Origin of the sequence: Ensifer canadensis, assembly GCF_017488845.2 — a bacterium.
GTDB lineage: Bacteria > Pseudomonadota > Alphaproteobacteria > Rhizobiales > Rhizobiaceae > Ensifer > Ensifer canadensis.
Genome location: NZ_CP083370.1, coordinates 282,809 through 338,021, shown reverse-complemented (window position 1 = coordinate 338,021; position 55,213 = coordinate 282,809). Strand labels below are relative to the sequence as shown.

The following is a 55,213-nucleotide window of genomic DNA, read 5'->3' as shown; positions in this document are numbered from 1 at the left end:
CTTTCCTCGACATCGACAACACCGGCGCCTTCTATGACGCGACACGGCTGCTGATCCAGCTCGGGCATCAGCGGATTGCGCTGATCAACGGACCCGACTACCTGACCTTTTCCATCCGCCGCCATAAGGGCATGGCCCGGGCGCTGGCCGAGCATGGGCTCAACCTCGACGAAACCCTCGTCCACCACTCGCTTATGACCGACGAACACGGATATCGCAGCATGCAGCGCTTCCTGCAGCAGCCCGACGCGCCGACCGCGGTGCTCTGTTCAAGCACCGTGCTGGCGCTTGGCGCCGTCAGGGCGATCAACCAGGCGGGACTGGCGATGGGCCGCGACATCTCGCTGATCGCGCATGACGATGTGCTGCCGATGCTGAAGCCGGAGAATTTCAGCGTGCCGCTGACGACGACGCGGTCGTCGCTCCGGGCAGCCGGCGGGCGCATCGCGACCCGACTGATTGCAGGCATCCTCAAGAGCGGCGATTATCCCGACCAGGAACTCTGGCGCGCCGAATTGATCGTCCGCGCCTCGACTGGCCCCGCTCCGCAGAAATGAAAACGCGCCGCAGAGGCGGCGCGTCAGATATCGACGGATACCAATTTGCGCTGATCAGAAGCGCGGCGGCTTGCGACCCGCCTTGCGATAGGCAGCGATGACGGTGTTTGCCATCAGCATGGCGATGGTCATCGGACCGACGCCGCCCGGTACCGGCGTGATGACGCCCGCGACCTTTTCCACTTCGGAAAATGCAACGTCACCGACGAGCTTGGATTTGCCTTCGCCCTTTTCCGGCGCGGACACGCGATTGATGCCGACATCGATGACGGTGGCGCCGGGCTTGACCCAATCCGCCTTGACCATTTCCGCACGACCGACAGCCGCCACGAGAATATCGGCATTGCGGCAGACTGCCGGCAGATCCCTGGTGCGCGAATGGGCCGTCGTTACGGTCGCATTGGCGGCAAGAAGCAGGGCCGCCATCGGTTTGCCGAAAAGGTTCGAGCGGCCGATAACCACCGCATTCAGGCCCGAAAGGTCTTCGCCATGGGTCTGGCGCACGAATACCATCGCGCCGGCGGGCGTGCAGGAAACCAGACCGCCTTCGAGATCGCCGGTCGCAAGCTTGCCGGCGTTGACGACGTGCAGGCCGTCCACGTCCTTTTCCGGCAGGATCGACTGGATGATCGGTTCGGAGTTCAGATGCTTCGGTAGCGGCAGCTGGACCAGAATGCCGTGGATGGCGGCGTCCGCATTGAGCTTGGCAACCAACGCCGCCAGATCTTCCTGGGTCGTTTCTTCAGGCAAGGTGTGCTGGACCGACTGAAAACCGCATTCCTTGGCCATCTTGCTCTTCGAAGAGACATAGGCATGGCTTGCCGGATCATTGCCGACGATCACGACCGCGAGACCGGGGCGCACGCCCGCATCAGTTTCGAGCGCCTGTGTCGCGGATTTCACGGCCTCGATAACCGAAGCGGCAACCTGCTTGCCATCAATCACAGTCGTCACGGCATTCCTCCTGGCTTCCTGTTCGCGGGACACTCTAATTCGCCTCGGGAAAGGCGATTGCCTCAAAGCGCCCTATGCTGTCCCAAACGCATAAATGCAAGGGGTCGGCATGGCCAGATGCACGTTTGCAGCGCAGGCCGCGACATTTCCTCTCATCACTGAAAGGCTGCCTGCTCGTTCTTCGCAGATGCTGAGGTTCAGCGACGCGCGACCTTCTGGCGGGAGTAGCTCTCGACGCGCGACCTGAGCGCGCGAAGATCGTCCTGCACCTTAGCGATGCCGAGATCGTCCTCGGGCTCGATAGCCAGGGGCGACGGCCTTGTCGGGGAAGCCTGGCTTGCCAGCTCGCGCGAAGCGAGATAGGCGGCAGCCAGCGACTGCGCATGGTGGGCTGCTGGCGAGAATGGCGGCGGCAGATCCGGTTCGCGCGCCTTCATTTCTTGCTCATTGCGCGCGCCAGGCCCCGGTTCCGGGTCGGTGCCCGGCTCTGGCGGATCCGGGTCGACAGTCTCCGGCGGCGCACCCCTCGGGCCGACAAACAACCCGTTCAGGCTGCGATAGATGCCGAGCAGGATACCGAGACCGAAACCGGCGAAAAAGCCCGCAAGCGTTGCGCCGATGACGATGATCTTGCGCGACGGCCCCTTGGGCTGCAACGCAGGCTCCGCCCGCGAAACGACGCGGATGTTCTTGGCCGTCAGCTTTTCTTCCTCGCGCGTTTCGCTGGCGCGCTTCAGGAAGGACTCGTAGATTTCGCGGGTCGCGGCAGCATTTCGCTCCAGTTCGCGCAGCTCGACCATCTCGCCGGACGAATTGATCTGGCGGGCCTTCTGCGCTGCGAACTGCCGGACCAGATCCCGCTCCGCACTCTCGGCACGATCGAGTTCGGTCTGGGCGGTGGCCGCAATGCGCCGCAGCTCATTGGCGATCTCGGCGCGGGAGGATTCAAGCGACTGTACGGCGGCAATGCGCTGCGGGTGACGGGGACCGAGGCTTGCATCGAGCGAGCTCAACTGCGCCCTGGTCGCCGCATATTGCTTGCGCAGCTCGGCGAGCGCCATCGAGCTGACTTCCTCCGGAAAGGCGCCGGTCAGCACGTCATCGAGCCGGACCTTGCCGGACACGTCGGCCTTCGCCTTTGCTTCGGCGATCCGGTTGCGCGCAGCAGCGACCTGATCGCTGAGGCTGAGCAGTTGTTTGTCGGCGATCAGCTCGCCGCCGGCGCCGACGATATCGTTGCGCGCCTTGTATTCCTCGATCGCCTTTTCAGCGGTATCGAGTTCGGCCTTGAGTTCGGAGATACGCTGATCGAGCGCCGCGGTGGTCTTCTGGAAGAAGCCGGACTGTGCCGCCGTCTCCTCGCCCAGAAAGGTTTCGACCAGGCGGTTGACGATCAGCGCCGATCTCTCCGGGCTTCGGCTCTGCGCTTCGACGATGACGATGAAGGTCTTGGGATCGCGCCAGACGCGGATGGCGTCGCTCAGTTTCTGCAGGGTGCGCGGCGAGACTTCGCCTTCCGCCGCGCCAGTTCCTGAAAACTCGGCATCGTTCTGCAGATCGAGATCACGTGCGACCTTCTCCATCACGGTGCGCGAGCGCAGAACCTCGAGCTGGCTGTCGACAAGCGCAAGAATGGCTTCCGTCGCCAGCGACTGCTTGGAGAGATCGGAATCCGTCAGCCGCACCTCGCGCGGGTCGATATAGAGCCTGCTCTCCGAGAGATAGATGCTGGGTGTCGACAGGGCGATCGCGACGCCGGCGACGGCGCCGAGTATCGTCGTGGCGGCAATGACGAAACGAACCTGCCAGACGGAGCGAAGCACGGCCTTGATGTCGACGAGCGGTCTGTCACCGGGTGGCAGCAATGCATCTCCACCCGAACCGTCGGAGGCGTCGTCCGCATCCCGACCGGCCAGCCACCGGGCAATCTTGCCGTCCGCACCGCCAAGGCCACGCTGCGGCCGAGTAGCCGGACCGCTCAGTGCCGACGGTATCTTGGGTTGGGGTGTCGCGCGAGCTGCATGCCGCGACGCGGCATAGCCCGGCTGTGTAGCCGCTTGATCGGCCTCGACAAAGCGGTCGAGCAACGACGAGCCGGCGGATCCTCGGCCTTTGGCGTCGGGCTTTTGCGCGCGCGCCGAGACCCGCGGGCCCCCTGCTGCGATATCGAGCAACGATGCACGCGGAACCGGGCGTTTTTCGTCGTCGACGTTGAACATGACTTATCCCGCGGCTGCCGAGATGGCGAATTCCGAATAGTGAATTCAACCTAAGGAAACAGGGAAAACAAATGGTTAATTTTGGAGAAAGAACCAACCCCAGAAACGGGCGATCTCACGCCTTATTAAGCTTTCCCGCCTATGACGGGAGAGACTCCTGGAAGTTCGATCGTGCACCACCGCATCAAAGCGCTTTATCTTCGCCACAGGGCGCTTGTTCACGCCTATCTCTCGATGACGGGGGGTTCGGCGGGGCGGCTCGTGTTGTCGCTTGCGTATTTTATCGCTGTTGCCAACACGCTTTCCATCGCCGATTTCGGTCTCTTTGCCACGGCGTCCGCCGCCGGCATCATGATCTCGCGCGCACTTGCCTTCGGCTTCATGTCGCCGCTCTACCGCGTGGCGACGGTGAAACCGCTGCTGGTGGGTACCTATAGCGCCGGGTTTCTCGTCGGCGCGCTGCTTTCCCTGCCGGTGATCGCACTGATCTGCGTCGGCACCTTCATCGCGCTTTTTTCACGCGACATGTCGGCCGGCACCTTTGCGGCCTTCATGGCGGCCGAGATCATCTGTTGGCGCGGGCTCGAAACGGCGGTCATCGTTCTCAACGGCCTCGGCCGCTTCGGCCGCGGCGCTCTGCTCGTGGTCATCGCCACGGCAATCCGCACGGCGGCGGCGCTGCTGTTTGCGCTGCTTCAGGTCAACACGCTTGGCGCCTGGTCGCAGTTCTATCTCGCCGCCAACGCCATCAGCCTCGTCATCGCTCTCGTACTGTTTTACCCAAGGGTGCGTCTTCGCTGGCAGCCCCGGCTCTACTTCCGCCGCTGGGGCGATTCGGTCTCGGTCGCAGGCGCCGAAATCCTCTTCTACATTCAGTCGGAGTTTGACAAGATCGCCGTGCTGGCGATCGGCGGCCCGGCCGTATCCGGCATCTATGCGATCCTGATGCGGCTTGCCGATCTGACCGCCCTGCCGGTGCGCTCGTTCAACACGCTGCTCGTCCAGCGGATCATGCGCACACCCGATGCGATCGCCCGCTGGCCCGTTCGCCTATCGATCGAGTTTGCCGTGGCTGCCGCCTCGTTTGTCGCCATCGCTGCAATGGCCGTTTATCTTTACGTTTTCCCGAACGGTCTGGGCCATAACGTTTCGGCTGCAGCACCGATCGTGGCGATGATCCTGCTGGTACCATCGTTCCGCAATCTGATCGAGTATCATTCGGAACTGCTCTATGCGACCGGCCGCACCGTGCGGCGCATGGCCAACCTGCTGGTCGCGGGCGTGGTGAAAGTGGGGTTGCTTGCGATGCTGCTGACGACGACCACGGATGTTGCCGAGTGGGCGCCATCGCTCAACCTGATCTTCCTGGTTTTGTATTTGCTATCCTTCGGCCTGACCTATACCGCGCTGAGCAAGCCGGCCAACCGGGTCATCTGACGCGAGTTCGACCACGGCCTTGCGGATATCGTCGAGATCGTGGCCGACGAACGACTGGACGCCGATGCCGATCTGGTGCGGGGCCATATCCCTTAGGAAATCCCTGAGGCCGGCAATGCCCTGCCGATAACTGTCGTCGAACCAGAGCACGTGGCAAAGTGCATCGGATGAGGGCTTGTGCCCCTGCCCGCCCATAACCTCGTCGACGAAGCGGCCATAGATCGTGCATTCGGAAAAGGCGCGTGTTTTTGTCACCGCTCGAACCCAGTTGCGGCCATGCAGCGCTTCGACATGGTCGACGAGCTTGCGGCATGTGTCGTTGCGCCAGGCGATCAACGTATTGATGTAATCGTTGGCCGGCAGCGCATAGGGGCCGATACCGAGAAGCCGATCGGAATGCGCAAGCCATGCCAGATGATTGGAGCGCATATTTGCGTCAATCGCCGCATCCTTGCGGTAAAGCGTCAGTCGGCCGTCCCGCCAGAGTGTGGCGGGGTCGAAGTCGCGAAGGAAGACGACATCGGAATCGACCGCGAACATCGCCGCCTCATCGATATGGCGGGCAAGCGCCAGACGTCGAAGCTGCTGAACGTGCCAGCCGCGCAGTGGTAGGCCAAAGGGGCTCAGCCAGATCTTGCGGCGCCCGCCCGAGAGCGGGTCGGTGACGGGACGCAGCCACCAGGGCAGAAGATCGCGCTCGTCGATGACCTGCCGCCGCGATCCTTCGAGCTGCCGGAAAAGCGTGACGTCGAAATCGGCGACGAGCAGATAGTGCACCCAATCGCCCTGCAGCCGCCGATCCATGCTTTCGCACATCAGGCGGCAGCGCTCGAAATCATTGGCGTAGGACGCAGTGACAACAGCGGTTCGCCTGGAGGGCTCGGTCAGCATTTTCGCGCTCCGAGGCTGGAGTTGCCGACGCTTTTTCGAGCGCGGCCCGTCAGCTTGTGCAGGAATACACGCAGCAGGAACAGCGGGTTGCCGAGGACATAGCGGCGCCACATGCGCTTCGGCTCAAGAGCCAGCCGGTAGAACCATTCGAGCCGCAGCTTGCGCAGAAGCTTCGGCGCACGCGGGAACTCCTGAGCGACGAAATCGAACAATGCGCCGACGGTGATCACCAGCCGTGCATCCTGCGGGCCGACATAGGTATCGACCCATTTCTCCTGCATCGGGCTGCCCATTGCCACGAGAAGAATATCGGCTCTCAGAGCCCGCACGTCGGCGAGCAGTTCGCGCGACCGGCTGCGATCGAAGAAACCGTCCGAAACAGGCAGGAATTCGTGCCAAGGCGCGTGTTTGCGAAAGTTCTCGGCCGCGCGCGCCAATACGTCCGGCCGCGCGCCGATCATCGCGATCCGCATCGGCCGATCGAGGTAGGTCAGCAAGGCCGGAACGAAATCGGTGCCGTTGAGATTGGCCGGGAACATGCCTCCATGGAACAAATAGGAAGCGATATCGACGCCGTGGCCATCGGGAAATACGATCTGGCGGCGCAGCACATCCCGATATTCGGTGTCCTTCAACATCAGGTTGGCGTTGTTCGCATTGAGAAAGGCAAGACTCACCTGTCCACTGCTGCGAGAAACCGCGTCGTTGGCAAAGGCGAAAGCGCTCGCCCAGCCGAGATCGGCGACCGGCATGCCCAGGATCATGCGCTGCGATACCGCAACGTTCGAGGCGGCGACAGATATGGTCACGACCGGCCTCCGTCGTGGACCTTCAATCGTGGTCGAACCTGGGCGCTTGCGTCATTTGCGGCAAGGCCGGGCAACACATCCAGCATGACCTGCATCATCCTGGCCTTTTGAGTCCGGTGGAACGCTGCGCCGTCCAGGCGCTGCGAAAGGCCGGCGCGCGCGTGGGCGACCTTTTCCACCAGCAGGCGGGCAAACTCCCGGGGATCGTCGGTCGGCGTGCAATTTTCCGGGATCGTCTCGATGCCACGCAACGAAGCCTGCGTGGCAACCGACGGCATGCCGAGCTCGAACGTCTCGATACTTTTCAGCTGTACCCCCGTGCCGCCACGGCTGATCAGCGGCACGACGGCACTGGCCGCAACGAAGGCGCGGGCGTCCGGCACGCGACCAACGAAACGAATGCCCGGATGCGAAACGACAGGCGCTCCATCCAGTTGCCCGGCGATCGCGATCGACATGTCCTGGGGAAGATGGGGCACGACCTGATCCAGGAACCAGTCCAGGCCGAGCCGGTTCGGCCGCCAGCTCCAGGTGCCGATCAAGCCGAGGTCGTGCTGGCGCTGCACATCAGGCACAATCGGCGCGTCCCAGCCGGTAACCAGCGGCAGCACGAATGCCCGGTCGTAAACAGCACGACCGAAACCGAGACGATCCGCCTCGGCGAAGGTCCACAATCCGACGGCATTCTGCGCCAGTTGCTGTTCGTAGCGTTCGAGATACAACGCCTCGCGCCGAAAGAGGAAGCGCTCCAAAAGGCCCTTGGCACGCTCGGCATTTTCCAGGGCGGAATCGGCCTCGACATTGTGAGCGACATAGATCGACGGATAGGACCTGAAAACTTGAGCGAACGCCGCGGGCAGTTGCACGGAATTGAGGACCAGACCGTCGAAGGGTGCAAGCCCGTCGAGGATCGACTGGATCCGGCCCGCCGATACGCCAAGCATCTTGGCTGACGACACCGAGGTGCGATTGAGAAAAGCGGTCGCAAGCCAGCTCAGCTTTTGCAGGCGGCCAGCCTTGGCATTGGTCACTTCCAGTTCGCCAAGCAGGTGCATCTCGCAGTCGGGCGCCGGGCGCCGCCCGGGCTGCAGAAATCCGATGACACTGACCCGATGGCCAAGCGCGAGCAGACCGTCAAGCACCGCACGATTGGCGATATCGAAACCGGAGGCGGGATTGTCTACGGGAACGAGTGAGGAAACCAGGACCAGATGCATTTTGCCACACGTCATGGATGGAGCATTGCGCCTTTCTTTAGCAGCGCGGGGTGAAGGACCGCTTAAAGCATTCATTCAAAAGTCGTTTTGCCGGTTCAGCATCTGTTTAGGAAGATTTGCTTTAGTGCTTGCCAGCAATCCGCTTGCACAGGTTTCACGATGACGTCTATCGGCCAGGATATTTCCGTCTATTTCCGGACCGAGTTGGAAGACGCCGGTGACATCGAACTCGTCGTGGTGCTACCGACCTTTCGGCGCCCGGAACATGTCATCAAGACGCTGAAAACCATTGTTTCCCAACGGCCTGACGTTGCCTTTGCCACGGTCGTCATCGAGAACGACGATGAAGGTCTGGCAGGTGCTGCGGCGGCGAAGGACTTCTTCCTCGGGCACCCGTCCGACTCCATCGTCATCATCGCCCACCAGCGTGGAAACTGCTACGCCTACAACGCCGGCTGGGCGATGGCGCTCGAAACCTATCCCAACCTGCGCGCCATTGCCATCATCGACGACGACGAGATCGCCTCACCCGAATGGCTCGATTGCCTCGTCACGGCACAGCAAGCGACCCAGGCGGACATGGTCGGCGGTCCACAGCTGCCGGTTTTCGAGGATATGAGCGGGCAGAAGTGGAAGCGGCACCCGGTGTTTACGCCCCATTATGAGACGACAGGACCTGTGCCTATCCTGTTTTCTTCGGGTAACGTGCTGGTGACGCGCCGGGTTCTCGACGCCATGCCGCGCCCGTTTCTGGACCCGGCTTTCAACTTCATCGGTGGCGGCGACGCCGACTTCTACAGCCGCAGCAAGGAGAAGGGGTTTTCGTTCGCCTGGACCAAGGAGGCCTGGGTGGCGGAAACGGTGCCGGCACGGCGCACCAACGCATCATGGATCCGTGCGCGAAGCCTCAGAAACGGGGCAATTTCGACGATGCTCGAGCACCGCCGGGATCCGAGCTTTGGCGGACGGGTGAAGACCTTCGGCAAATCGCTTGCGCTGCTTGGCGCCGCTATCCCGCGCGGCATCAAACTATGGAGAAAAACCGGTCTTGCCGCCGCCGGTCTCTACCACTTCTATGTGGCTGTCGGGCGGCTGATGGCGGAGTTCGGCCTGGTCAACGAACAATACCGCAACCCCGAAAAGAACTGAGCGCCGCTGAGTGGCGATCAGTGGGTGCTGGCGTTGATGCTGCCTTCCGGCAACTTGTCGTTGGCGACGTTGCCGTTCTTGTCGACGATGGCGACCGGCTTCTGACGCGGGACGTTCTGGCCGTTGGCCACGCGCTTGACGTCGTCCTTGGTCAGATATTCGAGCTGTTCGACGAGGACCTCGGTGATCACCTCGCCGCCAAGCTTCTTGTTGAGCCCATCCTTGACCGTCGACTTGAAGGTCGGCAGGTCGAACGTGCCTGTGTCGCCGACATCGATGAACCTCGAACCGACCAGCATGTCGTAGAGTTCGTCGGTGACCATCTGGCGAAGCGGCGCGCGCAGATTGTTGATGCCTTCCTTCGTCGCCGAGAAGGAAAGCTTGGTCAGGAAATAGCCCTGTACGGCGCCGTCCTTGATGACGGGAACCGTGATCATTTCTCCCGGAACATATTGCTCCGATGCACGCCGCGTTGCTTCCGCATCCGAGACGACGGGCGCCGAGGCGCTCTGCATCGAATAATAGACGGATCCGAGCGTGACGGCGCAGACCCAAACCCCGGTGAGAACGAGCTTGAGCATTCAGAAATCGCTATAGCGGAACTGCGCTTCGGAATAGATGCCGTCGGCATCTGCATCCTGGGCGGCGGTCTTCAGCAGATCGACGACGGATCGCACTGCGTCGAGGTGGGCTTCGACCTTTTGCGAGTTGATCTCGAGCTTGTCGCGCAGGTGACGGGTCTGCGACGCGAAGGCCGGCGAAAACTCGCCCGGCAGCGTATCGCGGTGCAGCATCGTCAGTTCGTAGAGGCAACGGCTCTTGTGCGCGTTCGACGTCTTGATATCGAACTCCGGATCGACGCCGATACGGCTGTTCTCATTGTCGATGATCATTTCCAGCCGGCCGAGCACGTTCTGGATCCGGACGTCGTTGGATGCCACAGCTTCCATAAATGAACTCCCAATTAAGCTTGTTTGTTTTTATCGTCTTCAGTCGTGTAGCCAGTGAGCGTCTTGCGCTCGTATTCCTGCACGAGGCTTGCGGCCAGGTTTCGGCTGTTGCCATCGAGCGAGGCATTGACACGTTCGCGCGCATCGCCGGCAGCCAACTGGTCGGCAATGCCGATGCCGCCGCTCTTGGAAATGACATCGCCGATCTGCTCGGCCATCATGCTTTTCCAGATGTCGCCGGACGTGCCCTTTCCGAAAACATTCTCGCTGTCGTTCGGAAGCATGGATTTCACGAAATTCTGCAGGATCATCGCTTCGAACTTGCGATAGGTCTCGGGAACCTTCTTCTGCTCGACCCGGTTGTTGATATCGCCGAGGCCGCTCGATCCCTCCGAAGAGTTGAGGACGTTGACGGCGGCGGCGAAACCGTTGCCGTTTTCGGCGAGGCTCGTCGCCTGGAAGGCGGCGCGATTGGCCTTCAGCCGGGCCTGCGCTTCCTGCACCTCGGCCGGATCGGCCGCGCGCACGACGTCCATCACCAGATCGCTGGGCGGAGAGATAGCCATGACAAATCCTCTCGACAACGGCATCGCAGCGACCCCGACCGGGCCGACGCAATCGCGCGTTCAACATCTCGACCGAACGTCCCACCACACGGGGGTGGAGCGTTCCGGATGTCGCACTATCGCCCGTCAACCTTACCGGAAGCTGGCGCTTGGCGGGCAACGTGTTGATCGATCAGGTCATAGATCGAATTGTCGGCCTCTTCCCGGTCTTCCGATTGCCGGGCATCCTTCATGTTTTCCTCGAGCCGGTCGGCCTTGGCCCGCTCCTTCAGCATGCGCGCTTCGTGCGTCTGCTGGATGCCGAACAGCATCTGGTCCTTCTGCACGAGGCGCCCGACCTGCGAGGAATAGTGGCCGGAAAACATGCGATGCATCGGATGGGCCGAGCCCATGGCATCGACGACGACATCAATCGTCTCGGCCAGGGCCTCGCGCTGCCGCACCATCTCGACAAAGTCAGCCTCGGCCATCTGCTCGAGATGCCGTTGGACTGCGACCAGGCGCTTGAGCTTCTGCGACCGCGTCTTCATGTGGCTATCCCCCTTGCATGACCGGCGCAAAGCCGTCGCCGAACAGGCGCAGCATGGCGGCGATACCGAGATAGAGCAGGAACATGCCGCCCATGATCAGATAGGGCTGCGAGATGAAGTAGATCGGGATCTGCGGCGCCAGCTTGTTGACCATGCCGATGGCGACGTTGAACAAAAGGCCATAGATCAGGAAGGGGCTCGCGAGCCTCAGCATGATCATGAAGGTCTGCTCGAGCGAATCCGTCAGGGTGATGAGCACGCCCTGCGGATCGAAGACGCTGCCGACCGGCATGACCCGATAGGACTGGGCGATCGCCTCGAACATCACGTGGTGGAAATCGAGCATGAACAGGATCATCAAGCCGGCAAAACTGATCATGCTGGTGAGCTGGTTTTCCGCCGTGTCTTCGATCACGTCCGACGACGGCGGCGGGCTGAAGCCCATCAGCATCGTTATCGTCGTGCCAGCGAACTGAAGGCCGAGCACATAGTAGCGGGCAACCAGGCCGATGACCGCGCCGACGGCGGTTTCGGCAGCGATCAGGTAGATATAGGTGTGTCCCTTGCCGGTCACCTGCGGATAGATATCGGTCCACATGACGGGTAGGATCGCCATGGAGATGGCGACCGCGATGAACAGCCGGATCTGCATGGGAATGCGCGCGGTCGAGAACCCCGGCATGATCATGATACACGCCCCGATCCGGCAGAATGCCGCAAACAGTGCGAGCACCGTGCCCTCGGGGTCGGTTATCATGAAATAGAGCCGATGATCTTGATCTCGAGGCCCTTGGCAAGCTCGACATGCGAGAGCACGGGCAAAGTGGCAAAAAGACGCTCGATGATCATGCGGACATAAGAACGGGATTCGGGCGAACTTACCAGTACGAAGGGCATGCCGCGATCGAGATGTTCACGGATAACTTTCGTCGCCTGCTCGCTGAACTCTTCGAGATGGCGCGGATCGATGTCGAACTCGACGACTTCACCCTTTGCGTCGCGCTTCAGCGCCTGGTGGAACACCATATCCCATTTGTTGCCGAGGCGCAGGACGCGCAGGACGCCGTTGTCGGCAAGGTCGCCGCACAGCTGCTGCGACATGCGCACACGCACGTGCTCGACGATCTGCTCCGTCTTGCGGACATGCGGCGCGAGTTCGGCCACCGCTTCGAGGATCAGGTGCAGGTTGCGGATCGATACCCGCTCCGCCAAGAGCAGCTTCAAGACTGCCTGCAGGCCGGAATAGGACATGTGCGAAGTGCAAATTTCGTCGGCCAGCTTGCGGTATTCCGGGTCCAGCCGATCGATCAGTACCTTCACATCCTTGTAGGACAAGAGATGCGGCAGGTTGTTGCGGATCACTTCGGACAGATGCGTCAGCACCACCGAGACGTTGTCGATCGGGTGGAAGCCTTCGCGCTTCAGGTCTTCGGTGAATGTCTCGAGGATCGAGACCGCCGGCATGCCGAAGGCGGGCTCACGGATCTCGTCTCCCGGCACGCTCGGACGGCGGCCGCCGCCTGTGACCACCAGAACTTCACCGACACGCACCGTGTTGGAGGCGATCGTCGTGCCGTGGATGCGCACGTGATAGGCCTTGTCCGGGATGCTGATGTCGTCGGAAACCTTGATCTCCGGAATGACGAGACCGTATTGACCGGCGAACTTGCGGCGCATCTTGCCGACGCGGAAGGCCAGTTCCTGGTGCGCGCCGAGCAGTCGGGTCGACACCTGCTTGCCGAGCAGCAATTCGATCTCCGCCGTCTTCAGCACCGATTTGACCGAGTCCGCCTCACCGTCCTTAGCCTGCTGGGCCGTCGCGGCTTCCTCCATCCGGCGCGCCGCATTTTCCGCCTCGATCTGCCGCGGAATGACCCAGCTCAGGAACGCCATGCCGCCGCCAAGGAACGCAAACGGCAGAAACGGCAGTCCCGGAACCAGCGCAAGCAGGATGATCAGACCGGAGGCAACCATCAAAGCGCGGGGATAACCACCGAGCTGCCCGACAACGGCCTGGTCGGTCGAGCCGGCGGTTCCGCCACGCGACACGAGGAGGCCGGCGGCGAGCGAGACGATCAGCGCGGGGATCTGTGAGACCAGACCGTCACCGACGGAAAGCTTGACGAAGACGTCGGCCGCTTCGCCGATCGGCATGTCATGGCGCAGATAGCCGATGATGATGCCGCCAAAAATATTGATCGCGGTGATGATCAGGCCGGCGATCGCATCGCCGCGCACGAACTTCGACGCGCCGTCCATTGCGCCGAAGAACGAGCTTTCCTGCTCCAGTTCGCGACGACGATGCTGCGCTTCCTTTTCGTCGATCAGACCGGCCGAAAGGTCGGCGTCGATCGCCATCTGCTTGCCGGGAATGGCATCGAGGGTGAAGCGCGCGCCGACTTCGGCGATACGCGTCGCACCCTTGGTGATGACGATGAAGTTCACCGTGATCAGGATCAGGAAGACGATCAGACCGATGACGAAATCGCCGGACATGACGAGGCTGGCGAAACCGGAAATGACGCCGCCGGCGGCGCCGTGGCCTTCGTGACCGTGGGAAAGGATGACGCGCGTCGTTGCGATATTCAACGCCAGGCGAACCATGGTCGAAATCAAAAGGATCGTCGGAAAGGACGAGAATTCGAGCGGCCGCTGGATCCACAGCGCCACCATCAGGATCAGGACCGAGAAGGCGATCGAGAAAGCCAGCCCCATGTCGATCAGGAACGGCGGGATCGGCAGGAAGAGAATTGCCAGGATCATGACGATCCCGAGCGCAAAGCCGATGTCCCGGCCCTTTGGTGCTACTTTCGGGATGATCAACGCCGCTTGCTGTGCCATGTCTCTTCCGTCTCTTCATGAGAGGTCGGGCAGCATTCACACGCGCTGCCCCAATCTTAAGACTGGAGATAGAGGCCCAAGCTTGCGCGAAGGTGGTAGCGCGACAGCGCCGCGCGTCAAATATGACGCGCAAAGGACGCTGTATCGCTTTAAACTTGCTGCATAATTTCATTCTTAAATCGGATCCGATTTAAGAATGAAATTATGCCGTAAGGCGCGCTCAGAATCCGGACTGGATTCGGGAGAAGACGATGTCGGTGAAGATCGAGATCTGGGCGCCGATGAAAGGCGCGGAAACAGCGACCGTGATCATCACGGCAAGGATCTTCGGTACGAAGGTCAGGGTCATTTCCTGAACCTGGGTCAGCGCCTGAATGAAGGCGATGACGACGCCGACGATCATCGCGGCGAGAACGGCGGGCCCCGAGGCAACGATCACGGTCCAGATCGCAGCCTGCACGATATCGAGGGCATCCGCCTCATTCATAGGGGTATCACTTTACCTTGACGCCTGGGCCGATAACGAGCTCCTTGCCGTTATCCAGCACTGCAATGATTCCGTCAGAGTATAGTTTGACTTCCTTGACAACGCCAGTGACTGTGCCGTCGGCATTGGTGACAGTCTTGCCGATCACCGCGTCCGCCTCGCTGAGCGACGTGCGCTGCAGCAGGCTTTCGAGATTCTTGTTGGTCTTGATCGTCTGTTCGACCTGCGAGAAGGTCGCGAGCTGCGCGATCTGCTGCGTGGCGTCCATCGGCTGCGTCGGGTCCTGATTCTTCATCTGGGCCACGAGCAGCTTGAGGAAGCTCTCGTAGTTCAGCGACGCCTTGCTGGCGTCGTTGCCAGAGTCGGCACCCGAGACGATCGGGGTGTAGTCATTGTTGCTGACGCCGCTTACCGCCATGGTGCGATCTCCTTGCGAATCTGCTCGACCGTGGCCGGCGTGATTTCCTGCGTGTTGAGGATGCGGTCTTCGATGGCGTAGAGCCCACGGATCGCCTTCAGCGCTTCGAAGGCGCGGCCGTTGGTGACCAGGCCGTCGACCCGCTTCAGTTCGGCCAGGATCTCTTCGTTCTTGAAGCAGTTAAGCAGCATGACGACCGACTTGCGGAACATTGCGGTCGATTGCTCGGCGCCTTCCGGGTTGATCAGGATCATCTGGGCGATGAAGTAGAGCTGCTTCAACGGCGTCGTCGCGTCTTCCGGCTGAAGCACGTGGTTTTCCAGAAGGAAGGTCACGTCATTCAGGAATTCGACGGCGACCTTGCGGTCAACGCGAAGCACCGCGCCGTTTACAAAAATTCTTTCGCCCGACTTCAGCGAGATACGCAGTGTGCTCTTCATTTCAGTCCATCCCTGATGATGGTGGTAATGTCAATTATGCCCTGGAAGTTGGAGGATTCGCGTTTGCGGATCTTTTCCGTCTCGTTGAGTATCCAGATGGCGATCGAAATCAGATTGGCGCGCAGCTCTTCGTTGAGCTGGTTTTCCGGAGCGCGAAGATCCTCGATGAAGCGGATCCAGACGCGCCGGGTGAAATAGATCGCCTCGATGGCTTCTCTCGAATACCCGTTCTGCTGTCTTGCGGCTTCAAGGAGCGCAATCGAGCGATCGAGTACCTGCCGCTCTCGATTCTTGGAGTCGGCAACGCCATCCTCCATGATCTCGGCATAGGAAAATTGGTACATTCAGACATCCTTCATGTTTGTCCGGTCGCCTCTTCTCAGAGGTAGTTGAGCAAGCTCATCTGCTGCAGTCTCGACGTCAGCGCGTAGGATGTATCGAGCTGGGTCTTCAACATATTCACGCGCGTTGCGTTTTCTTCCTGATCGATGCCGTTGACGTCGATGATGTGGGTCTTGATGAGCTTCTCCTGCGCCTCGATCGAAGTCGTCGCCTTCTTGACGCGCGACTCCGAGATACCGAGCGAGCTGCGTTCCCCGTTCAGGCCGGCAATAGCCTGCTCCATGTAGCCGAATGCGGCGTTGTTGAGCGTGTTGCGGACCTGCGAATTGACGTTCTTGTCCATCAGTTCCGACGAGATCACGCTGGCAAGCGCGAACATCCGGAAGCTCTTGGTATTGGCGTTGGTCGAGCTCTCGATGACCTCGCTGGCGCTGATCCGGCTCGTCATGTTCTGGCTCGAGGCATCAGACCAGTTGGCATCCCAATCCGTGCCCATGAACATCGGTTCGAGCTTGGTCGTGATGAAGTCCTGCATCTGTGCCGGCGTGAACTGGCTCATGTCGGTCAGGCTGTTTGTCGACATGTAGCTGCTGAGCGCCGTATCGAATGCGGCCTTGGCCGCAGACGGAGGCACGGAGTTGTAGTCCGCGAGCGGCTTGACGTCTGAGTTGATGCCCGAAAACAGGAACTCACCGTTGAAAGAGGTGTTCGCCGCCGATGTGAAGATCTGAAGCGCGCCATTCACTTCGGACTTCAGGATCTTCATCGCGTCGACGCTGTCGTTGCCCTTGTAGGTCACAAGCGTGTCGCGCACCTTCTCGGCGGCCTTCTGCATCGTCTCAAGCGCGCCCTGGGAGGCGGAAAGCCTCTGCGTGACCACGGCGTTGGTGCCCTTCAGGGAGCCCATCCTGTCCAGCTCGCGCTGCAGATTGAGCGATCGCGACGTCGACGCCCCAAGCGTTAGGCCGATGTCGTAGTGAATGCCGCTCGTGCTTTCCTGGGTGCGTCGCAGCAACTCGGCCTGAGTCTGCTGGATCGTCAGGCGCATGGCGGTCTGAATCGCCAGGTTCGAAACGAAGGATGTCTTCATGATTACCTCACAGCTTCCATAAGGGCCGCCATCATGGCGTCCACGGTGCTGACCAGCTTGGCCGATGCTTTGTAGGATTGTTCGAGATCGAGCAGCAGCGACAGTTCTTCGTCGATGCTGACGCCAGTCTGCTTGCTCAGCGCTTCCGCCGTGCGCGACAGCAGAGCCGACTTGTTGTCGTCGGCTGTCGATGCCGTCTTGCGGAACTGCTCCAACCAGCCGACGGAGCTGGTGGCGAAATTCAGAATGTTGCTGTTGCTGTCGAGGCCGGACGCTGGGTCGAACGCCATGTTCTCACCCATTGCGTTGATGAAGCCGTCCAGCAGGGCGGTATAGCCTGCATTGCCGGTGGGGTTGTTCGACGTACCGTCGAAACCACCGTCGCGCAGCATCAGCGGGTCTGCCTTGGCAAGCGCGTTGACCGTGATCTTCGATGCCATGCCAGGCACGATGCCGACTGGCGGAATACCCGCCGTTCCCCAGGTAAACAGGCCGGGCTGGCCGCCTTCCTGGAACATCGTCACCAGGCCGCGGGCGATTTCGTCGAGCTGCGACTGGAATTTCGGCCCGACGTCGTCGCGCAGCTGTACGAGTGCTGCTAGCTTGCCCTTCGCCGTCGTATCGGCGCCGGTTCCCGCGGCAATCGGCACGCCGTCGACATAGATCTTGTTGCCGACTGTCGTCGCGTCGTAAACGTTTTGCGAGGCGAAGGTGACCGAGCGCGGAATCGTCTCGAACAGCACGGTCCCGTCGGTGGTGAAGATCACAGTGTCGTTGTTGGCGCGCGTCGTCGTCGAAATGCCGACGATCTCGGAGACCTGCTTCAAAATCTTGTCGCGCTGATCGAGCGCGTCGTTCGGGTCCGACCCTTGCGCCGTTGCCGCCTTGACGGCGTTGTTGGCCTTTTCGAATTCCGCCAACAGGCCATTCAGCTTGTCGACCTCCAGCGCGATTTCCTTGTCGGCATTCTCGCGCATGTCCTGGACGGACTTGGAGGCCTTGTTGAGCGAATCCGCCAGGTCCCCGGCATCAGAAACCGCCGTTGCGGCGATCGTCTTGTTGCCAGGGGTCGCGGCAAAGGTCTGAAGGCTGTTGCGGAAATCGGCCAGCAGCTTGGAAGGCGCCGTCTCGTAGCTGTTGCCACCGAGCGCCGACTTCATCAGTTCCAGCCCTTCCCGCAGCCTTGCCTGGCCCGAGGCCTCGCCCATGCCGGCGATGCTCTGTTTGAGCAGCGCCTCGTTCTGGGCACGGTAGATGGATACGACCTGCGCGCCATTCGCCGTGCTTCCGAGCAAAGCAAGCCGACGCGAGTAGTCCGCGTTGCCCGCGTTCGCGATGTTCTTCGACACGATCGCGGTTTGCTGCGCCGTGTTGCTGAAAGCCTGTTGTGCGATGGATATTGCGGAGGACAGCGACATAACGCGGACCGTATCTCTTTCAATTACCGTTTCAGGTTGACCAGAACTTCAAGCAGGTCCGATGCGGTCTGGAACACCTTGGAGTTTGCCGTGTAGTTGCGTTGCGCCTCGATCATCGAGGTCAGCTCGTTGGCGATATCGACGTTGGAGTTCTCGAGCGCCTTGGACTGGATGTTGCCGAACGCACCGGAGCCGGCAAAACCGGTGACGATGACGCCGGAATCGGTGCCCTGCGAGTAGACGTTGCCAGACTGCGGCAAGAGCCTGTCCGGGCTCTGGACGGTGGCAAGCGCGATGCGGAACTTCGGAATGAGGTTACCGTCGCCGTACTTGACGTAGACCACGCCTTCCTTGTCGATCTCGAAGCCCGACATCTTGCTCGGCTTGCTGCCGTCGATGCCGCCGCCGGTGCTGGTGAAATCGCCACCGAGCTGCGACGTCTTTGTCGTGTCGATCGTCAGGGCGCCGAGATTGGCGCCTGTGCCCGGCAGGTTGTTGATAGGCGTCGTCGTCAGCGTGGCGGGCGTGGCCGAAATGCGCTTGCCGGCCGCGTCAAACGTCATGCTCTGCGAGCCGATCACGCCCGTTGCCGGCGGGCCTGCCGTGTATGTCGAACGGTCCCGTATCTCAAGCGACCACTGGTTCACGCCGGTTTTCTTGTAGACGAAGTCGAGGATGCGGGTGTTACCCTGGCTGTCGTAGACGACAAGCGACGTCGGCTTTTCGTCGCCGACGGCAGCACCTGACGGCAGGTTCGCTTCCATCGTGCCCTTGGTCGAGCCCGACGCCACCAGGCCTTCGTCCTTGAGCTTGACTTCCGTCAGGCCGTCGAAGCCGTTGACCACGACCGTCGGGTCGGCGCCAGCCTTGTATTCGTAGCCCATCAGCTTGAAGCCGGCGGTGTTGACGAGGTTGCCGTCCTTATCGGGAACGAAGGAGCCGGCACGGGTCAGGAAATTCTCGCCGCCGTTGCCCTGCACGATGAAGAAGCCGCCGCCGTTGATCGCGAGGTCGCTCGAGGACGTCGTGTAGCTTGTGCCGCCCTGCTGCGAAATGCTGTAGCGCACCTGGGTCTCGACGCCGCCGGAATTGTAGTTGCCGCCGCCCGAAGGCAGGATCATCGATGAGAACTCTGTCGAGGCGCGCTTGTAGCCCGTCGTGTTCGCATTCGCGATGTTTTCGGCGACAGTGCCGAGACGGTTCGACTGAGCGTTCATACCGGAGACGCCCGTTCTCATGCTGCCATAGAGACTCATATCGGATCCTCATTTCCACGTTGCAGCGACACTAGGAAGCGGGCCTTGCGTGAACCTGTCTTAGGTACGCCCTGACCCGCCTAGCCGCGCCTTAGTTCCAGTCGATGCAGTAGCCAAGGAACCGCTTGGAATCGATCGGGTCGAAGCCCAACTTCTTGCGCAGTTTCTTGCGCAGCTTGCTGATGTGGCTTTCGACGACGTTCTCCTCGACGTCTTCATCGAAGATTCCGTAAATCGCGTTGAAAATCTGAGACTTGGAGACTCGGCGCCCGCGGTTGGAGACCAGATATTCGAGAATGCGGCGCTCGCGGCGTGGCAATGCGAACACGTCGCCGTTGATCTCCGGATCGCGGCCATCTGCAAAGACGCGGATCGGGCCGATGTCGGTGTAGTTGTTGATGGCTTTCAGGCGGCGACGGATCGCCGCAACGCGTGCCAGGATCTCGCGGGGGTGAACCGGCTTGCGAACGACGTCGTCGACGCCGCAGTCGAACAACGCCAGGGTGTTTTCGAGCGAAGGCGTATCGCTGACCGCAATGACGGGCGCCATCGACCGGTCGCGGATCGCGCGCGGCAAGGCAAAGGTGCTGTCACCCTGGCCGATCAGAAACGCTTCGACCGCGTCGATATCCGAATCTGCCGCCGCATTCACCCACTCGCCGAACTCCTTGGGATCAAAGCCCGTCGAGGGAATTCCTTCACGCCCGAAAAGCGACGTGTAGCCGTCTTTCACGAGTTCTCTATCGTCAACCACTACGATCATTCGTCCGCCTCCGAATCAGTATGGCACCGCACTGATTGAGAGGTACGAATCGAGGGATTCATGAACAACTAGAGGAAGTTAATGGGTGGAATTAATAATTGATTAACCATATCGCGCCGATTTGATCTACATCTAGTGGCTAAGCGTTAACGGTCACACTAAAATAATGTGGAAAAGTTAACGGCTTGCGACAAAACCACTTGCCGTCACATTCTCCACGCATTGTCGCCACAATGCAGAATGACCCGTAATCAAACAATCATTGGTTGCTTATTGACAGAACTGCGTGGCATTCGGCGTCCACTTGCCGTAGCCCGTCGCGACCAGATTCGCGATCACCCGGCAGACATATTTCTTCTGCGCCGGGTCGTTGTTCGGGCCGGCATGATACCGTGCGACGGCCATTGTCCAGCTCTCATGCTTCGCTCGAAGGTTGGACAGGAAGCGCGCGGCATATTCGACATTCTTGCGAGGGTCAAGCATCTCCGTCGGCGATGCGAACTGATCGCCATGGAAGTGGTAATTTATCTGCATGCAACCGAGATCGATGAGCTTGGCACCCTGCGCCTGAGCGTTGGCAAATCGAACGAGAACATCCTGCGTGCTGGTGCCGAAATAGGCCTTACCTTCGATATTCATTGCGTAGGGTTGCAGCGACCCCTTGCGGCCGGTTTCCGTCAATCCGACGGAGTAGAGTATGCCGGCCGGAATGCCGTATTTGGATGCTGCCGAGATGATTTCACGTTCGCAGATTCCAGTGTCGGCACCGGCGAATGCGCTACATGTAGACGTGACCAGTGCGAGAACGCTCAGTGCCGGCAACCGCATCATCCGTACCGCCATTGCCAACCCGCCTTTCCGCCACTGAACCCTGGCTGTCGCCATCCTGTCGCTGCCGCCCCTGCCCGCTACCGTCCTCGGCGCGATCGCGGCCCTGCTGGCCCGCCTGGGCCTGCGGCTGCGAGCTGCCGCCGCCCGTCGATGTATCGCTGCCCGAATTGAACACGACGTTGATCTGATCGACCGCGAAGCCCTGGGCTCGCAGCGCCTTGACCATTTCGCTCTGGTCGTCGCGCAGCTGGCGGAAGGCTTCGCCGTTCTCCACCTTCAGCTCGACCTGCAGCTCGTCGTCCTTCAACCGCAACGTTGCGGTGACGAGGCCAAGCTCGATCGGATGCATCTGGATCTTGAGCGTGTTCAAGGTCTTGCCGGCCTGCGTCCAGGCACCCGGCTGGCCGAGGGCAGCACTCGGCTGCAACGACTGGGCAAAGCCCGCGTCGCCGGCGATCGCGTTGGCGACATTGGTGGAATTGCTGTTCATCGAAATGCCGAGATAACGGCGAGCTTCGAGCACGGTGACGTTCTCAGCCTTGGCATTTGACCGCGCGGCGTCAACCGTCGCCCGTTCGCCGTCCTTCGATATGCTCATCGAAATCGCCTGCCCCTTGCCATCGGCGCGGGCGAAGCGGAACAACCGGTCGGTGCCCTGTTCGCCATCGGCACCTTCGGCACTCGCACCATGGGCATCGATCATCTCGCCATGCCCAGCGCCCTTGGCGCCGCGTTCACCGAGGGCATGGACGCCAGCGGCGCCGGCCGAGCCACCTTGGGCATCAGCACGCGTCGACGGCATGGCGTTGCCGCCGAGCAGCGTCAGCAGGTCGTCTACGCTGGCGCTTGGGGAAGTCTTGGCATCTGAAGCCGCGGCCGCATCAGTTGGCTCGCCGTCTGCACCCTGCGCGCCGTTTGCCTGGCCCCTACCCAAGCCGCGCGACAAACCCGCTATGCCGGCGGCCAATTCGTCGGCGTCGGCGGCAACCGTCTCATTCGCCTGTTCGCGCGCCCGCGCCGCCTTGGCAGCAACACGCTTGGCGTCTCGTCCACGCTCCGCGAGCGAGAACCGCTCGTTCTGAGCATTGTGATTGTCGAGCAACGGATCTTCCGGATCCCCAGGTGCACGATTGTGCGCCTGCTTGGAGATCGAGATCTTGGCGTCGCCGCCTTTAATGCCGCCATTGCCAATCAAGGTCGCAGCTCCAGAGTTTTCGCCTTCGGCCGCCTCGCCGTTGCCGGCGGACGAACCTTGTCCGCCCTGACCGTTCGCCTTCTGGCGCCCAGCGGTTGCGACGGCGTCCTCGAAGGCGCCGGGGGCTTGCTCCTTGCCGCCCGCACGTGCGCCCGGCTTGCCCGTCTGGGACTGAGGTGGTGCGCGCAGGCTTTCGTCGAGAGCTCTCATTTGCCTTCCCCCCTTAGCAGCGCATCGATCTCCTCCAACTTGGACCGCCCCTTGGCCACGAAACCGTCGTGAGCAGGATCGGAGGCGTCGGCAGTCTCAGCACTGGCCTGTGTCGTCTCGCCAGCTTCTGGGGCGCTGGCATCAGCCGCCGGGCTACCGAACGGGCTCATGCCGCTTCCCGTTTCCGCACCTTCGATCTGCTCGACTGGCGTGGCTGGTCTAACCGGTCTAGCGGAGAACGCTTGCGTGAGGCTTTCATCGTCCGGTGGTCTGACAACGGCCTCTGCAACTGCCTTTGCCGCGTCACGCAGGGCTCGGTCACGCGGAGAAAGCTCAGCGTCCGGGATCGCGGCGATGCTCTGTGTTGCGGCAAAGACGTCAGACGACGGTACCGACGCCAGCCCGGCGTAAAAATTGGCGAGCACACGCGGCTCGGACGCACCGTCGGCTGCGAGCTGCTCGGCCCGTTCCGAGGCAAGCTTTGCCAAGGATTGCTTTCCGCTGATAGCCGCACGTCGTGCGACGCGAAGATAGACCTCGCGCTGGCGCGGCGCATCCATGAAAGTCAGGATTTCGGAAATCCGTTCGTGCGCCGCCTCGTCGAAATGCCCGACGGCCAGCTCGACGAAGACGTCGGCGAATTGGCTGGCATAGGGCGACGTCAGGTATCGGCGGGCGTAGTTCAGGGCATAACGAAATCCCTTGTCAGGCATGTTCGCCTGCACAGCAAGGAAGACCGAGCGACGAAGCGCCGCCTCCTCGATAATCGTTCCCGGAGCAGTCAATCGCGCCCAGTCGTAGAACTTCATCGCCCCGACCGGGTCCTGCTGAGATGTGGCATTGCCGAGGATCAGGAACAGGTAGGGACCAACACGGGAATTGCGGTACTCGGGCGCCGCCTTCGACAGGCTCTCGACGATCAGGCCACCCTTGCCGCCGAGATATTGCCTAAGCGCGTCAGTAACGCGCGAATCGAAATTGCCATCGACATCATGGTCGGCGAGATAGTTGAGTGTTTCCGGATTACCGCCGCTCATGGCGTAGACAAGTGCCGCATCGACATTGCGCGGATCGCGGAACACGGACGCATCCGCAGCCCTGAGCCGCTTGTCGATCGCACCCAGCATGAAGCGCTGCATCTCGATGGCAGAATGATCGCCGAGCACCACCGAGTCCTGCACGTATTGCAGCGACCGGATCATCTTGAAGGGTGCAAGCTCCTCGAGGTCGTTGGCATCCGCCATTCCCGCCGAAAGCGGGATGGCCAGTGCCGACATCATCAAGGCGGATCGCAAGCGTCGCAGCATCGGTTCTAACCCTTAGCCGACTGCAGCAGGATTTCGATACGGCGGTTGCCGGGCGCATAGGGATCGCCAGGGATCTGTAGCCGCCGGTCGGCAAAGCCGCTGATCTGGCTGACGCGATCTTCCTTGAGACCACCGCGAACGAGCATGTAGTAGGCGCTCTGGGCGCGCGCAGCCGACAGGCGCCAGTTGTCATAGGTGCCGTCCTTGAACGGACGACCATCGGTGTGGCCACGGATGGCGACAACGCCCTGGCGCTCAGACAGCAGCCGGCCGATCTTCTCCATGGCCATGACAAGTTCCTTCTGCGGCACGGCCGAGCCGACGGCAAACATCTGGGAATCCGTCTGTTCGCTGATCGTCAACAGCAGACCGCCTTCAGCCGGCGTCACGACGAGGCCCTCTGCCAGTTTGCCGGCATCGCCTCCGAGCTCCCTCTTGATCTCGGCCTTCAATTCCTCGGCCTGCGCTGCGGCATCCGGTTTGGCAAGTTCTGCCTCTTCGGCATCAGTCTTACCGGCGTCGGCCGGCTTCCCTTCGGCCTTTTGTTCTTCGGCGGTCTTCTGCAATGGCGCTGCGCCGCTCGCCATCGCCGCCTTGGACGCCAAGGCGACGTCCTTCTCGGTGGTGTTGCCGGCATCCTTGACTTCGACCTGTTTGGTCCAGAAGTCCGGGTCGAATGGATCGCGAAAGGCCTCGCCGCCTTCCGCCCCGGTCGACGGCCCGGACTGCGCCGCACCGCCGTCACCCTTGACGCTGATGTTTGCCTGCTGGCCGACTTCCTGCGCGATTTCCGAAAGCACCGAATAGGGATTCTCGAAGAAATCGGCGTCGGAGTATTTCGTTTCCTCGCCCGAGGTTGCGGTCAGCTGGTCGCCGGTCTTGGCCGAGCCGCCCGATTTTTCCTGCTCGCCGTCGACCTTCGATCGCTGCTGTGTCTCTTCGCCCTGCGCATCCTTGGCAGGATCCTTCAAGCCACGCTCAGCGGGCTTCTGGTCGGTCAGCTGCACCGGGTTGAAATAGGAGGCGATGGCCGCCTTCGTCTCCTCGTTGGCGGCATTGATCAGCCACATGACGAGGAAGAAGGCCATCATCGCCGTCATGAAGTCGGCGTAGGCAATCTTCCAGCCGCCGCCGTGATGCTCGCCATGACCGCCACTCACTCGTTTGACGATGATGATTTCGTTCTTGCCGTTGTGATGGCTTTCGTCGCTCATGCGAGGACCTTCCGGACAGTGTCGGCCCAAGCCGCCATTCTTGTAACGAGGATCGTCTCATCCATTTCGATGGCGAGGTCGATGTCGTTGGTTTCAACGTGGCGGAACACCGGCATGTCGTCGCCGAGGCTGCTCTTCAATGCTTCGAACAGGGGAAGCGGACCCTTGATGGTGATCGCACAGCCTTCGCCAGCGATAATTCCCTGCCGGATCATCTGCGCCATATCGGCAACGGCGCGCTGCGCGAGCGCCTCCTCCATGACAGGTGCAAGCACCCGGGCGGTCTGGTCACCCAGCGAAACCGCCAGATGCTCGGTCATCTCCTGAAACCGTCCGGCCATGCGACTTGCGGCCTCGTCCTCGAGGCGCCTGGTCAGGGCCTCGATTTCGGCCGCGTGGGCCGCCTGGAGATCGGCGATCTGATTGCCGTGTTCGAAGGCAAGCTCCGCCGACGCTTCGGCGCGGCCCTGCTCGAAAGCCTCGCGCCGTTCGGCTTCGACATCGATCTGCGGCGCAGCCGCTCGCGACGTGTGCCGGTCGCCATCGGAGTAGTCTGTATCCAGATCGGGGAAGTATTTCTGCGGCATCATCGACAATTCGACTTTCGGCGCACTGAAATCCTTGAGATAGCGGGACAGCATCGCGCTCATGGCTGGAACCTCGATGCGCGCAGCACGATAGAAGGCGATCCCCGTCTGCCCGACAGGCGCCGCCCTACGGCGCAGAATTCCCATGATCCTGACACTGCTGAAATGTCTCCCTCGGGTCCGGTCACCGATAGCGGCGAACCCTGCATTCTTTGACTTACAGCGGCCGGGCACGGGAATTTTCATTCCGGCGGCAGACCGATGCAGGCGGCGGCGCAAATCTCATATTGGCCGGCAGTCATCCGACAGGACTGCGAGGGAACGCTATTCGGTCAAACTTGTGCGAAAATGAATGTGTTGGACCGCGCCAGGGCAATTAGCGCGGTCCAACCGTTTCCACCGGGTGCCGTGACCGACGACGTGGCAGAACTCAACTCGATTCGATATCCGCCTTCTCGGCGGGCACGGACGGGCGGTCCCAAACCGGCGGAACCAAGGCGCCACCGGCTGGAAAACCTTACTGCTGGAAGAGGCGCAGGATGTTTTCGGAGTTGGTATTGGCGATCGACAGCGCCTGAATGCCGAGCTGCTGCTGCGTCTGCAGCGCCTTCAAGCGCGTCGATTCCTCATTCATGTCGGCATCGACCAGACGACCGACGCCCTTGTCGATCGTATCCATCAGGTTGGCGACAAAGCTTTCCTGCATGTCGATACGCTTGGTGATCGCGCCGAGTGTCGAACCGGCGTCCGTCAGCTGCCCGAGGATCTTGTCGACGACGCGGATCATCGCGTCCATTTCCGTGGGCGCGGTCGTCGCAGTCAGCTTGATTTCGGTGCCGGTCGGCGGCGCAGCCGGCGGGGCGACGATCAGATAGTACGGTGCGGCGGTGCCGGTCGGCGTCTGCTGCAGCTGGTCGGCATCATAGGCCCTGGTCAGCAGGCCGCGCGCCGCGCTGCCCGTGTCGATCAGCATCGATTGCGCCGTGTCGAAATCGAGCGTCGTGATGGAAACATTGCCGTTTCCGTCGCGGTTGAAGGAAGCGACGACCGACTTCGTGCCGACGGCGGCTGTATTGGTATTGTAGAGCCAGTTCTCGCTCGAGAACGACGCCGATTGTGCGGCGGACATGAGCTGGTTCTTCAGCTCGGTGATTTCCTTGTTGATCTTGAGCTTGTCGACGCCGGGCTCGCGCGCGGCGACGAGCTTGGTCTTGATTTCGGTGACGACGTCGATCGACGCCTTCATCGCCGCATAGGCAGTGTCGACCTTCGCCGCACCGAGACCAAGCGCATCCTGAACGGTGGAGAGTGCGGCGTTGTCCGAGCGCATGGTGGTCGCGATCGACCAATAGGCGGCGTTGTCGGCTGCTGTCTGCACGCGGTAGCCGGACGAGATTCGCTCCTGCACTTCGGCCATATTGGTGTTGATCGAACGCAACGTCTGAAGTGCGGCCATGGCGGCCGTGTTGGTCATGATGCTGGTCATTGGTCACTTGCCCCGAAAGATTTTCTGAGAACATTCCGGAGTGATTGACCGGCAGCGACGGGACCAGCGTCATGCGAACCGCCCCTGTTTTGCCCTGGGGGCGACCCTTCGCTCTTAACGAATGTGTAACGATTGTTTGGTTAACAAACGGTTAACGCCATTCATAAGTCAGTAACGAAGGTGAACAAAAATAAGGGAATATGAAGCAGGCGTTAACGGCAAAAGACAACGCCCCGGTAACGCAAAAACCGCGCCGTCCTTTCGGGCGGCGCGGCTTCCTGGAGGTCATGATCATGACGGGCGCAGATGCGTCCGTCATACCTATGCGCTGATTAACGGAACAGCGACAGGATGTTCTGCGAGTTGGTGTTGGCAATCGTCAGGGCCTGGATGCCGAGCTGCTGCTGCGTCTGCAGAGCCTTCAGGCGGGTCGACTCTTCGTTCATGTCGGCGTCAACCAGCTTGCCGACGCCCGATTCGATCGAGTCCATCAGGTTGTCGACGAAGTCCTTCTGGAGGTCGACGCGCTTGTTGACCGCACCGAGGTCTGCAGCAGAGTCAGTCATGCTCTTCAGGACGGTATCAACGCCGCTGAGGTAATTGGCCAGTGTCGTTGCCGTTACGCCAGTGCTGATGTCGAGGGTCAGAACGCTGACGCCGGCGATGGCCGTGCCAGTGGAGTCCTTGAGTGCGTCTGTGAGCAGGCCGTTTGCTGTTGCTGCTTCGTCGATCAGCATGGTCTTGGTCGTGTCGACGTCGAGCGTCGTCAGGCTGACATTGCCGTTGGAGTCACGGTTGAACGAACCGACGATCGACTTCGTGCCCGGAGCAGTTGCGCCGGAAGCGGTGTAGAGCCAGTTTTCGCCGGAGAACGAAGCGGACTTGACGACGCTCTTAAGCTGTTCCTGAAGCTGCGTGATTTCCTTCTGGACCTTGGACTTGTCAACGCCCGGCTCGCTGGCAGCAACCAGCTTTGCCTTGATTTCGTCGACGACCGAGATCGCGGCTTTCATGCCGGTGTAAGCAACGTCGGTCTTGGCTGCGCCGAGGCCGAGTGCGTCCTGAACCGTGCCGAGGGCCTTGTTGTCCGAACGCATGGTCGTTGCGATCGACCAGTAAGCGGCGTTGTCGGAAGCGTTACCAACGCGGTAGCCGGACGAAATACGGTCCTGCGTCGTTTCCATCGAGGAATTGATCGAACGCAGCGTGGAGAGTGCGGCCATTGCCGCGTTGTTGGTCATGATAGACGTCATTGGCTGAGTGCCCCTTGGGAAAACTGGATTGAAAGGGACATTCCGGGATTACCGGGAACCGGCGGCCAGCTTCATGCCTGCTAACGCGTTAATCTTGTTGGTTAACCCGCCGTTTCGATAGCCACAGAAAACACCAAGATGGTTAACGAAGCTTGAAGCCGCAGACGAAAAAAACATACCGACAAAAGAAAAACCGCGCCTCGATGGAGACGCGGTTTTTCGTTTTGCAGTCCGGGACCGAAGTCGCCGGTGTCTGGACCGCTTAGCGGAACAACGACAGGATGTTCTGCGAGCTGCTGTTGGCGATCGAGAGAGCCTGGATGCCGAGCTGCTGCTGCGTCTGCAGAGCCTTCAGGCGGGTCGACTCTTCGTTCATGTCGGCGTCAACCAGCTTGCCGACGCCCGATTCGATCGAGTCCATCAGGTTGTCGACGAAGTCCTTCTGGAGATCGACGCGCTTGTTGACGGCGCCGAGGTCCGAAGCGGCATCGGTCATGCTCTTCAGGACAGTGTCGACACCGCTGAGGTAGTTGGCCAGTGTCGTTGCCGTTACCCCAGTGCTGATGTCGAGGGTCAGAACGCTGACGCCGGCGATGGCCGTGCCAGTGGAGTCCTTGAGTGCGTCTGTGAGCAGGCCGTTTGCTGTTGCTGCTTCGTCGATCAGCATGGTCTTGGTCGTGTCGACGTCGAGCGTCGTCAGGCTGACGTTGCCAGAAGCGTCACGGTTGAACGAACCGACGATCGACTTCGTGCCCGGAGCAGTTGCGCCGGAAGCGGTGTAGAGCCAGTTTTCGCCGGAGAAGCCAGCGGACTTGACCACGCTCTTCAGCTGATCCTGCAGCTGCGTGATTTCCTTCTGGACCTTGGACTTGTCAACACCCGGCTCGCTGGCAGCAACCAGCTTTGCCTTGATTTCGTCGACGACCGAGATCGCGGCTTTCATGCCGGTGTAAGCAACGTCGGTCTTGGCAGCGCCGAGGCCGAGTGCGTCCTGAACTGTGCCGAGGGCCTTGTTGTCCGAACGCATGGTCGTTGCGATCGACCAGTAAGCGGCGTTGTCGGAAGCGTTACCAACGCGGTAGCCGGACGAAATACGGTCCTGCGTCGTTTCCATCGAGGAATTGATCGAACGCAGCGTGGAGAGTGCGGCCATTGCCGAGTTGTTGGTCATAATAGAAGTCATGAGACTGTCCCTCAAATTTACAAGGTTACACGGTTGGGGACATGCCGGACTGAATACGTCTACCGGCAATGACGGACCGGCTTCATGCCACTCGGCTCCGCTCACTCAAGTGAAGGAAACCAAACCCGTCATGTGAAGGTGAATATCCCTCCCAAAGCTTGCGATTTCATTAAGGCGGAAGGATATTTTCTAAGCAAAATCCTATGGTTAACGGCACGTTACTTTGCCGCCACCCCGTCGCCCGCGAATGACTTCATCGACATCGCGTTTATTGGCAAACAATACGCAAATCGCTCAGCAATCCCGCTTGGGGCAAGGTTTCTGCTTCAAAACAACACCCTGGAACATTGACGTTGCACAGGCTCGCGCGGTGACAACGGTTGCGCTTATCCCATGGAGCTTCCCTTGAACGCCCACACCATCTTCTCTTCCGCTTCGCGGCAGTATCAAAAAGGCCAGTACACCGAGGCGCTCGATACCCTCAATCAGCTGCTCGATCTTACCCGTGATGCCAAGACCTATGCGCTTCTGGCAAAGGTACTGCTGAAGCTCGGCTTCCGGAGCGATGCTGCACAAGCCTATCAGCTGGCCGGCGAAGAAGGCGGATTGCGTTCGGAGCATTTCCTGGCCGAGGCCATGAAGCTGCATTTCGCCTGCGGCAATGATGATCAGGCCTTAAGCCTCGGCCGGCCCTTGCTCGAGCAGGCAAAGACCGATCCCGAACTTGCCTACATCATCGTGACCTTGTTCCTGAAGCGCGACCAGGCCGACATTCTCAGCCCTTTCAAATCGACACTCTCGGCGAGCGCGCGGCAGGAACACCAGGTGCTGGCGGCAAAGCTGCTGACGTCGGATGTCGGAAACAACGATGATCGCGAGATCGTCACCAACCTGTTCCGGCGGACGCCATCGAACCCGGTCCTGCTGTCGGCTTATCTCGTTTTCATGCAGGAAGTGAACAACTTCAACGAAATCGAAAACTATGCGCAGGCGCTGGAGCGTGCGATCCAGGCGACCAACCGCAAATTTCTGCGCGCGGAAACGCCTTTCTACAATGTGCACTGGTGCCGCGATGAAAAGTTGAACCGCCTGGCCGCTGCGCTTGATCAGCCGTTCCCACCAACATTGCCCGAGGAACGCCGCAAGATGCAGCACGTGTGGGGCAAAAAGATACGGCTGGGTTACCTTTCGAACGACTTCTGGGGACCGCACGCGACGATGAAGCTCCTGCAAGCCGTGCTGACCTTGCATGATCGCGAGAAATTCGACGTGACGCTCTTCTGCTACACGCCGGAGAAACACCTCGCCGTTGCTGGCGAAGGGCGTCAGACCTGGGGCAAAATCGTCCGCATCGAAAACCTTTCCGACGAGCAGGCCGCCCAGACGATCCGCGACGAGCAGATCGATATCCTCGTCGATCTCAAGGGCCATACGATGAACAGTCGCGTTGCCATACTCAACCACAAGACCGCACCTGTGCAGGCGACATGGCTCGGTTTCCCCGGCACCACCGTCAACGTCGATCTCGACTACATCATCGGCGACCGTCACGTCCTTCCCGATGGCAGCGAGGACCACTACTACGAGCGGTTCTGCCGGTTGCCCGAGACCTACCAGCCGAACGACCCTGCCGGCCGGCCACGGCCGGCAGCGATGACACGCACGCAAGCGGGCCTGCCGGAAGATGCTTTCGTCTACGCATCGTTCAACGCCAACCGCAAGATCACCGTCGAAACCATGAAGGCATGGGCTGGGATCCTGCGCAGGACGCCTGACAGCGTTCTCTGGCTGATGTGCCCCAAGCCGGAAGCCCAGGCTCATATTCTTCGGCGTTTCCAGAGCTACGGCATCGCCACAAAACGCATTATCTTCTGCGCGAAGGTCGAGTACGAACAACACTTGGCGCGTATCCCAGTCGCCGACCTCGGCCTCGACACTTTCCCCTGTAACGGACACACCACGACGTCGGAGCAGTTGTGGATGGGCTTGCCGGTGCTGACGCCAAAGGGCACGCACTTCGCCTCGCGCGTCAGCGAAAGCCTGCTGCGCGCAATCGGCGTGCCGGAACTCGTTGCCGCCGATGTCGACGACTATGTGGGGCAGGCGATCGCCCTTTACGAGACCCGCGGCAAGGTAGCCGAATACAAGCAGAAGCTCGCCGACAACCGGCTGCAGATGCCGCTCTTTGATGCGGAACGCTTCTGCCGCCACCTCGAGCAGGCCTATGAGGCGATGGCCGACCGCGCGAAGAAGGGATTGGAGCCTGCTCTCATCGACGTGCCGGCACTGCCGGTACGTACAGGATCGTTCGCACAGTAAAGTCAGAAGGCGGGCTCAACCGCCGGCACATCATAACCCTCCTGAACCCCGCCCATCCGGCGGGGTTTTTCGTTCGGCTTTACGCAAGAACCGGCGCGTTGCTTACAGCTTAGCTCAGCGCATCAAACACAGCGCGACAAGGGCAAGACAACGTTTCAAACTCACCGGCTGGTGCCTGGGTCGATGACACTTGAGGATATTTCTGCAGCAGCCGCGGCCACGCACAGGAGACGGCGCGTGGCGACAAGCCAAGGCTGAAAGAACGAAGAGGAGCGGGTTCGCTGGTCAGCTGAACGAGCGTACCAGGCTGCCGACGAGCAGGTTCCAGCCGTCGATCAGCACGAAGAAGAGGATCTTGAACGGCAGGGAGATCGCCGTTGGTGGCAGCATCATCATGCCCATCGCCATGGTGATGGTGGCAACGATCAGGTCGATCACCAGGAATGGCAGCATGATGAGGAAGCCGATCTCGAAGCCGCGGCGGATTTCCGAGATCATGAAGGCGGGAACGACGGCGCGCAGGTCGACCTTGTCGTTGACGACGACGGTCTGGCCCTTTTCCTTGGCTATATCGATGAAGAGCTGCAGATCCTTGTCGCGGGTATTGGCGAGCATGAATTCGCGGAACGGCTCGGCGATGCGCGGCAGCGCTTCCGTTTCCGTAATCTGATTCTTCATCAGCGGGTCGATGCCGTCGCGCCAAGCGCGGTCGAAGGTCGGAGCCATGACGTAGAAGGTCATGAACAGCGCCAGCGAAACCATGATCATGTTCGACGGTGTCGTCGCCAGGCCCATGCCGGTGCGCAGGATGGCAAAGGCGATCACGAAGCGCGGAAAGCTGGTGACCATGATCAGGATGCCGGGCGCCACCGAAAGAACGGTCAGAAGGCCGAACGTCCGGATGATCCAGGAGGCGGCCGATCCGTCGATGGGCGTGTTCAGGATGTCAGAGGGAAAACTCAGGGCGCCGGCAATTCCGGACATCGCCATCATGGCGACTATGAAGGCGATGAGCCGGATCATTTAGCGAATCATTGAATGACGAAGGTTCTGAACATAACATTGGTTACGCGCCCATCCGAGCGCAGGTCAACCCGCTCCTGAATGTCATCCCGGAGATATTGAAAGCCGCGCGGCCCCTGGATCTGCTGCAGCGACACGGTTTTCAGATAGGCGGCGATATCCTGGTGTATCTGCTCGGCCATCGCCGGGTCCGGGACACCGTCGAACTGCAACGCCACCTCGAGCCGGATCCAGTTTTCCGAGGGGTAGGCAAGGTTCGTGGTGATCGGGTCAAGCTGGACGACGCCGTTGGCTTCCGTCGCGATCTTCGGAACGCCCTCCTCGCCGGTTGCGTTCGGAGCTGTGTCCTTGGTCGCCTCCACCTGCTCCTTGGGCGGCGGCGGCGCCAGCATGGCGCCGACCAGCCAGCCGCCGCCGCCGGCGACGAGCGTCAGGACGGCAACGATGGCGATCGTCATCACCTTCGACGGTGATTTCACGGGCGCGGCGGTATCGAATTCTTCCATCTTGCCATTCCCTGCCGATCAGATCGGCGAAATCAGGTCCATGATCTGCTGGCCGTAAGGCGGCTGCTGCACTTCGGTCAGGCGGCCGCGACCACCATAGGAAATGCGTGCCTCGGCAATCCGGTCGTAGGAGATCACGTTCTCGGAGTCGACGTCCTGCGTGCGCACGATACCAGCGACATTGAGGATGCGAAGCTCTTGGTTGACGCGAACTTCCTGCGAACCGCTGATCAGAAGGTTGCCGTTTTCGAGCACGCCGGTGACGACTGCCGCGACAAGCAGCTGGAGCTTTTCGGCCCGCTCGGTCGAGCCGTCGCCTTCGGTCTTGGTGTTCGAGCCGTATTTCAGGTCACCCGACCAGCCAAAGCTGCTGGCTTCCGACTGCCCGCTCGCGCCGATGTTGAAGCCGCTGGTGTTCTTGCGGCTGCGATCGGTCTTGTTGTCGAACGACGCCTTGTCGTTGATGGCGATCTCGACCGTCAGGATGTCGCCGACGTTAAGCGCGCGTGCATCCTTGAAGAGCGCCGACTGCTGGTCGTTCCAGAGCGAGAAACCGTTGGCGACATGGCGCGGCTCCTTGGGATACATCGCCAGCTGCGGTGTCTGGGTATATTGCAGACCGCTGCCGATCGGGCTCATGGCGGGGGCACGGCCGATCTCGTTGATGGCCTGGTTCTGACATCCTGCGAGGAGGCCCGCGGCCAATATGGCCGTTAGACGCATTTTCATGATGGTTCCTTCGAGGTGTTCGGATCGCTGGCACTCGAGATGATGTTGGTCAGGATGGCGGCCTTCTCGTCGCTCATCTCGCTGAGGATCAGCGACGACTGCCGCGCCGGCAGCTGCATGACGATCGCGGCGGCAATCTCCGGACGGACCAATTCAAGTTTGCCCGCGGCAGCATCCGGCTTCATCGTCTTGTAGATGCCGACGAGGCCAATCTCGGCCTGCTTGAGGAAGTCGTTGCGGCGCTTCAGCCAGTCTTCATACTCCTCGCGCCGCTTTTCGAGCGTCGCGATCCGGTCGTCGACATTCGCCTGAAGAGCCTCGAGTTCCTTGCGCTGCAGCACGTAGCGCTGGTCGCGGGCAGCATCGGCGATGTTGGTGCAGAACTGCTGGATTTCGTTGGCTGTGGCGTTGCTGGCGGGCGGCGCGGTGACGTCCTGGGCGAAGGCGCCGGGCATCGCCAGCATCGACGCGACGGCAACCGATGCGAGCAGGATGTTGCGGGATCTTCCGAGAAGGCGGTCGATGTTCATCATTGCAGGACAAGCTCCGCCTGAAGGGCCCCGGCCGTCTTGATGCTCTGCAGGATGGCGATGATGCCGTCCGGCTTGACGCCGATGTTATTGAGACCGGCAACGAGCGACCGCAAACTGGACCCATTGAGAATGGCGACCGTGCCGCCGTCGGATTGAGCATCGATGGTGGTGTTCGGCTCCATCGCCGTCTGGCCGCGCGCGAACGGCAGCGGCTGAACCACCGTCGGCGTCTCGCTGACCTCCACTGTCAAGGTGCCATAGCTGACGGCCACCTCGTTGACGCGCACGTCCTGACCGATGACAATCGTGCCCGTGCGTTCGTTGATGACGACCCTTGCAGGGACGTCCGTTTCGATGACGATGTTCTCGATCTCCGCCATCAGCCGCGCAAGGTCGGCCATCTTCGGCTTTTCGACGAGAACGGCCTGCGAATCCCGGGCTTCGGCGATGCGGCCGCCATATCGCGCCGCGGCATATTTGTTGATCGCCGCGGCCATGCCGACCGCGGTGGAGAAGTCGGGGTTGCGCAGCTGCAGCACGAGGTTGAAGCCGTCCTTGAATTTCGACGGTAGCTCGCGCTCGATGATGGCGCCGTTCGGCACGCGCCCTGACGTCGTGACGCCCTGGTTGAGCGTTGCCGCGTCGCCTTGCGCATTGAAACCGGTGACGACGACCGACCCTTGCGCGACCGCATAAATCTGGCCGTCGGCGCCCGAGAGCGAGGTCATCACCAGGGTACCACCGCGCAGGGAGGTGGAATCGCCAAGCGATCCGACGGTCACGTCGACGCGGCTGCCGGGGCTGGCAAAGGGCGGCAGGTTCGCCGTGACGAGAACGGCGGCGACATTGCGCGTGCGCGATTCTCCGCCCTGGGTCGAAATGCCGAGGTTCTGCAGCATGGCGCGCATCGATTGATCGGTAAACGGCGACGCGCGCAGGCTGTCACCCGTTCCCTGAAGGCCGACGACGAGGCCGTAGCCGATGAGCTGGTTGTCGCGGCCGGCCTGCAGCGAGGCAACGTCCTTGATTCGCGACGCGCCAAAGGCGGGCGTCATCGCTGTGGACAGCGCGACGGCCAGCGTCAGGAACCATTTGCAGGCAAGCATTTTCATTTCGCCACCACATGTATCGTGCCGTCGGCCATCACCGTTCCGGAAACGATAACGCCAGTATCAATGTTGCGAGCCCGGATCAGATCGCCGACCGCGGCGTCCTGAAGGGGCGAACCGGCCGCGCTGATGGTGAGACCACCATTGCTGAAGATCAGACGGACGGTGGAGCCGCGCTCGACCGCATATTGCTCGCGCAGCGCGGAGGCCAGGATGACGCGGCCGGGGAGCAGCGTGCGCTTGCTTACCTTGCCGTCGATCTCGCTCAACGTCCTGACATAACCATCCGTCAGATCGGGATTGGTCACATCAACGATCTCGACCCGGCTCGCGTCGATCGCTTCGCCTGGGTAAATCGTCTGCTTGGGGATGACTGCCGTCAGCCGTTCCGCAAAGCCTGCCGAAGGCGACAGGAAAGCGGCGGCGAGCAAAATGCCCGCCACCACGTGCCGCGCCCTTGGCGCGGAACCGTCCTTCTGAGCTGTCATTCCTGCGGCTCGGCGAAACGTCATGTTTGCCCCCTCTTCCGTTATCTGAGGTTCTTGCTCACCGTAGCCGCCATCTCGTCGGCGGCCTGGATAATCTTGGAGTTCATCTCATAGGCGCGCTGGGCCGAGATCAGGTCGGTGATTTCCTTGACCGGATCGACGTTCGACGCTTCGAGATACTTCTGCTTGATCAGCGCAAAACCCGGATCAGCCGGCGTGCCGACGATCGGCTCGCCGGAGGCCGGCGTCTGCTTGAACAGGTTTTCGCCCTGCGGCTCGAGACCCGCTTCATTGACGAAGTTGGCAACCGTCAGCTGGCCGATTTCCTGCATCGCCGGATCGTTACCGATGCGCACCATTACCTGGCCGGAGCTGGTGAAGGCTATTTCGGTGGCGTCCTGCGGAACGGTGACGCCCGGCACGACGGTGTAGCCGTCGATCGTCACCAGCTGGCCCTGGGCATTCTTGTTGAAGGCGCCCGCACGGGTATAGACCGTCTCGCCATCGGGCGTTTCGACCTGGAACCAGCCACGGCCGACCAGCGCGAGGTCGTAGTCGTTGCCGGTGCTGACCAGGCTGCCCTGGATATGCAGGTTGCGCACGGCGGCCGTCTGGACGCCGAGACCGATGATCGCACCTTCCGGAACGATCGCCTGGTTGGAGCGGTTCGGCACGCCCTGGGCGCGCTCGGTTTGATAAAGCAGGTCGGAAAACTCTGCGCGGGCACGCTTGTAGCCGGTGGTGTTGATGTTCGCGATGTTGTTCGCGATCACTTCGAGGTTCAGCTGCTGGGCGTTCATGCCGGTTGCGGCAATGGAAAGGGCCTTCATGTCTCGTTCCTTCAGATCTGCATGCGCGCGATTTCGAGGTAGGCGGTCACCACCTTGTCGCGGATCGCGATTGCGGTCTGGAGTGACTGTTCGGCGTTCATCACCGCATCGACGACTTCACGGGTGTTGGCCTGGCCGCGGATGCCGTCGAGCGATGCGCCTTCGGCTTTCTTCATCGCGCCGATAGCGTCGGTCGCCATGTCGCCGAGAACCGAGGCAAAGCTCTGGGATTGCGGGGCCGCCGGGGTGGCGCTGGCCGCACCGAAGACCGACGACGAAGAGGACGTAAGGCGGGTACCTTCGGCCTCTTTCATGACCGAAAATGCGCCGACAGAATTAATTGCGTCGATCATTATTGTGATGCTCTCAACAGGTCGATTGTTTGGGAAACCAGGTCGCGCGACTGCTTGATCGTCTGCAGGTTGGCCTCATAGGCGCGGTTGGCTTCGCGCATGTCGGCCATTTCAACCAGGATGTTGACGTTCGGCATCTTGACCATGCCCTTCTCGTCGGCGGCCGGATTGCCCGGGTCGAACTCGATGGTGAAGTCAGAATCATCGGTGCCGAGCCGCTCGATCTCGACGAGCGATGCGCCGCTGGCCCTGTCGACCTCGGCTGCAAAGCTGATGGTCTTGCGCCGGTACGGGTCGGCGCCGGGTGCGTCGCCGGAGGAGCGTGCATTGGCGATGTTTTCGGAAACGATGCGCAGGCGGGTCGATTCTGCTTGCAGACCGGAGGCCGAGACCTTCATGGCCGAAGTCAAAGGATCCATGGTTGTTACTTCCGTACCGTCATGAGCATCATACGGTGAAACGCTTTGACGAGCCCGGCACTGAGCTCGTAGTCGCGCTTGATCTCACCGGTCTTCATCATTTCCTGCTCGATCGCGACGCTGTTGCCGGATTGCTGGATCTGAACGCCGTCAAGCATGCCGACCTCAGCCACCTGCGAGGCTTCGAGGCTCTCGGTGAAGTGCGCCTTGTGGGTCGCGGCCATCTGGATGCCGGTGCTTTCCAACACGCTTTCGAACGGCTTGACGTCCTTGGCCTTGTAGTGCGGCGTATTCGCGTTGGCGATGTTGCCGGCCACCACGTTCTGGCGGACGGTCAGCCACTGGGCCTGCCGGGACGCGAGTTCGAAAAGCTGAATCGGTTGCATCAAAAGCTCCATGCTTGGTGATGCGAACCTAGGTCGGTAATCTTGCGTGGGACTTGTCGTCGGAAACGAGCTTGGTGCTGATGCCGGAACGCATCCAAAACACGCAGGACATTATCCGTTGCGGACAGTGACGAACCCGCAACGGAGAAGAACGATCGGAAAATGGGGGCCGGTCAGTCGGCCTGGTAGACCTCGCCGCCCGACGTGATCATCACCCAGCGGCCATCGCGCTCTTCAAGCGTCGCCAGCCGGCTGTTGTCCGGCAGGATCGAACCGATGCGCACGATATACATGCCGGTCGTATCCTCGATCAGAGCCCGACCGTTGGCGACATGCATCAGCTTGAAGCCGGATTTGCCTGGGAATGGCTGCTCGAGCCCCTCCTTCGGAGCGGTCCCCTCGACGGCCGGGCCGCCGCCAAGGCTTGGAACGGTCGCCGTCGTCAGTTGGTCGATTGCCGCGACGGTTTCTCCGTCCATATCGGACATTGCCAACGGCGATACTGACAGGACGCTACGCGCTGGCTTCTCCGGCAGATCACGCGTCGAGCCCTGCCACAACGGCGGCATCGTGAACTTGTCCTGATTGAAAAAGGCGTACCAGGGAAAGAAGGTCGCAAGGGCCGCCAGCATGATGCCGGTTGCGGCCAGCGCCTTGTCGATCATCGGCATGCCGGATTCGCGCTTGCGCTGGCGGATCGTTTCGTCGGCGTCGTAGTCGGTCACACCCATCACCTCGGCCTCATCCCTGCAGCACCCGGCTGATTGCCCATTGCCGCGGCCTTCAGCGCACCGGCAAGATCGGAAAAAGCATCCTGCGTCGGCGGCTCGCTCGCCGTCTGTGTCAGCACGTCGTAGATCACCGGCACCTGCTTGATCGCCATGTCGAGATCGGGATCGCCACCCGGGCGATAGCCGCCGATCAGGCGCAGGTCGCGCGTTTCCTCGAAGCGGTGGATCAGCGCCTTCAGCCGCGACACCAGCTTTTCCTGGTCCGGCGTCCAAGCCTTGCGTGCCAGACGGGAGATCGACGCCAGCGGATTGATCGGCGGATAGCGGCCTTCTTCCGCCAGGCTGCGTTCGAGCACGATGTGCCCATCGAGAATGCCGCGCGTCGAGTCGGCGATGGGATCGTTGTGGTTGTCGCCGTCCACCAGGATCGAGATGATCGCAGTGATGGTGCCGGCGCCCTCAGCGCCGGGACCAGCACGCTCAAGCAGGCGCGGCAATTCGGTAAAGACCGAGGCCGGATAGCCGCGGGCGATCGGCGGCTCGCCTGATGCGGTCGCCACTTCGCGGATCGCATGGGCGAAACGGGTGACACTGTCGACGATCAACAGCACGTTGTCGCCGTTGTCACGATAGTGCTCGGCAATGGTGACGGCGGTCAGCGGCGCCATCTTGCGCAGCATCGGGCTTTCGTCGCTGGTCGCGACAACGGCAACCGATTTGGAAAGATTGTCGCCGAGCGTGTCCTCGATGAATTCGCGCACTTCGCGGCCGCGTTCGCCGACCAGCGCGATGACCACCTTGTCGAAGGCATCGGCGCGCGCAAGCATCGACAGCAGCGTCGATTTGCCGACACCGGAACCGGCAAAAATGCCGAGGCGCTGTCCGAGGCAGAGCGGCGAAAAGATATCGATCGCCCGCACACCGGTGCGGAACCCCTGCTCCACACGCTTGCGGGTCATCGACGGCGGTGCCGTGTTGGAAATCGAGCGGCGGACGTCGCCCTGCAGCAGCGGACCGAGGCCGTCGATCGGCTCCGCAAGCGCGTTGATCGCCCGGCCGCACCATTGGTCGGTCGGCGCGATGCGGAAGGCGCCCTTGCGGATGACTGTATCGTGGATGCCGATCGGATCGCCCGGCTCGATCGGGCAGACGACCACGCGTTCAGGCTCGACGCGCACCACTTCGCCGAGATGCGTTCCAGTCGAACTCTTGTGCGCGACGAAATCGCCGAGCCGGACATGTCGCGACAGGCCGGTCACCGTATAGTGGCCCGGAGAGATCGTCTGGACGTGGCCGCCCGGCGCAATCGAATGTTCAGGTTTGGCGTAGCGTTCGACCAGGCCGGCAAGGGCAGCCAGCGATGTCGATGCGGCGCTCGTCTTCAGGCCTTCGCGTTCCATACCGTTTCCCGTCACGCCTTAGCGGCTGCCACCGAGCGTCTTGATCGCTTCGTCGAGCGACCCTTCGCTGTCACGCATCAGCGCGGTGATGTTGTCGAACGCGCGGGTGACCATGATCAGCTGCGACATTTCCGCGATGGCGTTGACGTTGGATTCTTCGAGGAACCCCTGCATGACGCCGACATCGAAGCGATCGACGACCGGTTCCGGCTGTACCGCCGGAAGCACCGCACTGTTGTCGAGGCGCATGAAGCCCTTGCTGAAGTCGGCCTGGTAGAGGCCGAGCGAGGCGACCGCGACACCGTTCTGGTGCAGGGCACCGTCGGCGCCGACGGTCACGTCGCCGCCCGAGCCATTGATCTGGATCGGCGCGCCGCCGGCGTCGAGAACCGGATAGCCGCGAATGGTGACCAGTTCGCCGGTTTCGGTCAGCGTGAAGCGACCGTCGCGCGTCAGCGCCGGACCCGAGGGCGTGTCGATCTGAAACCAGGCATCGCCTTTGACGGCAAAATCGAACATGCCTCCGGTGCGCGTCAGCGAACCGTTGCTGCTATTGAGGAACTCTTCGCCCTTGCTGACGTAGGAAACCTTGGTCGGCTTGGTATCGCCGAGCATCTGGTTGAACTTCACTTCCGTGCCGCGGAAACCGACGGTGCCCGAGTTTGCGATATTGTCGGCAAGTGTATTGAGACGCTTTTCAAGCGCCATCTGCGACGAAATCGCAACGTAAAGACCGGTCTGCACGTTCAGCGTCCCCCGAGTTTCAGGCTGTTGATGGACAGGAGCAGGTCGGAAGAGATGCCGTAGCCGCTCGACGCGCCGAAAACCGCAAGCGGGTCGTAACCGTCCGTTGAATTGTTGATTTCCCAAAGCGCCGTAAAGCGATCGAGAAAGTCCGTCAGCTTGGCCGGATCCTGGAAGTCCTTGAGGTCGATTGCGTCCTCATAGGCGGCCGCCTGACGGTCGACCTCGGTGCCGGCGAATTCGTCGGGCAGCTGCAGCGTGGTGCGCACCACCTGCGCCAGCGCCTCGTCGGCAATGATGGCGTAACCGCTTGATATCGACGGCGCCATGCGGGCGAAATAGAGCGCGAGCCGCACGCCGGCGTTCTCCTCGCCGGCACTCTGCTCGAGCGTCTGGCGGGCGTATTTGTCGACGACGCCCTTCTGGGCGCGATCGAAGGAGGTGGCCGCCTCGCCGTGAAGGGCGAAATTCAGCGATTCGGCCAGCTGCTTGTAGCGGCTGTCGGTCAACTTGTTGGCGAAGGCATCCTCGTTGTCGACGCCCTCGGTCAAGACCTTGCGCATGAAGGCCTTGGCGTAGCCCATGTCTTCGAGACCGTGCGCCTTGATCGCATAGTTGTAGAGGCGCGTGTCAGCGAAAAACTGGTCGATCGTTTTTATGTCGCCGATCTTCGAAAGATAATATTCGGTCTCGCGGGCGACGTCCGGTTCCTCGGCGACGCGCTCCAGCGACTTGCCCAAGTCGGCCGTAATCAGCTTGTAGCTCGTATAGGTCGTGGTCACGATCGGTCGCCCTTAGCGGAGTGAGACGGGCGCGACTGGAGAGCCGGCCATAGCAAATCCTGACCGGATTGGCTTGCGCGAACCTGTTCCACCGCAATGATTTCCGCCGCTCGACGGCCAGCCTCACGCAAGGAAGAAACCTTATCCCGTTAGACGAAAATGGGATCGTGTCAGGTATCGAAAATGAACATCATCATCGGGCTTCTTGTGACTTTCGGCTGTATTCTCGGCGGCTACGTGGCCATGGGCGGCCACATGGAAGTCCTCAACCAGCCTTTCGAACTGCTGATCATCGGCGGCGCCGGTATCGGCGGCTTCATCATGGCCAACTCCATGAAGGTGGTGAAGGATACCGGAAAGGCTCTCGGCGAAGCGTTTCGCCATAAGGTTCCCAAGGAGCGGGAGTATCTCGACACGCTCGGCGTTCTCTACTCGCTGATGCGCGATCTGAGAACCAAGTCGCGCAACGAGATCGAAAGCCACATCGACAACCCCGAAGAATCCTCGATCTTCCTGTCGGCGCCGACCGTGCTGAAAAACAAGGAACTGACGGCCTTCATCTGCGACTACGTCCGCCTGATCATCATCGGCAACGCCCGCTCGCATGAGATCGAGGCGCTGATGGATGAAGAAATCCAGACGATCACCCACGACAAGATGAAGTCCTACCACGCGCTGACGATCATGGGCGACGCCTTCCCGGCGATCGGCATCGTCGCGGCGGTTCTCGGCGTCATCAAGGCGATGGGCGCGATCAGCGAAGCGCCTGAGGTTCTCGGCGCCAAGATCGCCGCCGCACTCGTCGGCACCCTGCTCGGCGTGTTCCTCTCCTACTCGATCGTCGCTCCGCTGGTCGCGAACATCAAATCCGTCCGCGAAAAACAGAACCGGCTCTACATCATCGTCAAGCAGACGCTGCTTGCCTACATGAACGGCTCGGTTCCGCAGGTCGCGCTTGAATACGGCCGCAAGACGATTTCGGCCTATGAGCGTCCTTCGATCGACGCCGTCGAGCAGGAGATGATGAACCCCGGCGGCGGCAGCGAAAGCAAGGCGGCTTGATCCCATGACATCAGGAACACCGACAAACGTTCATCCCTTCGACAGGAAACTGCTGGCGCGCATGACCGGCGCGCTCGGCGACGACCGCGCGATCGGCCGGGTGGCGCTCGATCTCGGCCAGGTGTTCGGCGAATTCCTTCCCGACATCTGCAAGGCGGAAACCGGCCTCGACATCGCCATCGGCTATGCGGGCTTCCGCACCGGCCTGCGCAACAGCCTGATCGCCGAGCTCGGCAACGGCGTGCTGATCAGCGACATCTGCTTGCGCAACTGGTGCCCCGACTTTCTGATCAGCTGCGACAGCCCGATCATCATCACCATGGTCGAGGCGCTGTTGGGCGCGGAGCCGACCGATATCGAAGAGCCGCAACCGCGCACACTTTCCCCGATCGAAATCGACGTCGCCCAACCGATCTTCGAGAAGATCGCCGACGTGCTTCGCACCGCCGTCAACGCGTCGGGCGGCTTCGAGCCGATCGTTGCCCGCGCCCACAACAGTGCTTCCCGCGGCAAGCCCGACCCTGCGGTCGAGGACGTTCATGCGGCAGCGATCGACATGACGATCGGTTTCGGCCCTGTTTTGTCGACCTTCTCGATCATCGTGCCGCAAAGCGTGCTGTTGAAGACGCAGATCGTCTTTCCGAAGGGTGCCGGCCAGAACCGCAAGCAGAAGTCCGAATGGACCGAACAGATGGAGGAGCAGGTTCGCCGCTCCGCCGTCACCATCGAGGCACGCATCCGGCTTGAAAGCCTGACACTCGAGACGATCAGCCGCCTCCGGGCCGGCGACGTCATTCCCTTCCACGATGCCCAGGACGTTCGCGTCGACGTGAACGCCAACGGCCGCGATCTCTACGTCTGCGAGTTCGGCCGATCGGGTGCGAAATACACCGTGCGGGTCAAGGATACCCACGGCTCCGAACAGGACATCCTTCGCCACATCATGAGTTAATTCGGCTCGCCGTCGCCAGGCAGTAGGCCTGAGGCAAGCTTCAACTGGAATAGTTCGCACATGGCACCCAAGAAAGCACCAATCAACGAACAGGCCGCACTCGCTGTCGGAGACATGGAACTCGACCAGGCGATCGACGATCTGCGCGGTGTTCTCAAGAAAGACACGGACGCGCCGGCTGGCTTCGGCGCCGAGTTCGGCAGCGTAGACACGCTCAGTGGCGCAGGCGAATTCGGCGGCGAATTCGCCGCTCCGGCCGATGGTCTTGGCGCCTTTGGCGGCGACTTCGGTTCGGACACCTTTGGCAACGATCTGTCGGAGACCCCGGCCACCACGGATTTCGGCGGCGGCAGCTTCGGCGCCAGCGATTTCGGCGCATCGGACTTCGATGCCGGTGAAACCGTCACCGACACGCCGCCCGGCAGCGGCATGACCGCCAATCTCGACCTGATCATGGATATTCCGATCGATGTTCAGATCGTTCTCGGCACCAGCCGAATGCAGGTATCGGGTCTCATGAACCTGACCGAAGGCGCGACGATCTCGCTCGACCGGCGGATCGGCGAACCGGTCGAAATCATGGTCAACGGCCGGATCATCGGCCGTGGTGAAATTACCGTTCTCGAAGGCGACGACACCCGGTTCGGCGTCAAGCTCATCGAGATCAAGGGCAGCAAGAAGTCATAGAACCCAATCATTGGGCGAGGGATGAATCCATGATGGATTTCGAAAGTTTTGAGGCTCAGGCACTCTCCAGACCTCTCAACCAGACCGACAAGGCAGCAGCCGTTCTGCTCGCGATGGGCAAGACCGTCGCCGGAAAGCTGCTGAAGTTCTTCACCCAGAGCGAGCTGCAGGCGATCATCGCTTCGGCGCAGTCGCTGCGGGCCATCCCTCCCCACGAACTGGAAGCGCTGGTCAACGAATTCGAAGACCTGTTCACCGAGGGCGCCGGCCTCATGGACAATGCCAAGGCGATCGAGAGCATTCTCGAGGAAGGCCTGACCCCGGACGAAGTCGACGGCCTGCTCGGGCGCCGCGCCACCTTCCAGTCCTACGAAGCCAACATCTGGGACCGACTGCAGGAATGCGACCCGGTCGCGGTTGCGCTGCAGCTGGCCAAGGAACATCCGCAGACCATTGCCTATGTCTTGTCGATGATGCCGTCGAGCTTCGGCGCGAAGGTCCTGCTGCAGCTCTCCGAAGAGCAGAGGCCGGATATCCTGAAGCGCGCCGTCAACATGAAGGACGTCAGCCCGAAGGCTGCGTCGATCATCGAGAACCGCGTCATGGAAATGATCGGCGAGATGGAAGCCGAGCGCAATTCCGCCGGTCCGACCAAGATCGCCGAGGTGATGAACGAGCTCGACAAGCCGCAGGTCGACACGCTGCTCGCTTCGCTCGAATCTCTCAGCACCGAATCGGCCAAGAAGGTTCGCCCGAAGATCTTCCTCTTCGACGACGTTCTTTACATGCCGCAGCGCAGCCGCGTTCAGCTGTTCAACGATGTCTCGACCGACATCATCACCATGGCGCTGCGCGGTTCGACCTCGGACCTGCGCGAATCGGTGCTCGCCTCCATCGGCGCACGCCAGCGCCGCATGATCGAATCCGATCTTGCCATGGGCGATGCCGGCATCAACCCGCGCGACATCGCCATCGCCCGCCGCTCGATCACCCAGGAGGCGATCCGCCTTGCCGCAAGCGGCCAGCTGGAGCTGAAGGAAAAGGAAGCGCAGGCCGCCTGATCCATCCGGTCGCCGGGTATCCTTTCAAGGACCGGCGCTAAGCCTGATCGTAGAACCACAACGCGGGCCCTTGGCCCGCGTTCCTGTTTTGGAGAGATCGACGGCCCCCGCATTTCCTGTTGACCCGGCATGATTGCCCCCGCGAAGCCCTTGTCTGCCCTAGTTTCCGGGTTCACTACAAACAGCGCAAGATCAGCGCTGTCTTGTGGAAACCGGTCGGGAGATTTCCTGTCGCATGTCGGACGATCAGGATAAGGACAGCAAAACAGAATCCCCGTCGGAGAAGAAGATCTCCGACGCCGCCGACAAGGGCAACGTGCCCTTCTCCCGCGAAGCGACCACCTTTGCCTCGACTGTGGCGATCTACATCTTCTTCGTGTTCTTCCTGACCGACGGCGCCAGCACGGTTGCCGCGGCGCTCAAGGACATTTTCGAGCAGCCGGAAGCCTGGCGACTGAACAACGCCACGGATGTCGTCGCGTTGATGACGCACCTCGCGTGGAAGTCGACAGCACTGCTCGTTCCCGTCTTCGTGCTGCTCATCGTCTTCGGCGTCGGCTCGTCGATCTTTCAGAACCTGCCGCGTCCGGTGCTCGATCGCATCCAGCCGAAGATGAACCGGATTTCGCCGATGGCGGGCCTGAAGCGCATCTTCGGCGTTCAAGGGTTGGTGGAGTTCGGAAAGTCGCTGTTCAAGATCATCGTCGTGTCGATCTTCGTCGTGCTGGTTCTCTGGAACGACTACTTCGCGACGCTCGATCTGATGTTCTCCGATCCGGTTATGATCTTCTCGACGATGACGTCCGATCTCAACCAGGTGATGATCGTCATCATGCTGGCCACCGCCGTTTTGGCGATCGCCGATCTCTTCTGGTCCCGTCACCATTGGTACACCGAACTGATGATGACCAAGCAGGAAGTAAAAGAGGAGATGAAGCAGGCGCAGGGCGACCCGATCGTCAAGTCGCGCCTGCGCTCAATGCAGCGCGATCGGGCGCGCAAGCGCATGATTTCATCGGTGCCACGGGCAACCCTGGTGATCGCCAACCCTACCCACTATGCCGTTGCCCTGCGTTATGTCCGCGAAGAAAGCGACGCACCGGTGGTCGTTGCCCTTGGTCAGGACCTCGTTGCCCTCAAAATCCGCGAGATCGCAGAGAAGAACGGCATTCCCGTCTTCGAGGATCCACCGCTTGCACGCTCCATGTTTGCACAAGTCTCGGTCGATAGTGTGATTCCACCCGTGTTTTACAAGGCAGTTGCCGAACTCATTCACAGGGTGCATGCGCAATCGCAACCAAAACGGATGACGTAACGCCGATGAAAAAGTGCGAATTCTCCGAGAGACGGGAACAGATAGTAGCCGAAGCGATCCGCCCAGTGGCGACCGAGTTGCGTCTCATCGACGCCGCGGATTTCATCGCTCTCCTGCGGTTCGAATCCTATGCCAGCCTCGCTGACCTCGTTGAATCGGCCGCCGAGCTCTATTTCCTGCCCGGAACGGTCAATTTCGGTCTCGGCGGAAATTACAATCTGGATTGGGACAGCGAGCCAGAAATCGTGCTCGATCTCGAGCTCAAGCCGCGCGGCGTCACCATCTACGTACGCCTCTCGCTCGGCAACGACACCGCCGGCATCGAGATCAGCCACATCACCTTCCAGAACCCGTCGGCGGATCCAGACGAGAACACGGCCTTCCTTGCAAAGAGCCTGACCGAAGCGAAGTTCATCAAATCCTATGAACTGCCTCTGGCGTGTTAGAGCGCTTCCGGTTTAAACGGAGCCGTAGAAACGATCTATATTATTGTTTTTACGCATTTCCTGACGGAAAACCGCTACGCACTTTTCCTGGAAATGCTCCGGGTCGCCCGATCTTCAGCTGATGTAGCCGAGGCGAATAGCCTTGGCGATCGCCTGAATACGGTTGACCGAATCGAGCTTGGTCGTGGCGGCGCCGAGATAGGCGTTCACCGTGTGGACGGAGAGCCCCATCCGTTCGGCGATCTCTTCGCTGATATGGCCGTCGCCGGCCATCTGCAGGCAGGCGATCTCACGATCACTCAGCGTCTCCGGCCGCACCATGCGCTTCTCGTCAGCCGCCAGAAGGTCTGTCATGATCGTGCAGCTACGGCCATGCAGATCAACCACCTGCTCGGTCGTCGCTTCGACATAGCTGCCGGCGAAGACCACATATCCATTGCCCTGCGCACCGAGCCGCACGGGAAAGGCAATGCCGGAATAGGGTAGCTTGCGCGCTTTCAGACGGTGGCCGAAGTGCCCGAACTCGAACATCTCCGCCGCCTGATGTTCGCCCGAGCCATTCCAAAGCACCGGCAGCAGCGATGTGTCGAGATGGGCCGTCAACTCGTCGCCGTAAAGAGTTATGAGATCATGCGCGTTCGCTTCCGAGGAAACTCCCCAGTTGTCGAGCACGCAGGTCAGCTTGCGCACCGCGCCCATACCCTTGCCGTTGAGCCGCAGGACGGCGAAATGCTTGGCGTTGATCTGACGCTGCATCGCCTGCAATCGTGTGATCAGAGTGGCCGCGCGCGCCGCCCTGCCGCTACGGCTGTGCCGCTGGTCGTCGTCGTTGCGTCCACTGGCGAGGAAATGGGTCATCAGTCTCGCCCCTCAGACCAGGTTGTTGCGGACGGCATAGGCGATCGCCTCGGAGCGGGTTCGCGTGGCTGTCTTTCGCATGACGCTGGTGATGTAGTTGTTGATTGTGTTGCGGGAGATCCCGAGAATGACGGCGATCTCTTCGCTCGTCTTGCCCTCGGCGATCCAGGACAGGCACTCCAGTTCACGGTCGGTCAAGTCGAAGTCGCGATCGTGCCGCACTTCGGCGCGTGTGGTGAAGCTTGCGAGGTATCCAGCAAGCAGGGTCACATCGCGCAGGCTCTCCTGCGACAGGATCACATCCTCGGGAACGAGCAGCATCAACGAGAAGCGCAGCCGTCCGACATTGAAGGTGACCGCGCAATATTCGCGGCTGATGCCCCGTGGCAGGTCGATGTCGTCGGGCAGCGAATAGAACACTGGCTGCAGCACCGAGAGGCATTTTTCAAGCTCGGTCGTCTTGGCATGAAGTCCGATGATGATGCCCGAAAGCCGTCTGACGATGTCGAACGGCCAATCCGAGCAGACGACGAAGTCGAGCCCGTTATCCTGCGAGAGATCGTATCGCGCCAGGAGATAATGGCTCGCGCCAACATATTCGGTCAGCGCCGCAAGCCCGCTTCCCAGGTTGGCGCGCCCCGCCATGTCGCCCAGCCGCCGAAACAACTGATCACGCGTAAGCCCACCACCGCGTAGGCGTGTCGACGCTGTCGGCAAAGGCCAGACAGTTATGTCTGCTTGCGAAATGTCCATGATGTCAGCCCCCGTGCCGGATTCACCGCCCTGGAACCTGCGCTTGCACTGTCGCCGCCAACAGCCGGCCCAAGCCGAATATCACCACCAGTCGCAATTCAGGACGCGAATCAATGTTAAAAATGTACATCCGTCCTCAAAAAAAACCATCGTCATCTTCTCGCTATTTACTTCACCACCCTTTCATGAAACGATTCGCCGAGATGCTGCTTCAGCATTGTCCGATCCCGGGCACCACGCAGCACATGTTTTGACATAGCGTTGATATTTAAAAGAGTTTTGCCGTTCGAATTGCCCCTGCTCCGCTGACGCACCGATTTCGCGCAGCGCTGGGCGGCTCGCTGAGCACAAATTCAGCCCAAATCTCGTCATTCACCAGAGTCAGAAGAAGCTTCGAACAGGGGCGAATTTTACTTTCGACTGACGCCTGTTGCGAAAATGCATCAATTATTCACTCGAACAACCGCAGTCTATCAATATATAAAACTCGAATACGTCGAGAATTATTATCGAATAACCCAATTTATATTCCAATTTATCTGTGTATTGACGATGGCAGACGCAGTAAACCGGCCCACCTTCCGCACCCGGGCAGCAACGGCGGAATCTAAAAATTAAGATCTCGTTAAAGTATTACAATCGCGGGCCGCACCCATGACTCGGGCGACGGCACAACGATTCTTACCGTGGATTCAGCGGCCGATACCGGCAACCGCCGAGACTCGCACAATATTTGCACGGGACACGACGGCAAGAGCGCTGCACCCGCAACGCCTGCGAAACGAAAAATCCCGCCGATGCGGCGGGATTTGTCACTATCAGACGATTTCTGTGTGTGATCAGGCGGCTTTCTCGAGAGCCCATTTGCGCAGGATCTTTGCGGCGCGCTCTTCGCTGATCTCGACCATGCGTGCAAGGCGCCTTTCCGGTCCTTCCTTGACGCGACGGTTGAAGGCGCCTGCGTCTTCGCCCATGCTGAGCAGATCGTCGGTGCTGTCGAAGCCGAAGTCGGAGCCGAAGCCGTCCATGAGGGCGCCACCGGCACCTGCTGTCGTAGGGGAGAAATCGGGCAGTTCGAGACCGGCGGATTCGTTGGCGAGCTGGCCGGAGCTTCCGCCAAGGCCGAGCTGCCGAGCCAGCGGCCGCATGCCCATCCAGACCACCAGGAAGGCGACGACGACGAAGGCGAGCGCGTTGATGATGCCGCCAAGATTGCGCGTCAGCGTCTCCATGAGACCCGGACCCGCGATGGCCTGGTCAAGCAACTGCGTCTCGACGAAGTCCATGGCGTTCAACGTCACCACGTCGCCACGGTTCGCATCAATGCCGGCGGCTGACGATACGATCTTCTGCATCTCCTGAAGATAGGCATCGATCTTTGCCTGATCGACCGGCTCACCGACCATGGCGGCAAGGCGGCCGCGATTGACGACCACCGCAATCGACAGGCGCTCGACCGTGTAGCTGTTCTTCACGGTGGCGATCGTCTTGCTGTTGATCTCGTAGTTGGTCTGTTCTTCCTTCTTCTCGGCCTGGTCGTTCGACTGCGGGCCGGCACCGCCGCGCGGAGCGGCCTGCGGGATGTTCTGCTGTACGGTTGCGGCATTGTCCGGCTGCTGCTGGCTGGACTTCTGCTCTTCCTTGGTGACACGGGTGGAGCGTTCGACGCGCGATTCCGGATCGAACATCGTTTCCTGGATCTGCTGCGTGTCGGTGTTCAGACGAGCCGTAACGCTGGTGCGGAAGTTGTCCATGCCGAGGAATGGGGCGAGCGCGTTGTCGATCTTCTTCTCAAGCTCGGTCTGGACATTCTGCACCACGCCCAGCGACTGGTTGAGGGCGCTGTTGGCCGGATCGTCGCCAGAGGCGAGAAGCTGGCCGGTCGAATCGAGGATGGTCACGTCATCGAAGTCGAGCCCCGGTACGGACGAGGCGACGAGATGGCGGATGGAGGCTGCGGCATTGCGGCCGACCGTGGCGCTGGCGCGGATCATCACCGAGGCGGTCGGGTTCTGGTCTGCCTTACGGAAGCTGCCACGCTCAGGCATCACGATGTGGACGCGGGCGGCGGCGATACCGGAGATCTGCTGGATGGTGCGGCCGATTTCGCCTTCAAGCGCGCGAACCCGGGTGACTTCCTGCATGAAGGAGGTCAGACCGAGCGAGCCGACATTGTCGAAGAGTTCGTAGCCGGCATTGGCGCTGCTCGGCAGGCCGCGCTCGGCCAGGAGCAGACGGGACTTGCCGGTCATGCCGACGGGAACCTGGATGCTGCCGCCATCCGCACCGACGTTGAAGTCGATGTTGGCTTCTGCAAGCGCAATGCTGATTTGAGTGACGTCGCTTCGCTCAAGCCCGACATAGAGCGTCTCGAACGATGGCCTGTTGACGTAGATACCGGCCCCCAGGACCATGCCGACAGCGACAATGCCGGCGGCCGCCAGCGCTATCAGCTTGCCTTGCCCCAGACTGGCGAGGTTCTTCGTGAACATCGAAAATTGATTCAACAGACTCATTCTGTTTCCGCACCCAGTATCGCAGGACATTCGAGCCGGTCATCCGACGAGCGCCCTGCGCAGTTCCAACATTTTGGGTTTGGTGGGTGTCGCGTGCCCCGCAACGACTTCCAACACACACGAATCCATCAGCCCCGATCGGGACCGTAGGAAACGAAACTTGCGCGAACTTGGCTTTCGCCGCCAGTCTCGGGGAAATCGGGGGATATAGCTGTAGAGAAATCTGGCTGCACCGACGGACGATGCAGCCCAAAGGCCAGAGCGCTTCCATCTTAAAAGAGCGCGTCCATCTTAAACGGGGCGCGGAAACGCTCTCTTTGTTTTTACGCGTTCCCTGACGGAAAACCGCTCCGCACTTTTCCTGGGAAGGCTTTAGAACGCCTCAAAGTCGCCCGCCGCCTTGGTCAGCGGCTGCGAATGGCCGTGACGCAACATGCCGTTGCCCAGCGCCTTCTTCATGTCGGCGAGCTTGACCAGGCTAACAGCCGTGGTCACGTCGACGAGGCAGGTATCGGGGATCACGGCGGTGATCGTGTCGATGAACTCGGCCAGGCCGCGGGTCTTCTGCACGGCCAGATCGATGCCCTGCAGCACCATCATCTCGTCGCGATTGTCGAGTGCCGAGGCGCCCCGACCGCCGAGCAGCTGAGGCTCGATCCGTTCGATGAGATAGGCGACGTCGTGAAGTTCGGTGACGACGCGCATCAACACTTCGGGCAGCGATTCTTCCACGTGCGGCATGTGGCCCTGGTAGTCAGTCTGCATTGTCGGTTCTCACGTGGTTTTTCTGACGATAGTGCAGGCGTGTGGTTCGCCTGCGGAGCATGCCCCGCAGGATCAGAAGAATTCGATGGAGCTTTCGACCGGACGTGGCGCGATCACCGGGCGCTCTTCCAGCTGGACCGTGCGCTGGGTTTCCACCCCTGTCAGTGCGTACTGACGGGCGCGTCCCGACGACGGCCAGTATTCGAGCTTGCGGCCGTGTTCACCGCCGGTGCTCTCGCCGACGATGCGGATGCCTTCGTCAAGCAGGAACTGCCGGGCAAAGGCGGCATTCTGCTCACCGACATTCGAAAACCGGGCGATGGTCTTGGCGCCGCCGAAGATCTTGGCCTCGAGCCGATCACGCCGGGCGCCCTGCTTCAACAGACCGTTGATCAGCAGTTCCATGAGATGGACCCCATAGCGGGTCGCATCGCCGCCGGAAGCGGGCGACGACGCCGATCCCGGCAGCAGGAAATGATTCATGCCGCCGACTCCGACCACGGGATCGCGCATGCACGCGGCCACGCAGGAACCGAGAATGGTCGACAACACCACATTGGGATCGTTGAAGACCTTGTACTCGCCCTGAATGACATGCACGCGCTTGCCGACGGCTTCCATGTTCATTTCAATGCCCCAAATACGGCTTCGATCGCGGCCTTCATCTTTTCGATCGTGAACGGCTTGGCCAGCACGTTGTTGGCTCCGAGCGCTGCCGCCTTCTGGACCAGCGCGCGGTCGCCCTGCGCCGTCAGAATGATGAAGGCCGCCTTCTTGGTAGCCGGGTTCGACCGCACTGCCTGGAGCAGGCCAAGGCCATCCATCTTCGGCATGTTGAAGTCGGAGATGACAAGGTGATGCGGGTTCTGGGCCATGATCTTCATGCCCTGTTCCCCATCACCGGCGGCGGTGATCTGCTTGAAGCCCAGCTGCTGCAGGGCGTCGCCCAAAAGCAGGCGGCTCGTGACCTGATCGTCGACGATCAGAACTTTTATTTTTTCGGCGATGGACATTATTCGCTTCCTTCCTTCCGGAACGCCGCGGTCTTCAGTATCTCCTCCCCGATGGAACCGAGGGGGAGCTGCGTTTCGACGGCGCCCAATTCATAGGCAACTCTCGGCATACCGTAGACGACACACGTCTTTTCGTTTTGTCCGAAGGTCTTTGCCCCGGCATGCCGCATTTTCAGGAGACCGGATGCGCCGTCACGGCCCATGCCAGTCAGAATGACGCCGATCGCATTGCGACCGGCAAGTTCGGCGACCGAATCGAACAGCACGTCGACCGAAGGACGGTGGCCGTTGACCGGATCCCGATCGACCAGACGGCAGCAAGGCGCCGTCGGATTGGAGACCTGCAGGTGGCGCTGGCCGCCCGGGGCCAGATAGACCTTGCCGATTTCGAGGCGTGCGCCATCGGTTGCTTCCTGCACCGTCGGTGCGCACAGGCGATTGAGCCGCTCGGCAAAGCTCTTGGTGAAGGTGTGCGGCATATGCTGTGTGATCACAGTCGGCGGGCAGTTCGGCGGGAACTTCTGCAACACGGTGATCAGGGCCTCGACGCCGCCGGTGGAAGCGCCGATGGCGATGATCTTGCGCCCTGCCCGATATTCCGAGGCACCGTTGACATTGGCCGCCGTCGGCGCTGCCGCCTTGTTGCCGGTGATGATGAACTTTCGCTGCGAGCGGGCTGCGGCCTTCACCTTGTCGATCAGATCGCCGAAGGGGTTCGGATCGCCCGGAAGGGGTTTTCCGACGCAATCGAACGCACCGATTTCAAGTGCTGCAATCGTCGCCTCGGCACCCTTGTGTGTCAGCGTCGAGACCATGATGACCGGCATCGGGCGCAGGCGCATGATCTTGTCGAGGAATTCCAGGCCGTTCATGTTCGGCATCTCGATGTCGAGCGTGACGACATCGGGATCGAGCTGCTTGATCGCCTGGCGCGCTTCCATCGCATCGGCCGCCTGGCCGACGACGGTCACGCCGGGATCGGAATTGAGAACTGCGGTGATCAGGCCACGCATGGTGGCGGAGTCGTCGACGACGAGAACGCGAGCGGGTGCGGTCATGCCCGTCCTCCATGAAACTTGCCGGTATGGCGGTAGGTGGTGATGCCGATATTGTCGAACTGCGACTTGGCGTCGCCCGACACGCGCTCGGAATGACCGATGTAGAGATGTCCATTGGTGCCGAGCATTCCGGCAAAACGCGACCAGATCTTCATCTGCGTCGGCTCGTCGAAATAGATCACCACGTTGCGGCAGAAGATGACATCGAACGGCCCCTTGAACGGCCATTGGGCCATCAGGTTGAGCTCGTTGAAGGTGATGAGCCGCTTGACGCGATCGTCGATCTGCCACTTGAAGCGGCCGCCGGCATTGACCTCGTCGAACCATTGCTTGCGCATGGCCGGATTGACCGTTTCGAGCGCGGTGGCATCATAGGCGCCGGCCCGTGCCAGCGTCAGGATCTTCGGGTCGATATCGGTCGCGAGAATGCGGAAGTCGTAATCGGCCGCGTTCGGCAGCAGCGACAGCACCGTCAGCGCGATCGAATAGGGCTCCTGCCCGTCCGAGCACGCCGCAGACCAGATACGCACGCGACCGCCGGCCTTGGCGCGGGCAATCAGCTCCGGCAGAACCTCCGTCTTCAGATGCTCGAAGTGATGATTCTCGCGAAAGAAGCGGGTGAAGTTCGTCGTCAGATGCGAGAGCATGTCGCGGCGGGCGGCAGCGCCTGCCGGCGAGGAGACCAGCTGGCAGTACTCGCGGAAGCCCTTGAGACCGAGGTTGCGGATGTGCTTCGACAGGCGGGAATAGACCAGCGATGCCTTGGTCTCGTTGA

Annotated in this window: 60 protein-coding genes (2 of these 60 cut by a window edge); 11 read left to right on the top strand and 49 right to left on the bottom strand. The window is 61.0% G+C overall.

Annotation, left to right across the window (positions count from 1 at the left end; genetic code table 11):
- Positions 1 to 557, top strand: partial view of a substrate-binding domain-containing protein gene (locus J3R84_RS01660; protein ID WP_025425959.1) — the 3' portion only. The gene continues 475 nt to the left of window position 1, outside the view; 557 of the gene's 1,032 nt are visible here — the last part of the coding sequence; its start codon lies off the left edge, out of view; it ends in the stop codon at positions 555 to 557.
- Between the two features lie 54 nt (positions 558 to 611).
- Here J3R84_RS01660 and folD read toward each other — a convergent pair whose 3' ends face one another.
- Both folD and J3R84_RS01650 read right to left on the bottom strand, forming a co-directional pair.
- Complete coding sequence (folD, locus tag J3R84_RS01655; RefSeq protein ID WP_025425958.1) at positions 612 to 1,511, bottom strand: bifunctional methylenetetrahydrofolate dehydrogenase/methenyltetrahydrofolate cyclohydrolase FolD; 900 nt, start codon at positions 1,509 to 1,511, stop codon at positions 612 to 614.
- 197 nt (positions 1,512 to 1,708) lie between these two features.
- Entirely contained in the window at positions 1,709 to 3,730 is a 2,022-nt protein-coding gene (locus J3R84_RS01650; RefSeq protein ID WP_025425957.1) for a GumC family protein, read from the bottom strand.
- A gap of 234 nt (positions 3,731 to 3,964) precedes the next feature.
- Between J3R84_RS01650 and J3R84_RS01645 the strand changes: the two genes are divergently transcribed.
- Entirely contained in the window at positions 3,965 to 5,167 is a 1,203-nt protein-coding gene (locus J3R84_RS01645; protein ID WP_225906256.1) for a lipopolysaccharide biosynthesis protein, read from the top strand.
- On the opposite strand, the gene J3R84_RS01640 is transcribed toward J3R84_RS01645, so the two are convergent.
- The 3 genes from J3R84_RS01640 to J3R84_RS01630 are packed head-to-tail and all read right to left on the bottom strand — an operon-like array spanning position 5,111 to position 8,084.
- On the bottom strand, positions 5,111 to 6,058 hold the full coding sequence (locus J3R84_RS01640; RefSeq protein WP_025425955.1) for a DUF6492 family protein: 948 nt from the start codon (positions 6,056 to 6,058) through the stop codon (positions 5,111 to 5,113). The two genes, J3R84_RS01645 and J3R84_RS01640, sit on opposite strands and share 57 nt — an antisense overlap.
- Positions 6,052 to 6,867: a WecB/TagA/CpsF family glycosyltransferase gene (locus J3R84_RS01635; protein WP_239637564.1), complete on the bottom strand. Its 816-nt coding sequence runs from the start codon at positions 6,865 to 6,867 to the stop codon at positions 6,052 to 6,054. The genes J3R84_RS01640 and J3R84_RS01635 overlap by 7 nt, the downstream gene beginning before the upstream one ends.
- Positions 6,864 to 8,084: a glycosyltransferase family 4 protein gene (locus J3R84_RS01630; protein ID WP_025425953.1), complete on the bottom strand. Its 1,221-nt coding sequence runs from the start codon at positions 8,082 to 8,084 to the stop codon at positions 6,864 to 6,866. The genes J3R84_RS01635 and J3R84_RS01630 overlap by 4 nt, the downstream gene beginning before the upstream one ends.
- 159 nt (positions 8,085 to 8,243) lie before the next feature.
- Here J3R84_RS01630 and J3R84_RS01625 point away from each other — a divergent pair, with 159 nt between their 5' ends.
- Positions 8,244 to 9,233: a glycosyltransferase family 2 protein gene (locus tag J3R84_RS01625; RefSeq protein ID WP_025425952.1), complete on the top strand. Its 990-nt coding sequence runs from the start codon at positions 8,244 to 8,246 to the stop codon at positions 9,231 to 9,233.
- A gap of 17 nt (positions 9,234 to 9,250) precedes the next feature.
- Here the strand turns inward: J3R84_RS01625 and J3R84_RS01620 are convergent, their stop codons facing one another.
- From J3R84_RS01620 to J3R84_RS01515, 22 genes are all read right to left on the bottom strand, one after another.
- Positions 9,251 to 9,814: a hypothetical protein gene (locus tag J3R84_RS01620; RefSeq protein ID WP_025425951.1), complete on the bottom strand. Its 564-nt coding sequence runs from the start codon at positions 9,812 to 9,814 to the stop codon at positions 9,251 to 9,253.
- Positions 9,815 to 10,183, bottom strand: a complete 369-nt coding sequence (locus J3R84_RS01615) for a hypothetical protein (protein ID WP_025425950.1) — start codon at positions 10,181 to 10,183, stop codon at positions 9,815 to 9,817.
- Positions 10,184 to 10,197: 14 nt separating this feature from the next.
- Complete coding sequence (locus J3R84_RS01610) at positions 10,198 to 10,749, bottom strand: rod-binding protein (protein ID WP_025425949.1); 552 nt, start codon at positions 10,747 to 10,749, stop codon at positions 10,198 to 10,200.
- Positions 10,750 to 10,865: 116 nt separating this feature from the next.
- Entirely contained in the window at positions 10,866 to 11,279 is a 414-nt protein-coding gene (locus J3R84_RS01605; RefSeq protein ID WP_025425948.1) for a hypothetical protein, read from the bottom strand.
- 4 nt (positions 11,280 to 11,283) lie between these two features.
- The gene (gene fliR, locus J3R84_RS01600; protein WP_025425947.1) at positions 11,284 to 12,036 is read right to left on the bottom strand and encodes a flagellar biosynthetic protein FliR; all 753 of its coding nucleotides are present in this window, start codon (positions 12,034 to 12,036) and stop codon (positions 11,284 to 11,286) included.
- A complete protein-coding gene (flhA, locus tag J3R84_RS01595; protein ID WP_025425946.1) occupies positions 12,033 to 14,120 on the bottom strand; it encodes a flagellar biosynthesis protein FlhA in 2,088 nt (695 codons plus the stop codon). The genes fliR and flhA overlap by 4 nt, the downstream gene beginning before the upstream one ends.
- A 220-nt stretch (positions 14,121 to 14,340) precedes the next feature.
- A complete protein-coding gene (gene fliQ / locus J3R84_RS01590; protein WP_025425945.1) occupies positions 14,341 to 14,607 on the bottom strand; it encodes a flagellar biosynthesis protein FliQ in 267 nt (88 codons plus the stop codon).
- A 7-nt stretch (positions 14,608 to 14,614) separates the two neighbouring features.
- Complete coding sequence (gene flgD / locus J3R84_RS01585; protein WP_025425944.1) at positions 14,615 to 15,025, bottom strand: flagellar hook assembly protein FlgD; 411 nt, start codon at positions 15,023 to 15,025, stop codon at positions 14,615 to 14,617.
- Positions 15,016 to 15,465 carry a flagellar biosynthesis repressor FlbT gene (gene flbT / locus J3R84_RS01580; RefSeq protein WP_025425943.1) on the bottom strand — a complete coding sequence of 150 codons (450 nt, stop codon included), beginning with the start codon at positions 15,463 to 15,465 and terminating at the stop codon, positions 15,016 to 15,018. Before flbT ends, flgD begins: the two co-directional genes overlap by 10 nt.
- Complete coding sequence (gene flaF, locus J3R84_RS01575; protein WP_025425942.1) at positions 15,462 to 15,809, bottom strand: flagellar biosynthesis regulator FlaF; 348 nt, start codon at positions 15,807 to 15,809, stop codon at positions 15,462 to 15,464. The genes flbT and flaF overlap by 4 nt, the downstream gene beginning before the upstream one ends.
- 35 nt (positions 15,810 to 15,844) lie before the next feature.
- On the bottom strand, positions 15,845 to 16,897 hold the full coding sequence (locus tag J3R84_RS01570; protein WP_025425941.1) for a flagellar hook-associated family protein: 1,053 nt from the start codon (positions 16,895 to 16,897) through the stop codon (positions 15,845 to 15,847).
- A gap of 2 nt (positions 16,898 to 16,899) precedes the next feature.
- Positions 16,900 to 18,315 (bottom strand): flagellar hook-associated protein FlgK, encoded by a 1,416-nt coding sequence (gene flgK, locus J3R84_RS01565; RefSeq protein ID WP_025425940.1) that lies wholly within the window; start codon positions 18,313 to 18,315, stop codon positions 16,900 to 16,902.
- Between the two features lie 23 nt (positions 18,316 to 18,338).
- Entirely contained in the window at positions 18,339 to 19,571 is a 1,233-nt protein-coding gene (locus tag J3R84_RS01560) for a flagellar hook protein FlgE (RefSeq protein ID WP_025425939.1), read from the bottom strand.
- Positions 19,572 to 19,662: 91 nt separating this feature from the next.
- Positions 19,663 to 20,334, bottom strand: a complete 672-nt coding sequence (rem, locus tag J3R84_RS01555) for a transcriptional activator Rem (protein ID WP_025425938.1) — start codon at positions 20,332 to 20,334, stop codon at positions 19,663 to 19,665.
- Between the two features lie 270 nt (positions 20,335 to 20,604).
- A complete protein-coding gene (locus tag J3R84_RS01550) occupies positions 20,605 to 21,162 on the bottom strand; it encodes a transglycosylase SLT domain-containing protein (RefSeq protein WP_025425937.1) in 558 nt (185 codons plus the stop codon).
- On the bottom strand, positions 21,113 to 22,570 hold the full coding sequence (locus J3R84_RS01545; protein ID WP_025425936.1) for a flagellar hook-length control protein FliK: 1,458 nt from the start codon (positions 22,568 to 22,570) through the stop codon (positions 21,113 to 21,115). The genes J3R84_RS01550 and J3R84_RS01545 overlap by 50 nt, the downstream gene beginning before the upstream one ends.
- Positions 22,567 to 23,877, bottom strand: coding sequence for a chemotaxis protein MotC (motC, locus tag J3R84_RS01540; RefSeq protein WP_025425935.1), 1,311 nt, complete (start codon positions 23,875 to 23,877; stop codon positions 22,567 to 22,569). The genes J3R84_RS01545 and motC overlap by 4 nt, the downstream gene beginning before the upstream one ends.
- A 5-nt stretch (positions 23,878 to 23,882) precedes the next feature.
- Positions 23,883 to 25,091 (bottom strand): MotB family protein, encoded by a 1,209-nt coding sequence (locus tag J3R84_RS01535; RefSeq protein ID WP_025425934.1) that lies wholly within the window; start codon positions 25,089 to 25,091, stop codon positions 23,883 to 23,885.
- On the bottom strand, positions 25,088 to 25,741 hold the full coding sequence (locus tag J3R84_RS01530; RefSeq protein ID WP_025425933.1) for a FliH/SctL family protein: 654 nt from the start codon (positions 25,739 to 25,741) through the stop codon (positions 25,088 to 25,090). The genes J3R84_RS01535 and J3R84_RS01530 overlap by 4 nt, the downstream gene beginning before the upstream one ends.
- 454 nt (positions 25,742 to 26,195) lie before the next feature.
- The gene (locus J3R84_RS01525; RefSeq protein ID WP_025425932.1) at positions 26,196 to 27,164 is read right to left on the bottom strand and encodes a flagellin N-terminal helical domain-containing protein; all 969 of its coding nucleotides are present in this window, start codon (positions 27,162 to 27,164) and stop codon (positions 26,196 to 26,198) included.
- 332 nt (positions 27,165 to 27,496) lie between these two features.
- Entirely contained in the window at positions 27,497 to 28,417 is a 921-nt protein-coding gene (locus J3R84_RS01520; RefSeq protein ID WP_107026827.1) for a flagellin N-terminal helical domain-containing protein, read from the bottom strand.
- A gap of 262 nt (positions 28,418 to 28,679) precedes the next feature.
- Complete coding sequence (locus J3R84_RS01515) at positions 28,680 to 29,600, bottom strand: flagellin N-terminal helical domain-containing protein (protein WP_107026826.1); 921 nt, start codon at positions 29,598 to 29,600, stop codon at positions 28,680 to 28,682.
- A gap of 84 nt (positions 29,601 to 29,684) precedes the next feature.
- Here J3R84_RS01515 and J3R84_RS01510 point away from each other — a divergent pair, with 84 nt between their 5' ends.
- Together J3R84_RS01510 and J3R84_RS01505 are read left to right on the top strand one after the other, a co-directional pair.
- Positions 29,685 to 29,951, top strand: coding sequence for a hypothetical protein (locus J3R84_RS01510; protein ID WP_128090457.1), 267 nt, complete (start codon positions 29,685 to 29,687; stop codon positions 29,949 to 29,951).
- 42 nt (positions 29,952 to 29,993) lie between these two features.
- The gene (locus J3R84_RS01505; RefSeq protein ID WP_051509153.1) at positions 29,994 to 31,919 is read left to right on the top strand and encodes an O-linked N-acetylglucosamine transferase, SPINDLY family protein; all 1,926 of its coding nucleotides are present in this window, start codon (positions 29,994 to 29,996) and stop codon (positions 31,917 to 31,919) included.
- 285 nt (positions 31,920 to 32,204) lie between these two features.
- Here J3R84_RS01505 and fliP read toward each other — a convergent pair whose 3' ends face one another.
- The 14 genes from fliP to J3R84_RS01435 all read right to left on the bottom strand — a co-directional run bounded on the left by fliP (position 32,205) and on the right by J3R84_RS01435 (position 41,952).
- Positions 32,205 to 32,942, bottom strand: a complete 738-nt coding sequence (gene fliP, locus J3R84_RS01500) for a flagellar type III secretion system pore protein FliP (protein WP_203527671.1) — start codon at positions 32,940 to 32,942, stop codon at positions 32,205 to 32,207.
- 8 nt (positions 32,943 to 32,950) lie between these two features.
- Positions 32,951 to 33,448, bottom strand: a complete 498-nt coding sequence (locus tag J3R84_RS01495) for a flagellar basal body-associated FliL family protein (protein ID WP_025425926.1) — start codon at positions 33,446 to 33,448, stop codon at positions 32,951 to 32,953.
- An 18-nt stretch (positions 33,449 to 33,466) separates the two neighbouring features.
- A complete protein-coding gene (gene flgH, locus J3R84_RS01490; RefSeq protein ID WP_025425925.1) occupies positions 33,467 to 34,177 on the bottom strand; it encodes a flagellar basal body L-ring protein FlgH in 711 nt (236 codons plus the stop codon).
- Positions 34,174 to 34,710 carry a MotE family protein gene (locus J3R84_RS01485; RefSeq protein WP_025425924.1) on the bottom strand — a complete coding sequence of 179 codons (537 nt, stop codon included), beginning with the start codon at positions 34,708 to 34,710 and terminating at the stop codon, positions 34,174 to 34,176. Before J3R84_RS01485 ends, flgH begins: the two co-directional genes overlap by 4 nt.
- The gene (locus J3R84_RS01480) at positions 34,707 to 35,822 is read right to left on the bottom strand and encodes a flagellar basal body P-ring protein FlgI (RefSeq protein WP_025425923.1); all 1,116 of its coding nucleotides are present in this window, start codon (positions 35,820 to 35,822) and stop codon (positions 34,707 to 34,709) included. The genes J3R84_RS01485 and J3R84_RS01480 overlap by 4 nt, the downstream gene beginning before the upstream one ends.
- The gene (gene flgA, locus J3R84_RS01475; RefSeq protein WP_025425922.1) at positions 35,819 to 36,331 is read right to left on the bottom strand and encodes a flagellar basal body P-ring formation chaperone FlgA; all 513 of its coding nucleotides are present in this window, start codon (positions 36,329 to 36,331) and stop codon (positions 35,819 to 35,821) included. The genes J3R84_RS01480 and flgA overlap by 4 nt, the downstream gene beginning before the upstream one ends.
- Positions 36,332 to 36,348: 17 nt before the next feature.
- Entirely contained in the window at positions 36,349 to 37,137 is a 789-nt protein-coding gene (gene flgG / locus J3R84_RS01470) for a flagellar basal-body rod protein FlgG (protein WP_025425921.1), read from the bottom strand.
- Positions 37,138 to 37,148: 11 nt separating this feature from the next.
- Complete coding sequence (fliE, locus tag J3R84_RS01465) at positions 37,149 to 37,490, bottom strand: flagellar hook-basal body complex protein FliE (protein ID WP_025425920.1); 342 nt, start codon at positions 37,488 to 37,490, stop codon at positions 37,149 to 37,151.
- Positions 37,490 to 37,909, bottom strand: a complete 420-nt coding sequence (gene flgC / locus J3R84_RS01460; protein ID WP_025425919.1) for a flagellar basal body rod protein FlgC — start codon at positions 37,907 to 37,909, stop codon at positions 37,490 to 37,492. Before flgC ends, fliE begins: the two co-directional genes overlap by 1 nt.
- A gap of 5 nt (positions 37,910 to 37,914) precedes the next feature.
- Complete coding sequence (gene flgB / locus J3R84_RS01455) at positions 37,915 to 38,295, bottom strand: flagellar basal body rod protein FlgB (protein ID WP_025425918.1); 381 nt, start codon at positions 38,293 to 38,295, stop codon at positions 37,915 to 37,917.
- A 173-nt stretch (positions 38,296 to 38,468) separates the two neighbouring features.
- Positions 38,469 to 39,026 carry a hypothetical protein gene (locus tag J3R84_RS01450; protein WP_025425917.1) on the bottom strand — a complete coding sequence of 186 codons (558 nt, stop codon included), beginning with the start codon at positions 39,024 to 39,026 and terminating at the stop codon, positions 38,469 to 38,471.
- Positions 39,026 to 40,426, bottom strand: a complete 1,401-nt coding sequence (gene fliI, locus J3R84_RS01445) for a flagellar protein export ATPase FliI (protein WP_025425916.1) — start codon at positions 40,424 to 40,426, stop codon at positions 39,026 to 39,028. The genes J3R84_RS01450 and fliI overlap by 1 nt, the downstream gene beginning before the upstream one ends.
- An 18-nt stretch (positions 40,427 to 40,444) precedes the next feature.
- The gene (gene flgF / locus J3R84_RS01440) at positions 40,445 to 41,170 is read right to left on the bottom strand and encodes a flagellar basal-body rod protein FlgF (RefSeq protein WP_025425915.1); all 726 of its coding nucleotides are present in this window, start codon (positions 41,168 to 41,170) and stop codon (positions 40,445 to 40,447) included.
- Between the two features lie 2 nt (positions 41,171 to 41,172).
- A complete protein-coding gene (locus J3R84_RS01435) occupies positions 41,173 to 41,952 on the bottom strand; it encodes a DUF1217 domain-containing protein (protein ID WP_025425914.1) in 780 nt (259 codons plus the stop codon).
- Between the two features lie 183 nt (positions 41,953 to 42,135).
- Between J3R84_RS01435 and motA the strand changes: the two genes are divergently transcribed.
- The 6 genes from motA to J3R84_RS01405 all read left to right on the top strand — a co-directional run bounded on the left by motA (position 42,136) and on the right by J3R84_RS01405 (position 47,475).
- Positions 42,136 to 43,014: a flagellar motor stator protein MotA gene (gene motA, locus J3R84_RS01430; protein ID WP_025425913.1), complete on the top strand. Its 879-nt coding sequence runs from the start codon at positions 42,136 to 42,138 to the stop codon at positions 43,012 to 43,014.
- Between the two features lie 4 nt (positions 43,015 to 43,018).
- Positions 43,019 to 43,966: a FliM/FliN family flagellar motor switch protein gene (locus J3R84_RS01425; protein ID WP_025425912.1), complete on the top strand. Its 948-nt coding sequence runs from the start codon at positions 43,019 to 43,021 to the stop codon at positions 43,964 to 43,966.
- Between the two features lie 60 nt (positions 43,967 to 44,026).
- Positions 44,027 to 44,653: a flagellar motor switch protein FliN gene (fliN, locus tag J3R84_RS01420; protein ID WP_025425911.1), complete on the top strand. Its 627-nt coding sequence runs from the start codon at positions 44,027 to 44,029 to the stop codon at positions 44,651 to 44,653.
- Between the two features lie 29 nt (positions 44,654 to 44,682).
- On the top strand, positions 44,683 to 45,714 hold the full coding sequence (gene fliG, locus J3R84_RS01415; protein ID WP_025425910.1) for a flagellar motor switch protein FliG: 1,032 nt from the start codon (positions 44,683 to 44,685) through the stop codon (positions 45,712 to 45,714).
- 235 nt (positions 45,715 to 45,949) lie between these two features.
- Positions 45,950 to 47,029: a flagellar biosynthesis protein FlhB gene (gene flhB / locus J3R84_RS01410; protein WP_025425909.1), complete on the top strand. Its 1,080-nt coding sequence runs from the start codon at positions 45,950 to 45,952 to the stop codon at positions 47,027 to 47,029.
- A gap of 5 nt (positions 47,030 to 47,034) precedes the next feature.
- Positions 47,035 to 47,475 (top strand): BspJ family T4SS effector nucleomodulin, encoded by a 441-nt coding sequence (locus tag J3R84_RS01405; RefSeq protein WP_025425908.1) that lies wholly within the window; start codon positions 47,035 to 47,037, stop codon positions 47,473 to 47,475.
- Positions 47,476 to 47,589: 114 nt separating this feature from the next.
- Here the strand turns inward: J3R84_RS01405 and visR are convergent, their stop codons facing one another.
- From visR to cheR, 8 genes are all read right to left on the bottom strand, one after another.
- A complete protein-coding gene (gene visR, locus J3R84_RS01400) occupies positions 47,590 to 48,333 on the bottom strand; it encodes a transcriptional regulator VisR (RefSeq protein ID WP_025425907.1) in 744 nt (247 codons plus the stop codon).
- 12 nt (positions 48,334 to 48,345) lie between these two features.
- Complete coding sequence (visN, locus tag J3R84_RS01395) at positions 48,346 to 49,086, bottom strand: transcriptional regulator VisN (RefSeq protein WP_025425906.1); 741 nt, start codon at positions 49,084 to 49,086, stop codon at positions 48,346 to 48,348.
- A gap of 839 nt (positions 49,087 to 49,925) precedes the next feature.
- Entirely contained in the window at positions 49,926 to 51,602 is a 1,677-nt protein-coding gene (fliF, locus tag J3R84_RS01390; RefSeq protein WP_203527673.1) for a flagellar basal-body MS-ring/collar protein FliF, read from the bottom strand.
- 372 nt (positions 51,603 to 51,974) lie between these two features.
- Positions 51,975 to 52,367: a chemotaxis protein CheT gene (gene cheT, locus J3R84_RS01385; protein WP_025425904.1), complete on the bottom strand. Its 393-nt coding sequence runs from the start codon at positions 52,365 to 52,367 to the stop codon at positions 51,975 to 51,977.
- Positions 52,368 to 52,439: 72 nt separating this feature from the next.
- Positions 52,440 to 52,994 (bottom strand): chemoreceptor glutamine deamidase CheD, encoded by a 555-nt coding sequence (cheD, locus tag J3R84_RS01380; protein WP_025425903.1) that lies wholly within the window; start codon positions 52,992 to 52,994, stop codon positions 52,440 to 52,442.
- Positions 52,991 to 53,380 (bottom strand): response regulator, encoded by a 390-nt coding sequence (locus J3R84_RS01375; RefSeq protein WP_025425902.1) that lies wholly within the window; start codon positions 53,378 to 53,380, stop codon positions 52,991 to 52,993. Before J3R84_RS01375 ends, cheD begins: the two co-directional genes overlap by 4 nt.
- Positions 53,380 to 54,438 carry a protein-glutamate methylesterase/protein-glutamine glutaminase gene (locus tag J3R84_RS01370; protein ID WP_203527675.1) on the bottom strand — a complete coding sequence of 353 codons (1,059 nt, stop codon included), beginning with the start codon at positions 54,436 to 54,438 and terminating at the stop codon, positions 53,380 to 53,382. The genes J3R84_RS01375 and J3R84_RS01370 overlap by 1 nt, the downstream gene beginning before the upstream one ends.
- Positions 54,435 to 55,213 carry the 3' portion of a protein-glutamate O-methyltransferase CheR gene (gene cheR, locus J3R84_RS01365; protein WP_025425900.1) on the bottom strand. It continues 130 nt past the right edge of the window, so the window shows 779 of its 909 coding nt (coding positions 131-909); its start codon lies off the right edge, out of view; the stop codon is at positions 54,435 to 54,437. The genes J3R84_RS01370 and cheR overlap by 4 nt, the downstream gene beginning before the upstream one ends.

Excerpts from the sequence above, each read along its gene's own strand:
- flhB (WP_025425909.1), top strand. The coding sequence starts at position 45,950 with ATGTCGGACGATCAGGATAAGGACAGCAAAACAGAATCCCCGTCGGAG.
- motA (WP_025425913.1), top strand. The coding sequence starts at position 42,136 with ATGAACATCATCATCGGGCTTCTTGTGACTTTCGGCTGTATTCTCGGC.
- rem (WP_025425938.1), bottom strand. The coding sequence starts at position 20,334 with ATGATCGTAGTGGTTGACGATAGAGAACTCGTGAAAGACGGCTACACG.
- J3R84_RS01615 (WP_025425950.1), bottom strand. The coding sequence starts at position 10,183 with ATGGAAGCTGTGGCATCCAACGACGTCCGGATCCAGAACGTGCTCGGC.
- fliQ (WP_025425945.1), bottom strand. The coding sequence starts at position 14,607 with ATGAATGAGGCGGATGCCCTCGATATCGTGCAGGCTGCGATCTGGACC.
- J3R84_RS01650 (WP_025425957.1), bottom strand. The coding sequence starts at position 3,730 with ATGTTCAACGTCGACGACGAAAAACGCCCGGTTCCGCGTGCATCGTTG.
- visR (WP_025425907.1), bottom strand. The coding sequence starts at position 48,333 with ATGACCCATTTCCTCGCCAGTGGACGCAACGACGACGACCAGCGGCAC.
- fliG (WP_025425910.1), top strand. The coding sequence starts at position 44,683 with ATGATGGATTTCGAAAGTTTTGAGGCTCAGGCACTCTCCAGACCTCTC.
- J3R84_RS01550 (WP_025425937.1), bottom strand. The coding sequence starts at position 21,162 with ATGCGGTTGCCGGCACTGAGCGTTCTCGCACTGGTCACGTCTACATGT.
- J3R84_RS01510 (WP_128090457.1), top strand. The coding sequence starts at position 29,685 with ATGCCACTCGGCTCCGCTCACTCAAGTGAAGGAAACCAAACCCGTCAT.
- flgG (WP_025425921.1), bottom strand. The coding sequence starts at position 37,137 with ATGAAGGCCCTTTCCATTGCCGCAACCGGCATGAACGCCCAGCAGCTG.
- J3R84_RS01495 (WP_025425926.1), bottom strand. The coding sequence starts at position 33,448 with ATGGAAGAATTCGATACCGCCGCGCCCGTGAAATCACCGTCGAAGGTG.
- flgK (WP_025425940.1), bottom strand. The coding sequence starts at position 18,315 with ATGTCGCTGTCCTCCGCAATATCCATCGCACAACAGGCTTTCAGCAAC.
- J3R84_RS01640 (WP_025425955.1), bottom strand. The coding sequence starts at position 6,058 with ATGCTGACCGAGCCCTCCAGGCGAACCGCTGTTGTCACTGCGTCCTAC.
- J3R84_RS01520 (WP_107026827.1), bottom strand. The coding sequence starts at position 28,417 with ATGACGTCTATCATGACCAACAACGCGGCAATGGCCGCACTCTCCACG.
- fliI (WP_025425916.1), bottom strand. The coding sequence starts at position 40,426 with ATGGAACGCGAAGGCCTGAAGACGAGCGCCGCATCGACATCGCTGGCT.
- flgD (WP_025425944.1), bottom strand. The coding sequence starts at position 15,025 with ATGGCGGTAAGCGGCGTCAGCAACAATGACTACACCCCGATCGTCTCG.
- visN (WP_025425906.1), bottom strand. The coding sequence starts at position 49,086 with ATGGACATTTCGCAAGCAGACATAACTGTCTGGCCTTTGCCGACAGCG.
- fliN (WP_025425911.1), top strand. The coding sequence starts at position 44,027 with ATGGCACCCAAGAAAGCACCAATCAACGAACAGGCCGCACTCGCTGTC.
- flaF (WP_025425942.1), bottom strand. The coding sequence starts at position 15,809 with ATGTACCAATTTTCCTATGCCGAGATCATGGAGGATGGCGTTGCCGAC.
- J3R84_RS01375 (WP_025425902.1), bottom strand. The coding sequence starts at position 53,380 with ATGTCCATCGCCGAAAAAATAAAAGTTCTGATCGTCGACGATCAGGTC.
- flhA (WP_025425946.1), bottom strand. The coding sequence starts at position 14,120 with ATGGCACAGCAAGCGGCGTTGATCATCCCGAAAGTAGCACCAAAGGGC.
- motC (WP_025425935.1), bottom strand. The coding sequence starts at position 23,877 with ATGCTGCGACGCTTGCGATCCGCCTTGATGATGTCGGCACTGGCCATC.
- J3R84_RS01505 (WP_051509153.1), top strand. The coding sequence starts at position 29,994 with ATGGAGCTTCCCTTGAACGCCCACACCATCTTCTCTTCCGCTTCGCGG.
- J3R84_RS01450 (WP_025425917.1), bottom strand. The coding sequence starts at position 39,026 with ATGGGTGTGACCGACTACGACGCCGACGAAACGATCCGCCAGCGCAAG.
- flgB (WP_025425918.1), bottom strand. The coding sequence starts at position 38,295 with ATGCAACCGATTCAGCTTTTCGAACTCGCGTCCCGGCAGGCCCAGTGG.
- J3R84_RS01425 (WP_025425912.1), top strand. The coding sequence starts at position 43,019 with ATGACATCAGGAACACCGACAAACGTTCATCCCTTCGACAGGAAACTG.
- J3R84_RS01645 (WP_225906256.1), top strand. The coding sequence starts at position 3,965 with ATGACGGGGGGTTCGGCGGGGCGGCTCGTGTTGTCGCTTGCGTATTTT.
- J3R84_RS01530 (WP_025425933.1), bottom strand. The coding sequence starts at position 25,741 with ATGAGCGCGATGCTGTCCCGCTATCTCAAGGATTTCAGTGCGCCGAAA.
- cheT (WP_025425904.1), bottom strand. The coding sequence starts at position 52,367 with ATGCAGACTGACTACCAGGGCCACATGCCGCACGTGGAAGAATCGCTG.
- cheD (WP_025425903.1), bottom strand. The coding sequence starts at position 52,994 with ATGAACATGGAAGCCGTCGGCAAGCGCGTGCATGTCATTCAGGGCGAG.
- J3R84_RS01545 (WP_025425936.1), bottom strand. The coding sequence starts at position 22,570 with ATGAGAGCTCTCGACGAAAGCCTGCGCGCACCACCTCAGTCCCAGACG.
- J3R84_RS01620 (WP_025425951.1), bottom strand. The coding sequence starts at position 9,814 with ATGCTCAAGCTCGTTCTCACCGGGGTTTGGGTCTGCGCCGTCACGCTC.
- fliR (WP_025425947.1), bottom strand. The coding sequence starts at position 12,036 with ATGATAACCGACCCCGAGGGCACGGTGCTCGCACTGTTTGCGGCATTC.
- flgA (WP_025425922.1), bottom strand. The coding sequence starts at position 36,331 with ATGACGTTTCGCCGAGCCGCAGGAATGACAGCTCAGAAGGACGGTTCC.
- J3R84_RS01570 (WP_025425941.1), bottom strand. The coding sequence starts at position 16,897 with ATGAAGACATCCTTCGTTTCGAACCTGGCGATTCAGACCGCCATGCGC.
- J3R84_RS01630 (WP_025425953.1), bottom strand. The coding sequence starts at position 8,084 with ATGCATCTGGTCCTGGTTTCCTCACTCGTTCCCGTAGACAATCCCGCC.
- J3R84_RS01405 (WP_025425908.1), top strand. The coding sequence starts at position 47,035 with ATGAAAAAGTGCGAATTCTCCGAGAGACGGGAACAGATAGTAGCCGAA.
- J3R84_RS01605 (WP_025425948.1), bottom strand. The coding sequence starts at position 11,279 with ATGAAGACGCGGTCGCAGAAGCTCAAGCGCCTGGTCGCAGTCCAACGG.
- J3R84_RS01515 (WP_107026826.1), bottom strand. The coding sequence starts at position 29,600 with ATGACTTCTATTATGACCAACAACTCGGCAATGGCCGCACTCTCCACG.
- fliE (WP_025425920.1), bottom strand. The coding sequence starts at position 37,490 with ATGATCGACGCAATTAATTCTGTCGGCGCATTTTCGGTCATGAAAGAG.
- J3R84_RS01525 (WP_025425932.1), bottom strand. The coding sequence starts at position 27,164 with ATGACCAGCATCATGACCAACACGGCCGCCATGGCCGCACTTCAGACG.
- J3R84_RS01370 (WP_203527675.1), bottom strand. The coding sequence starts at position 54,438 with ATGACCGCACCCGCTCGCGTTCTCGTCGTCGACGACTCCGCCACCATG.
- J3R84_RS01485 (WP_025425924.1), bottom strand. The coding sequence starts at position 34,710 with ATGATGAACATCGACCGCCTTCTCGGAAGATCCCGCAACATCCTGCTC.
- fliF (WP_203527673.1), bottom strand. The coding sequence starts at position 51,602 with ATGAGTCTGTTGAATCAATTTTCGATGTTCACGAAGAACCTCGCCAGT.
- flbT (WP_025425943.1), bottom strand. The coding sequence starts at position 15,465 with ATGAAGAGCACACTGCGTATCTCGCTGAAGTCGGGCGAAAGAATTTTT.
- J3R84_RS01480 (WP_025425923.1), bottom strand. The coding sequence starts at position 35,822 with ATGAAAATGCTTGCCTGCAAATGGTTCCTGACGCTGGCCGTCGCGCTG.
- fliP (WP_203527671.1), bottom strand. The coding sequence starts at position 32,942 with ATGATCCGGCTCATCGCCTTCATAGTCGCCATGATGGCGATGTCCGGA.
- J3R84_RS01625 (WP_025425952.1), top strand. The coding sequence starts at position 8,244 with ATGACGTCTATCGGCCAGGATATTTCCGTCTATTTCCGGACCGAGTTG.
- flgH (WP_025425925.1), bottom strand. The coding sequence starts at position 34,177 with ATGAAAATGCGTCTAACGGCCATATTGGCCGCGGGCCTCCTCGCAGGA.
- J3R84_RS01610 (WP_025425949.1), bottom strand. The coding sequence starts at position 10,749 with ATGGCTATCTCTCCGCCCAGCGATCTGGTGATGGACGTCGTGCGCGCG.
- flgC (WP_025425919.1), bottom strand. The coding sequence starts at position 37,909 with ATGGATCCTTTGACTTCGGCCATGAAGGTCTCGGCCTCCGGTCTGCAA.
- J3R84_RS01560 (WP_025425939.1), bottom strand. The coding sequence starts at position 19,571 with ATGAGTCTCTATGGCAGCATGAGAACGGGCGTCTCCGGTATGAACGCT.
- J3R84_RS01535 (WP_025425934.1), bottom strand. The coding sequence starts at position 25,091 with ATGAGCGACGAAAGCCATCACAACGGCAAGAACGAAATCATCATCGTC.